65 protein-coding genes (2 of these 65 cut by a window edge) are annotated in these 54443 nt (G+C 67.8%); 55 read left to right on the forward strand and 10 right to left on the reverse strand.

Annotated features, from left to right (window positions below; translation table 11 throughout):
* From ACFZBT_RS16390 to ACFZBT_RS16405, 4 genes are all read right to left on the reverse strand, one after another.
* Positions 1 to 649, reverse strand: partial view of a hypothetical protein gene (locus ACFZBT_RS16390; RefSeq protein WP_391103526.1) — the 5' portion only. 260 nt of this gene lie to the left of the window's left edge; 649 of the gene's 909 nt are visible here — the first part of the coding sequence; the start codon lies at positions 647 to 649; its stop codon lies off the left edge, out of view.
* A gap of 20 nt (positions 650 to 669) precedes the next feature.
* Positions 670 to 2775, reverse strand: a complete 2106-nt coding sequence (locus tag ACFZBT_RS16395) for a hypothetical protein (RefSeq protein ID WP_391103528.1) — start codon at positions 2773 to 2775, stop codon at positions 670 to 672.
* Positions 2772 to 3512, reverse strand: a complete 741-nt coding sequence (locus ACFZBT_RS16400; RefSeq protein ID WP_391103530.1) for a hypothetical protein — start codon at positions 3510 to 3512, stop codon at positions 2772 to 2774. The genes ACFZBT_RS16395 and ACFZBT_RS16400 overlap by 4 nt, the downstream gene beginning before the upstream one ends.
* Positions 3513 to 3635: 123 nt before the next feature.
* The gene (locus ACFZBT_RS16405; protein WP_391103532.1) at positions 3636 to 4340 is read right to left on the reverse strand and encodes a cyclic nucleotide-binding domain-containing protein; all 705 of its coding nucleotides are present in this window, start codon (positions 4338 to 4340) and stop codon (positions 3636 to 3638) included.
* Positions 4341 to 4546: 206 nt separating this feature from the next.
* Here ACFZBT_RS16405 and ACFZBT_RS16410 point away from each other — a divergent pair, with 206 nt between their 5' ends.
* The 6 genes from ACFZBT_RS16410 to ACFZBT_RS16435 all read left to right on the forward strand — a co-directional run bounded on the left by ACFZBT_RS16410 (position 4547) and on the right by ACFZBT_RS16435 (position 10545).
* Positions 4547 to 5068, forward strand: a complete 522-nt coding sequence (locus ACFZBT_RS16410; protein ID WP_391103534.1) for a DUF1707 domain-containing protein — start codon at positions 4547 to 4549, stop codon at positions 5066 to 5068.
* Between the two features lie 336 nt (positions 5069 to 5404).
* Entirely contained in the window at positions 5405 to 5776 is a 372-nt protein-coding gene (rpsL, locus tag ACFZBT_RS16415) for a 30S ribosomal protein S12 (protein ID WP_003948652.1), read from the forward strand.
* Positions 5777 to 5778: 2 nt separating this feature from the next.
* Positions 5779 to 6249: a 30S ribosomal protein S7 gene (gene rpsG / locus ACFZBT_RS16420; RefSeq protein ID WP_003992340.1), complete on the forward strand. Its 471-nt coding sequence runs from the start codon at positions 5779 to 5781 to the stop codon at positions 6247 to 6249.
* A 39-nt stretch (positions 6250 to 6288) separates the two neighbouring features.
* Positions 6289 to 8415, forward strand: a complete 2127-nt coding sequence (gene fusA / locus ACFZBT_RS16425; protein ID WP_184591469.1) for an elongation factor G — start codon at positions 6289 to 6291, stop codon at positions 8413 to 8415.
* Positions 8416 to 8572: 157 nt separating this feature from the next.
* Positions 8573 to 9766, forward strand: a complete 1194-nt coding sequence (gene tuf, locus ACFZBT_RS16430; RefSeq protein WP_193482362.1) for an elongation factor Tu — start codon at positions 8573 to 8575, stop codon at positions 9764 to 9766.
* Between the two features lie 134 nt (positions 9767 to 9900).
* On the forward strand, positions 9901 to 10545 hold the full coding sequence (locus ACFZBT_RS16435; protein ID WP_391103538.1) for a hypothetical protein: 645 nt from the start codon (positions 9901 to 9903) through the stop codon (positions 10543 to 10545).
* A 799-nt stretch (positions 10546 to 11344) separates the two neighbouring features.
* Here the strand turns inward: ACFZBT_RS16435 and ACFZBT_RS16440 are convergent.
* Positions 11345 to 11821 (reverse strand): ATP-binding protein, encoded by a 477-nt coding sequence (locus ACFZBT_RS16440; RefSeq protein WP_391103540.1) that lies wholly within the window; start codon positions 11819 to 11821, stop codon positions 11345 to 11347.
* A gap of 155 nt (positions 11822 to 11976) precedes the next feature.
* Here ACFZBT_RS16440 and ACFZBT_RS16445 point away from each other — a divergent pair, with 155 nt between their 5' ends.
* Together ACFZBT_RS16445 and ACFZBT_RS16450 are read left to right on the forward strand one after the other, a co-directional pair.
* Complete coding sequence (locus tag ACFZBT_RS16445; protein WP_391103542.1) at positions 11977 to 12855, forward strand: Scr1 family TA system antitoxin-like transcriptional regulator; 879 nt, start codon at positions 11977 to 11979, stop codon at positions 12853 to 12855.
* On the forward strand, positions 12852 to 13055 hold the full coding sequence (locus ACFZBT_RS16450; RefSeq protein ID WP_391103544.1) for a DUF397 domain-containing protein: 204 nt from the start codon (positions 12852 to 12854) through the stop codon (positions 13053 to 13055). Before ACFZBT_RS16445 ends, ACFZBT_RS16450 begins: the two co-directional genes overlap by 4 nt.
* Here ACFZBT_RS16450 and ACFZBT_RS16455 read toward each other — a convergent pair.
* Entirely contained in the window at positions 13052 to 13708 is a 657-nt protein-coding gene (locus ACFZBT_RS16455) for a histidine phosphatase family protein (protein WP_391103547.1), read from the reverse strand. The two genes, ACFZBT_RS16450 and ACFZBT_RS16455, sit on opposite strands and share 4 nt — an antisense overlap.
* Before the next feature lie 35 nt (positions 13709 to 13743).
* On the reverse strand, positions 13744 to 15192 hold the full coding sequence (locus tag ACFZBT_RS16460; RefSeq protein WP_391103550.1) for a S41 family peptidase: 1449 nt from the start codon (positions 15190 to 15192) through the stop codon (positions 13744 to 13746).
* A gap of 136 nt (positions 15193 to 15328) precedes the next feature.
* Here ACFZBT_RS16460 and ACFZBT_RS16465 point away from each other — a divergent pair, with 136 nt between their 5' ends.
* From ACFZBT_RS16465 to truA, 38 genes are all read left to right on the forward strand, one after another.
* Positions 15329 to 15850, forward strand: a complete 522-nt coding sequence (locus tag ACFZBT_RS16465) for a hypothetical protein (protein ID WP_391103552.1) — start codon at positions 15329 to 15331, stop codon at positions 15848 to 15850.
* 68 nt (positions 15851 to 15918) lie between these two features.
* Complete coding sequence (locus tag ACFZBT_RS16470; RefSeq protein WP_391103554.1) at positions 15919 to 16569, forward strand: hypothetical protein; 651 nt, start codon at positions 15919 to 15921, stop codon at positions 16567 to 16569.
* A 6-nt stretch (positions 16570 to 16575) separates the two neighbouring features.
* Positions 16576 to 17118, forward strand: a complete 543-nt coding sequence (locus tag ACFZBT_RS16475; protein ID WP_391103556.1) for a barstar family protein — start codon at positions 16576 to 16578, stop codon at positions 17116 to 17118.
* A gap of 134 nt (positions 17119 to 17252) precedes the next feature.
* Positions 17253 to 21782 (forward strand): DUF6531 domain-containing protein, encoded by a 4530-nt coding sequence (locus ACFZBT_RS16480; protein ID WP_391103558.1) that lies wholly within the window; start codon positions 17253 to 17255, stop codon positions 21780 to 21782.
* Positions 21783 to 21888: 106 nt separating this feature from the next.
* Positions 21889 to 22233, forward strand: coding sequence for a hypothetical protein (locus ACFZBT_RS16485; protein ID WP_391103561.1), 345 nt, complete (start codon positions 21889 to 21891; stop codon positions 22231 to 22233).
* 26 nt (positions 22234 to 22259) lie between these two features.
* On the forward strand, positions 22260 to 23243 hold the full coding sequence (locus tag ACFZBT_RS16490; protein WP_391103679.1) for an SUKH-3 domain-containing protein: 984 nt from the start codon (positions 22260 to 22262) through the stop codon (positions 23241 to 23243).
* A 124-nt stretch (positions 23244 to 23367) separates the two neighbouring features.
* Positions 23368 to 23868, forward strand: coding sequence for a hypothetical protein (locus ACFZBT_RS16495; protein WP_391103563.1), 501 nt, complete (start codon positions 23368 to 23370; stop codon positions 23866 to 23868).
* A 415-nt stretch (positions 23869 to 24283) separates the two neighbouring features.
* Entirely contained in the window at positions 24284 to 24592 is a 309-nt protein-coding gene (gene rpsJ / locus ACFZBT_RS16500; protein ID WP_003948644.1) for a 30S ribosomal protein S10, read from the forward strand.
* Positions 24593 to 24609: 17 nt separating this feature from the next.
* Complete coding sequence (rplC, locus tag ACFZBT_RS16505; RefSeq protein ID WP_391103565.1) at positions 24610 to 25254, forward strand: 50S ribosomal protein L3; 645 nt, start codon at positions 24610 to 24612, stop codon at positions 25252 to 25254.
* A gap of 7 nt (positions 25255 to 25261) precedes the next feature.
* Positions 25262 to 25918, forward strand: a complete 657-nt coding sequence (gene rplD, locus ACFZBT_RS16510) for a 50S ribosomal protein L4 (RefSeq protein WP_391103568.1) — start codon at positions 25262 to 25264, stop codon at positions 25916 to 25918.
* Positions 25918 to 26337 (forward strand): 50S ribosomal protein L23, encoded by a 420-nt coding sequence (rplW, locus tag ACFZBT_RS16515; RefSeq protein ID WP_031105224.1) that lies wholly within the window; start codon positions 25918 to 25920, stop codon positions 26335 to 26337. The genes rplD and rplW overlap by 1 nt, the downstream gene beginning before the upstream one ends.
* A gap of 38 nt (positions 26338 to 26375) precedes the next feature.
* The gene (gene rplB / locus ACFZBT_RS16520) at positions 26376 to 27212 is read left to right on the forward strand and encodes a 50S ribosomal protein L2 (RefSeq protein WP_030839671.1); all 837 of its coding nucleotides are present in this window, start codon (positions 26376 to 26378) and stop codon (positions 27210 to 27212) included.
* Between the two features lie 12 nt (positions 27213 to 27224).
* The gene (rpsS, locus tag ACFZBT_RS16525) at positions 27225 to 27506 is read left to right on the forward strand and encodes a 30S ribosomal protein S19 (protein WP_003992359.1); all 282 of its coding nucleotides are present in this window, start codon (positions 27225 to 27227) and stop codon (positions 27504 to 27506) included.
* Positions 27507 to 27548: 42 nt separating this feature from the next.
* Positions 27549 to 27896 carry a 50S ribosomal protein L22 gene (rplV, locus tag ACFZBT_RS16530; RefSeq protein ID WP_030839668.1) on the forward strand — a complete coding sequence of 116 codons (348 nt, stop codon included), beginning with the start codon at positions 27549 to 27551 and terminating at the stop codon, positions 27894 to 27896.
* A complete protein-coding gene (gene rpsC / locus ACFZBT_RS16535; protein ID WP_184591448.1) occupies positions 27896 to 28720 on the forward strand; it encodes a 30S ribosomal protein S3 in 825 nt (274 codons plus the stop codon). The genes rplV and rpsC overlap by 1 nt, the downstream gene beginning before the upstream one ends.
* 5 nt (positions 28721 to 28725) lie before the next feature.
* Entirely contained in the window at positions 28726 to 29145 is a 420-nt protein-coding gene (gene rplP / locus ACFZBT_RS16540; protein ID WP_382584709.1) for a 50S ribosomal protein L16, read from the forward strand.
* Complete coding sequence (gene rpmC, locus ACFZBT_RS16545) at positions 29145 to 29369, forward strand: 50S ribosomal protein L29 (RefSeq protein ID WP_010036720.1); 225 nt, start codon at positions 29145 to 29147, stop codon at positions 29367 to 29369. The genes rplP and rpmC overlap by 1 nt, the downstream gene beginning before the upstream one ends.
* Positions 29369 to 29656, forward strand: a complete 288-nt coding sequence (rpsQ, locus tag ACFZBT_RS16550; RefSeq protein ID WP_003992363.1) for a 30S ribosomal protein S17 — start codon at positions 29369 to 29371, stop codon at positions 29654 to 29656. The genes rpmC and rpsQ overlap by 1 nt, the downstream gene beginning before the upstream one ends.
* Before the next feature lie 107 nt (positions 29657 to 29763).
* A complete protein-coding gene (rplN, locus tag ACFZBT_RS16555) occupies positions 29764 to 30132 on the forward strand; it encodes a 50S ribosomal protein L14 (RefSeq protein ID WP_003992364.1) in 369 nt (122 codons plus the stop codon).
* Between the two features lie 2 nt (positions 30133 to 30134).
* Positions 30135 to 30458: a 50S ribosomal protein L24 gene (rplX, locus tag ACFZBT_RS16560; protein ID WP_053674523.1), complete on the forward strand. Its 324-nt coding sequence runs from the start codon at positions 30135 to 30137 to the stop codon at positions 30456 to 30458.
* Positions 30458 to 31015, forward strand: a complete 558-nt coding sequence (gene rplE / locus ACFZBT_RS16565; protein ID WP_003992366.1) for a 50S ribosomal protein L5 — start codon at positions 30458 to 30460, stop codon at positions 31013 to 31015. Before rplX ends, rplE begins: the two co-directional genes overlap by 1 nt.
* Positions 31016 to 31020: 5 nt before the next feature.
* A complete protein-coding gene (locus ACFZBT_RS16570) occupies positions 31021 to 31206 on the forward strand; it encodes a type Z 30S ribosomal protein S14 (protein WP_003948630.1) in 186 nt (61 codons plus the stop codon).
* Between the two features lie 213 nt (positions 31207 to 31419).
* Entirely contained in the window at positions 31420 to 31818 is a 399-nt protein-coding gene (gene rpsH, locus ACFZBT_RS16575; RefSeq protein WP_030839654.1) for a 30S ribosomal protein S8, read from the forward strand.
* 24 nt (positions 31819 to 31842) lie between these two features.
* Positions 31843 to 32382 carry a 50S ribosomal protein L6 gene (rplF, locus tag ACFZBT_RS16580; RefSeq protein WP_215119438.1) on the forward strand — a complete coding sequence of 180 codons (540 nt, stop codon included), beginning with the start codon at positions 31843 to 31845 and terminating at the stop codon, positions 32380 to 32382.
* A 3-nt stretch (positions 32383 to 32385) separates the two neighbouring features.
* The gene (gene rplR / locus ACFZBT_RS16585) at positions 32386 to 32769 is read left to right on the forward strand and encodes a 50S ribosomal protein L18 (protein ID WP_030930487.1); all 384 of its coding nucleotides are present in this window, start codon (positions 32386 to 32388) and stop codon (positions 32767 to 32769) included.
* Positions 32770 to 32808: 39 nt separating this feature from the next.
* The gene (gene rpsE, locus ACFZBT_RS16590) at positions 32809 to 33414 is read left to right on the forward strand and encodes a 30S ribosomal protein S5 (protein WP_164332815.1); all 606 of its coding nucleotides are present in this window, start codon (positions 32809 to 32811) and stop codon (positions 33412 to 33414) included.
* Between the two features lie 2 nt (positions 33415 to 33416).
* The gene (gene rpmD, locus ACFZBT_RS16595) at positions 33417 to 33599 is read left to right on the forward strand and encodes a 50S ribosomal protein L30 (RefSeq protein ID WP_003974250.1); all 183 of its coding nucleotides are present in this window, start codon (positions 33417 to 33419) and stop codon (positions 33597 to 33599) included.
* A 2-nt stretch (positions 33600 to 33601) separates the two neighbouring features.
* Positions 33602 to 34057, forward strand: coding sequence for a 50S ribosomal protein L15 (rplO, locus tag ACFZBT_RS16600; protein WP_391103575.1), 456 nt, complete (start codon positions 33602 to 33604; stop codon positions 34055 to 34057).
* 246 nt (positions 34058 to 34303) lie between these two features.
* The gene (gene secY / locus ACFZBT_RS16605) at positions 34304 to 35620 is read left to right on the forward strand and encodes a preprotein translocase subunit SecY (protein WP_391103577.1); all 1317 of its coding nucleotides are present in this window, start codon (positions 34304 to 34306) and stop codon (positions 35618 to 35620) included.
* Positions 35620 to 36282 (forward strand): adenylate kinase, encoded by a 663-nt coding sequence (locus ACFZBT_RS16610; protein WP_391103579.1) that lies wholly within the window; start codon positions 35620 to 35622, stop codon positions 36280 to 36282. The genes secY and ACFZBT_RS16610 overlap by 1 nt, the downstream gene beginning before the upstream one ends.
* A 129-nt stretch (positions 36283 to 36411) precedes the next feature.
* Positions 36412 to 37248 (forward strand): type I methionyl aminopeptidase, encoded by an 837-nt coding sequence (gene map / locus ACFZBT_RS16615; protein ID WP_391103581.1) that lies wholly within the window; start codon positions 36412 to 36414, stop codon positions 37246 to 37248.
* Between the two features lie 211 nt (positions 37249 to 37459).
* On the forward strand, positions 37460 to 37681 hold the full coding sequence (gene infA, locus ACFZBT_RS16620; RefSeq protein ID WP_003948620.1) for a translation initiation factor IF-1: 222 nt from the start codon (positions 37460 to 37462) through the stop codon (positions 37679 to 37681).
* Between the two features lie 59 nt (positions 37682 to 37740).
* Positions 37741 to 37854 carry a 50S ribosomal protein L36 gene (rpmJ, locus tag ACFZBT_RS16625; protein ID WP_003948619.1) on the forward strand — a complete coding sequence of 38 codons (114 nt, stop codon included), beginning with the start codon at positions 37741 to 37743 and terminating at the stop codon, positions 37852 to 37854.
* A gap of 197 nt (positions 37855 to 38051) precedes the next feature.
* Positions 38052 to 38432, forward strand: coding sequence for a 30S ribosomal protein S13 (rpsM, locus tag ACFZBT_RS16630; RefSeq protein ID WP_189728755.1), 381 nt, complete (start codon positions 38052 to 38054; stop codon positions 38430 to 38432).
* Between the two features lie 65 nt (positions 38433 to 38497).
* Positions 38498 to 38902: a 30S ribosomal protein S11 gene (gene rpsK, locus ACFZBT_RS16635; RefSeq protein ID WP_003956432.1), complete on the forward strand. Its 405-nt coding sequence runs from the start codon at positions 38498 to 38500 to the stop codon at positions 38900 to 38902.
* Positions 38903 to 39063: 161 nt separating this feature from the next.
* Positions 39064 to 40086: a DNA-directed RNA polymerase subunit alpha gene (locus ACFZBT_RS16640; protein WP_003966937.1), complete on the forward strand. Its 1023-nt coding sequence runs from the start codon at positions 39064 to 39066 to the stop codon at positions 40084 to 40086.
* Between the two features lie 167 nt (positions 40087 to 40253).
* Complete coding sequence (gene rplQ, locus ACFZBT_RS16645; RefSeq protein WP_391103585.1) at positions 40254 to 40754, forward strand: 50S ribosomal protein L17; 501 nt, start codon at positions 40254 to 40256, stop codon at positions 40752 to 40754.
* Positions 40755 to 40896: 142 nt separating this feature from the next.
* Entirely contained in the window at positions 40897 to 41751 is an 855-nt protein-coding gene (gene truA, locus ACFZBT_RS16650) for a tRNA pseudouridine(38-40) synthase TruA (RefSeq protein WP_391103591.1), read from the forward strand.
* A gap of 17 nt (positions 41752 to 41768) precedes the next feature.
* Here truA and ACFZBT_RS16655 read toward each other — a convergent pair whose 3' ends face one another.
* Entirely contained in the window at positions 41769 to 42578 is an 810-nt protein-coding gene (locus ACFZBT_RS16655) for a hypothetical protein (RefSeq protein ID WP_391103593.1), read from the reverse strand.
* A 230-nt stretch (positions 42579 to 42808) separates the two neighbouring features.
* Here ACFZBT_RS16655 and ACFZBT_RS16660 point away from each other — a divergent pair, with 230 nt between their 5' ends.
* The 5 genes from ACFZBT_RS16660 to ACFZBT_RS16680 all read left to right on the forward strand — a co-directional run bounded on the left by ACFZBT_RS16660 (position 42809) and on the right by ACFZBT_RS16680 (position 49598).
* Positions 42809 to 43951 (forward strand): CapA family protein, encoded by a 1143-nt coding sequence (locus ACFZBT_RS16660; RefSeq protein WP_391103682.1) that lies wholly within the window; start codon positions 42809 to 42811, stop codon positions 43949 to 43951.
* 204 nt (positions 43952 to 44155) lie between these two features.
* A complete protein-coding gene (locus tag ACFZBT_RS16665; RefSeq protein WP_391103684.1) occupies positions 44156 to 46402 on the forward strand; it encodes a HAMP domain-containing protein in 2247 nt (748 codons plus the stop codon).
* A 7-nt stretch (positions 46403 to 46409) separates the two neighbouring features.
* Positions 46410 to 47903 carry a poly-gamma-glutamate synthase PgsB gene (gene pgsB, locus ACFZBT_RS16670; protein ID WP_391103596.1) on the forward strand — a complete coding sequence of 498 codons (1494 nt, stop codon included), beginning with the start codon at positions 46410 to 46412 and terminating at the stop codon, positions 47901 to 47903.
* Positions 47904 to 47989: 86 nt separating this feature from the next.
* Complete coding sequence (locus tag ACFZBT_RS16675; RefSeq protein WP_020276280.1) at positions 47990 to 48472, forward strand: poly-gamma-glutamate biosynthesis protein PgsC/CapC; 483 nt, start codon at positions 47990 to 47992, stop codon at positions 48470 to 48472.
* Positions 48473 to 48512: 40 nt separating this feature from the next.
* Positions 48513 to 49598, forward strand: coding sequence for an NlpC/P60 family protein (locus tag ACFZBT_RS16680; RefSeq protein WP_391103598.1), 1086 nt, complete (start codon positions 48513 to 48515; stop codon positions 49596 to 49598).
* Between the two features lie 22 nt (positions 49599 to 49620).
* Here ACFZBT_RS16680 and ACFZBT_RS16685 read toward each other — a convergent pair whose 3' ends face one another.
* Complete coding sequence (locus tag ACFZBT_RS16685; RefSeq protein ID WP_391103600.1) at positions 49621 to 50493, reverse strand: hypothetical protein; 873 nt, start codon at positions 50491 to 50493, stop codon at positions 49621 to 49623.
* 74 nt (positions 50494 to 50567) lie between these two features.
* Here ACFZBT_RS16685 and ACFZBT_RS16690 point away from each other — a divergent pair, with 74 nt between their 5' ends.
* From ACFZBT_RS16690 to glmM, 4 genes are all read left to right on the forward strand, one after another.
* Positions 50568 to 50915, forward strand: a complete 348-nt coding sequence (locus ACFZBT_RS16690) for a hypothetical protein (protein WP_391103603.1) — start codon at positions 50568 to 50570, stop codon at positions 50913 to 50915.
* A gap of 214 nt (positions 50916 to 51129) precedes the next feature.
* Entirely contained in the window at positions 51130 to 51573 is a 444-nt protein-coding gene (gene rplM / locus ACFZBT_RS16695; RefSeq protein ID WP_003992380.1) for a 50S ribosomal protein L13, read from the forward strand.
* A 44-nt stretch (positions 51574 to 51617) separates the two neighbouring features.
* A complete protein-coding gene (rpsI, locus tag ACFZBT_RS16700) occupies positions 51618 to 52130 on the forward strand; it encodes a 30S ribosomal protein S9 (protein WP_184591418.1) in 513 nt (170 codons plus the stop codon).
* Between the two features lie 202 nt (positions 52131 to 52332).
* Positions 52333 to 53691, forward strand: a complete 1359-nt coding sequence (glmM, locus tag ACFZBT_RS16705; protein WP_391103607.1) for a phosphoglucosamine mutase — start codon at positions 52333 to 52335, stop codon at positions 53689 to 53691.
* Between the two features lie 102 nt (positions 53692 to 53793).
* Here the strand turns inward: glmM and ACFZBT_RS16710 are convergent, their stop codons facing one another.
* Positions 53794 to 54443: the 3' portion of a DUF389 domain-containing protein gene (locus ACFZBT_RS16710; protein ID WP_391103686.1), read on the reverse strand. It continues 289 nt past the right edge of the window; the window shows 650 of its 939 coding nt (coding positions 290-939); its start codon lies off the right edge, out of view — the gene reads right to left on this strand; its stop codon occupies positions 53794 to 53796.

The following is a 54443-nucleotide window of genomic DNA, read 5'->3' on the forward strand; positions in this document are numbered from 1 at the left end:
TGGCCAGGGTGAGTTCGTAGAACCTGATCTGTTCGGCCCTGCGCTCGGCCTCGTAGGTGTCGCGGAGCCGGGTCGCCTCGTGCTCCGGCTTCGCGGCCTCCACCTCGTGCCGGGCGGTCCGCAGGCGGGCCTGGTGGGATCGCTCGGTCGCGTCGCGGCGCAGGCGTATCGAGCAGGTGACATGCAGGCCCTGGGCGCGGCCGAGCGAGGTCGCCTCCCGCACCGCCCGCTGCACGGCCTGCTCCGCCTCGGCGCTCGCGTCGATGGGGTGACGGCGGCCGGCGTCCCGCATCAGGGGCAGCAGCTCCCGGGTGAGCAGGCCGGGTACGTCCCGCTCCTGGCTGCGGACGAAGAGCGCCGGGCTGCTGACCCGCCAGCCGACGTCGGCCGTGACCTCGAACTCGAAGCTGTCGACCAGGCTGGGCAGGAGCGCGTCCAGTTGGAAGGCGTGCGGGTCCGTGTCCACCTCGTACACGGCGACGTACCGCCGCATGGACGCGGGACGGTCGGGCGGCGGGAAGGTCTCGTACGCGCCCTTTCGGGTCACGCACACGAGGGCGTGGTCGATGCGGCCCGTGAAGCGGCGGCCGCCGAGGTGGAAGCGCGGCAGCTGCCAGACGGTGCGGACGGGGTCGGTGTCGTGTTCCATGGTCGGCCTCCGTAGGCGGGTCAGTCGAGTGCGAGGCGCTTGCTCAGCCGGTCCGCGGCCGGTGTGACGGCTCCTCCGGAATCGCGGACCGTGCCCAGCAGATGGCCGATGCGCTGCCGGTTGGTGGGCGTGGTGACGAGGGCGCCGAGCAGCGAGGCGAGGGCCGACTCGGTCTCCGGGTCGTCGTCGGCCAGGCGCACCCAGCCGCGCAGGACGCCGAGGGCCTTCGGGTTGTGCGTCCGGTCGGTGAGCAGCGCGTCCCAGAACGCGGTCAGCTGCCGGGCGGCCGTCGGGTCGTCGGCTGCCGCGGCCCGCGCGTACCAGGTGAGGACGGGCGGGCGGTCGCTGTCGTCGTCCTTGGTGTGTCCGCAGGCCTGGAGGAAGGCGAGCAGGGCGTGCCGGCGGACCACGCGGTCGGTGCGCAGGAGCCCGGCCAGGGTGGCCAGTACGGGGTCCCGTACCGCGAGGAGCAGCAGCTCGAGGGCGTCCGCGAGCTGCCGGGCCTCCTCCGGTGGCTCCTCGTCCTCCTGGCCGCTCCCGGTCTCGGTGGGCGGTGTCCGGTGCATGGCGTCCAGGAGCGCCGCCAGGGTCTCCTCGTGGTACACCGGCCCCAGGAGGCCGTAGGCACGGATGGCCGTCCAGCGGCGGCTCTCGACCTCTCCGGTGCACCAGTCGTGCAGGATCCGGGAGACCGTCGGCACCCCCAGCAGCTGGGCCATGGTGAGGGCGTTGGCCGCGGTCAGCCAGGCATGCGGTTTACGGCCGTCCGCCCACGGCTCGATTAGATGGGCCATGGCGGACGACAGATCGGCCTTGGCGAGCAGTGCGGCCGCCGACGCGGCCCGGGTCCGCACCAGCGGGCGGCGGTCGTCGGCCAGCTTGCGGATCCACTCGGCGAAGGCCGGGCGGGCCGACGGGTGGAGGTTCCACACCTCCTCCAGCAGCTTCCGGGGCGTCCGATCGTCCCGGAAGGCCGCGCAGAACCTGCCCTCCAGAGGACCCCACTCGGTGACCTCCGCGGTCACGTACCCCTCGGCGTGGGCGAGCCGGAGCCGCTCCTCGCGGGAACTTCCGAAGACCGGGACGGACGCCCGGACATTCGGATCCTGAAGGGCGTGCAGCCGTACGAAGAGACCGTCGGCGAGCTCGGCGGCCACCGCGTACGGCGCCTTGTCGAACACGGCGAGGGAGACGAGGAACGCCTTGTCGTGCAGACCGGGCTTCTCCTCGGTGAGCCAGCGGCTCACCCGGGTCGTCACAGCGGTCTCACCGAAGGCGGCGAGCCCCGCCTCGTCGGTCTCGCCGCGGTGGTGGGCGACGAGCCGCAGCGCGAACTGCCTGATCTCCTCCGGCCGGTGGTGCCGGACGAGGAACTCCTTCACCGCTGTCAGGCTCGACAGCTCCGGCCAGGCGGCCTCTCCGGTCACCAGAGTGACGTGGGCGTGCAGCAGATCCTCGGCCGGCGGGGGTTCCCACCGTACGGACGGGACGCCACCCAGCGACGCCGAGGGTTCGACGGTGATCACGAGCCGGGCCCGGACGCGTTCCAACTGCTCGCGAAGAGAGAACAGTTGGGCCTCGCGCAGGGGACGGTTCCGGCTGACGGCCAGATCGCACAGGACGTACCCGGCCGAGGTGTCGACCTGGTCGGGCAGTGCCGAGAAGGAGGCGGGGGGATCGAGGGAGCGCATCCGGTCCAGGCCCAGCCGGCGCAGCAGCATCAGCGCGGCGGAGCGGCGGCCCGTCTCGCGTCCGCCGGACAGGATGACGAGCCGGTCGCTGCGCAATCGCGTGAGCGCCTCGTCGAAGCGGTCGCAGCCCCGGAAAACTCTCGCCAGTTCGTCGATCTCTGTTTGCGGGACCGGCCCGGACCGTGCGGGAGGCGTCTCGGCCCGGCCTCCGAAGTGGTAGTGCTTGTCGCCGTGGTGGTAGCCGCCGGTCTGCCCGAACTGGTCCCGGGCGACCAGGGTCGAGACGAAGTCCGGGCCGTGCGCGATCAGGTCCCGGCGCGCCGCCCACGCCTTCTGCCTCGGCTGTTCCTCGGATGCCTCATCCTGCTGCTTCTTCTCGCTGTCCTGCGCCTCATCCGGGTTCGCCGCGTCGGCGGGCGTCTCCTCCTGGCTCATCGGCGCTCGTCCCCGCCGGGACGGGTGAAGTCGAAGCGCTGGTCTCCGTAGTGGGTGCCGCCTGCCTGACCGTACTGGTCGCCGCCGATGGAGATGTCGTGGCGTTGGGCGACCGGTGCTTCCGGTCCCGGGGCGGCACCGGCGGCGGATTCGGTCGAGCCCGGCGCGCCCGGGCCCCCGTGCACCCAAGCCACCGTAGGCCCCTCCTTCGTCCCCACCGTCACCCGGTGGAACTCCTCCGGCCGCACGCCCAGCGGGCCGTGCCGCACCACCCCCTGGTAGATCCCCTCCGACACGCACAGCACGCAGTCGGATTCGCGCTGCTTCAGGGCGTCGCGCAGGGGGTCGGAGTTCAGCAGGCGGACCGCGTGGTTGAGGTCGGAGCCGACCCAGCCGTCGAGTTCGTCGACGGCGACGTAGCCGGAGGACAGGACGATGCGCAGCCGCATGCGGGCGCTGGTCGCCAGGAGGCGGTTCTTGTTGTGGAGGAGGGCGGGGGTCTCGGTCAGGAGGGTCTTGATCAGGGCGGGTACAGGGACCGCGGTGTCGATCAGCTCCATGACGGAGTCGCCGCGGTCGGCGCGCAGCCGGGCCGTCTCGTCCACGGCGGCGTCGAGCAGGGTCGCGTCTACGACGTCGTACAGGACGCGGCGCAGGAACGCCTGTTCCACGTCGTCGCGCGAGCCGTACTGCTCGATGTCGAAGAGGAGGATCGTGCGGTACACGGGGTCGGTCATGGCTGCCTCTCGCACGTCGGTGTCCGTCGTCCAGCACGATGGCGGGCCGCGGGCGAGCGCCGGAGGGCCGATGACACGGACGGAATGTGACCGTGTGCATGGAACGGCGGGCGGGGATGTGCGTCAGGCGGAGGCGTCGCCGGCGATGCGGCGCAGTACGTCGGGGCGGAGTACGACGATGCGACGGCGCCGGGTGGCGACGACCTGCCGGTCCCGCAGCTCCTTGAGGAGGCGGGCCACCGCCTCGCGCGAGGAGCCCACGGAACCGGCGAACTCCTGCTGGCTGAGCCCGATGGTGAGTTCGATGCCCTCGTCCGTCCGGCTGCCGTGCGTGCGCACCAGTTCGAGCAGCAGGACGGCCAGCCGTTCGCGCACGGTCAGCGCGGCCCATTCCAGCCGGCGGCGGTCGGTCGAGCGCTGCCGGTCCGTGGACAGGCTCAGCAGGTGCAGTGCGACCCGGGCGTGGTCCGAGACGAACGCGGTGAAACGGTTCTGGTCGATGACGACCGCCTCCACCGGCTCCAGGGCCGTCACGGTCGCCGAGCGGCCACGGCCGCTGAGGGCCGCACCCTCGCCGATGATGTCGCCGGGGCCGCGCAGGGCGAGCAGTGCCTCGTAGCCGTTGGCGGCGATCGCCGTGACCTTGGTCCAGCCATGCAGGAGGAGCAGGACGTGGGCCGAGGGCTCGTCCTGGTGCAGGATGACGCCCCGGGCCCGGTAGCCGAGGGGGCGGCCGATGGCGAGCAGGGCGGCGCGGTCCTCCCGCTCCAGCCGGGCGAGGAACGGGACGCCGTCGTCGTCCCACGCACGTGCCTGCCCCCCGGTCATCCCGCCGCCCCCGCGTTCACCCGTGCCGATGCCTGCCCTCTACAGGCGTCGTCGTACAGGCGTCAACGTACTTGAAATGACCATGGGAGAAACGGGCGACATTCGGCCGCGTGGCTGACGTACGGTGCCTCACCCCGGGCGCACCGATGCCGGACGCGTCCCCTCGGCGCATCATGGAAGGACTCGGGCTCCCGGGGAGGTACCTCGTGTCGCAGCCGCCCTATCCCTCCTGGCACCCCTGGCAGGGCGCCGGCCCGCCGTCGATGCTCGCCTCGCACGCCGACCGTGAGCGAACCGTGGACGTGCTCAGGGCCGGTTACGGCGAGGGGCGGATGGAGCGGGACGAGTTCGAGAAGCGGGTGGCGCGGGCGTACGGGGCCCGGACCGTGGGGGAGCTGGCGCTGCTCGTGGCGGATCTGCCGCAGGGGCCGGTGCCGCAGTCGACGGGTGCCGTGCCCGTGGCGCGGACGTTCCTGCCGGTGCCGCGGCCCCCGACGAACGGGAAGGCGGTCGCGGCGGGTGTGTGCGGTCTGCTGTGTGTGCCGACGATGGGGCTGACCGGGATCCCGGCCGTCGTGCTGGGGCACGTGGCGCGGGCCGAGATCCGCAGCCGGGGCGAGCTGGGGGACGGGCTCGCGCTGACCGGACTGGTGCTCGGATGGTTGTCCACGGCAGGCTGGGCACTCGTCCTGGTGTTGCTCACGGTGGTGTCCATCGCGGCGGGCTGAGCGATCGCTGAACAGCCGGACGGACGGTGGCTGAACGTCCGGATGAACGGTCGGCTCAACGGCCCGGGGTCTTGACATGCTCCGCATAACCATGCGGGCGGCACCCATTTGTTTTGACCGCAGCGAATGCGATAGGTACGCTCAGACCTTGTGCCTGGGGTGTGCCCTGGCTCTCGTGCGTGCCATCAACCGCATCGCGAGCTGTTACCGGCCACCGCAATCTGCGCTTCTTTCTGCCTCGCGGCGGGAGTCCGCCGGATTCGACACACCCGACCGCGTGGGTCGGCGACGTTCCAGGTTAGCTTCACCATTCGGCACACAGAAACCGGAGAAGTAGTGCCTACGATCCAGCAGCTGGTCCGGAAGGGCCGGCAGGACAAGGTCGAGAAGAACAAGACGCCCGCACTCGAGGGTTCCCCTCAGCGTCGTGGCGTCTGCACGCGTGTGTTCACGACCACCCCGAAGAAGCCGAACTCGGCCCTGCGTAAGGTCGCGCGTGTGCGTCTGACCAGCGGGATCGAGGTCACCGCTTACATTCCGGGTGAGGGACACAACCTGCAGGAGCACTCCATCGTGCTCGTGCGCGGCGGCCGTGTGAAGGACCTGCCGGGTGTTCGCTACAAGATCATCCGCGGCTCGCTCGACACCCAGGGTGTCAAGAACCGCAAGCAGGCCCGCAGCCGCTACGGCGCCAAGAAGGAGAAGTAAGAATGCCTCGTAAGGGCCCCGCCCCGAAGCGCCCGGTCATCATCGACCCGGTCTACGGTTCTCCTCTGGTGACCTCCCTCATCAACAAGGTGCTGCTGAACGGCAAGCGCTCCACCGCCGAGCGCATCGTCTACGGCGCCATGGAGGGTCTGCGTGAGAAGACGGGCAACGACCCGATCATCACGCTGAAGCGCGCGCTGGAAAACATCAAGCCGACCCTCGAGGTCAAGTCCCGCCGTGTCGGTGGTGCGACGTACCAGGTTCCGATCGAGGTCAAGCCCGGTCGTGCCAACACGCTCGCGCTGCGCTGGCTGGTCGGTTACTCCCGCGCCCGTCGCGAGAAGACCATGACCGAGCGTCTACTCAACGAGCTTCTCGACGCCTCCAACGGCCTTGGTGCCGCTGTGAAGAAGCGCGAGGACACCCACAAGATGGCCGAGTCCAACAAGGCCTTCGCGCACTACCGCTGGTAGTCGCTACCCACATCGAGACCGAGAGAAGACTGAAGCCTTATGGCTACCACTTCACTTGACCTGGCCAAGGTCCGCAACATCGGGATCATGGCCCACATCGACGCGGGCAAGACGACCACCACCGAGCGGATCCTGTTCTACACCGGCGTCTCGTACAAGATCGGTGAGGTCCACGACGGCGCTGCCACCATGGACTGGATGGAGCAGGAGCAGGAGCGTGGCATCACGATCACCTCTGCTGCCACCACCTGCCACTGGCCGCTCGAGGACAACGACTACACCATCAACATCATCGACACCCCGGGTCACGTCGACTTCACCGTCGAGGTGGAGCGCTCCCTGCGCGTGCTCGACGGTGCCGTGACGGTGTTCGACGGTGTCGCCGGTGTCGAGCCGCAGTCCGAGACGGTGTGGCGTCAGGCCGACCGTTACGGCGTTCCGCGTATCTGCTTCGTCAACAAGCTCGACCGGACCGGCGCGGAGTTCCACCGCTGCGTCGACATGATCTCGGACCGCCTCGGTGCGCAGCCGCTGGTCATGCAGCTGCCGATCGGTGCCGAGGCGGACTTCAAGGGCGTCATCGACCTCGTGACGATGAAGGCCCTGGTCTGGTCGGCCGAGGCGACCAAGGGCGAGATGTACGACACCGTCGACATCCCGGACACCCACGCCGAGGCTGCCGAGGAGTACCGCGGCAAGCTGCTCGAGGCCGTCGCCGAGAACGACGAAGAGCTGATGGAGCTGTACCTGGAGGGCACCGAGCCCACCGTGGAGCAGCTCTACGCCGCGATCCGTCGTATCACCATCGCGTCCGGCAAGAGCGACGGCACCACCGTCACCCCCGTGTTCTGCGGCACCGCGTTCAAGAACAAGGGCGTTCAGCCCCTGCTCGACGCGGTCGTGCGCTACCTGCCCACCCCGCTCGACGTCGAGGCCATCGAGGGCCACGACGTCAAGGACCCGGAGCAGGTCATCGCGCGCAAGCCGTCGGAGGACGAGCCCCTCGCCGCGCTGGCGTTCAAGATCATGAGCGACCCGCACCTCGGCAAGCTCACCTTCGTCCGCGTGTACTCCGGCCGTCTGGTGTCCGGCACCGCCGTGCTGAACTCCGTGAAGGGCAAGAAGGAGCGCATCGGCAAGATCTACCGCATGCACGCGAACAAGCGTGAGGAGATCGAGTCGGTGGGCGCGGGCGACATCGTCGCCGTCATGGGCCTCAAGCAGACCACCACCGGTGAGACGCTGAGCGACGACAAGAACCCGGTCATCCTGGAGTCCATGGACTTCCCGGCGCCGGTCATCCAGGTCGCCATCGAGCCCAAGTCGAAGGGTGACCAGGAGAAGCTGGGCGTCGCGATCCAGCGCCTGGCCGAGGAGGACCCGTCCTTCCAGGTCCACACCAACGAGGAGACCGGCCAGACCATCATCGGTGGTATGGGCGAGCTTCACCTCGAGGTGCTGGTCGACCGCATGAAGCGCGAGTTCAAGGTCGAGGCCAACGTCGGCAAGCCGCAGGTCGCCTACCGTGAGACGATCCGCAAGGCCGTCGAGCGCGTCGACTACACGCACAAGAAGCAGACTGGTGGTACCGGCCAGTTCGCCAAGGTGCAGATCGCGATCGAGCCGATCGAGGGCGGCGACGCCGCGTACGAGTTCGTGAACAAGGTCACCGGTGGCCGCATCCCGAAGGAGTACATCCCTTCGGTGGACGCCGGTGCGCAGGAGGCCATGCAGTTCGGCATCCTCGCCGGCTACGAGATGACGGGCGTCCGCGTCACGCTCATCGACGGTGGCTACCACGAGGTCGACTCCTCCGAGCTCGCGTTCAAGATCGCCGGATCGCAGGCCTTCAAGGAGGCCGCGCGCAAGGCCAGCCCCGTGCTGCTCGAGCCGATGATGGCCGTCGAGGTCACCACGCCCGAGGACTACATGGGTGAGGTCATCGGCGACATCAACTCCCGCCGTGGCCAGATCCAGGCCATGGAGGAGCGGGCCGGTGCCCGCCTCGTGAAGGGCCTGGTGCCCCTCTCGGAGATGTTCGGCTACGTCGGAGACCTCCGCAGCAAGACGTCGGGTCGCGCAAGCTACTCGATGCAGTTCGACTCCTACGCCGAGGTTCCCCGGAACGTCGCCGAGGAGATCATCGCGAAGGCCAAGGGCGAGTAACGCACCGCGTCTACACGCCGTAGGCTTGACTCCGGAGCCTTGAGGGGCATTCCGTCACAATCGTGGCGAGAATGCTCCGGGGCCCGGGCTTTCCAGCAAAGATCATCCTGGCGCCGATGAGTAAGGCGTACCAGAACCACTCCACAGGAGGACCCCAGTGGCGAAGGCGAAGTTCGAGCGGACTAAGCCGCACGTCAACATCGGCACCATCGGTCACATCGACCACGGTAAGACGACCCTCACGGCCGCCATTACCAAGGTGCTGCACGACGCGTACCCCGAGCTGAACGAGGCCTCGGCCTTCGACCAGATCGACAAGGCTCCCGAGGAGCGCCAGCGCGGTATCACGATCTCGATCGCGCACGTCGAGTACCAGACCGAGACGCGTCACTACGCCCACGTCGACTGCCCCGGTCACGCGGACTACATCAAGAACATGATCACGGGTGCGGCGCAGATGGACGGCGCCATCCTCGTGGTCGCCGCCACCGACGGCCCGATGCCGCAGACCAAGGAGCACGTGCTCCTGGCCCGCCAGGTCGGCGTTCCGTACATCGTCGTCGCCCTGAACAAGGCCGACATGGTGGACGACGAGGAGATCCTGGAGCTCGTCGAGCTCGAGGTCCGTGAGCTGCTCTCCGAGTACGAGTTCCCGGGCGACGACGTTCCGGTCGTCAAGGTCTCCGCTCTGAAGGCCCTCGAGGGCGACAAGGAGTGGGGCAACTCGGTCCTGGAGCTCATGAGCGCCGTCGACACCGCGATTCCGGAGCCGGAGCGCGACGTCGACAAGCCGTTCCTGATGCCGATCGAGGACGTCTTCACGATCACCGGTCGCGGTACGGTCGTCACCGGCCGTATCGAGCGTGGTGTCCTCAAGGTCAACGAGACCGTCGACATCATCGGCATCAAGACCGAGAAGACCACCACCACGGTCACCGGCATCGAGATGTTCCGGAAGCTCCTCGACGAGGGCCAGGCCGGTGAGAACGTCGGTCTGCTGCTCCGCGGCATCAAGCGCGAGGACGTCGAGCGCGGCCAGGTCATCATCAAGCCGGGCTCGGTCACCCCGCACACCGAGTTCGAGGCGCAGGCCTACATCCTGTCCAAGGACGAGGGTGGCCGTCACACGCCGTTCTTCAACAACTACCGCCCGCAGTTCTACTTCCGTACGACGGACGTGACCGGCGTGGTGACCCTCCCCGAGGGCACCGAGATGGTCATGCCGGGTGACAACACCGAGATGAAGGTGGAGCTCATCCAGCCCGTCGCCATGGAGGAGGGCCTGAAGTTCGCCATCCGTGAGGGTGGCCGGACCGTGGGCGCCGGCCAGGTCACCAAGATCAACAAGTGAGTCCTCGGACTGGCTTGAGGGTCGACTGACCTGAGTGGCTCGAAGGGGCCCGTACGACTTCGGTCGTGCGGGCCCCTTTGCCGTTGGTTCACAATGAGAAAAACCGTGGGGGACCATGAGCGTGTGGGGGGACCATGAGTAAGAAGCACGCGCGGAAGATGCTGAGACGGATGGCGAGCGGGGAGCCCGTCGAGGTCGCGCCGACCATCGCGACCATGACGAAGCTCGCCCGACTCGCCGCCATAGCCCAGCAGTTCGGTTACGAGTACGCCGACATACGGCAGGGCGGTGGGCCGCAGGGCAACGGGTACGTGATGCTGATCGTGCCCGACCCGAGCCCCGAGGCCCGCGCGCGGGCCGAGCGGAACCGGGCGGCGTACCCGAACGCGAGCGACGGGGGCGCTCTGCCGCCCCTCGACCCCGGAGCGGTCGAGCTCCTCAAGGCCCGCATCACCTTCGACATCACCGCCAAGTACACCGACAGGCAACGGATCCTGCTGACCGCTGTCGGCGCCGTTCCGCTGGCCCTGCCCATCGGGTTCGGGCTCGCCACGGGCGTCACGGCCGTCGTCATCACTGTCGCCGTCTGGGCCGCGGTGATGGCCCTCATCCCTGTCGGGCTCCGTGTCAACCGACGCTACAGAGCCAAGTGCACCGCCCTTCTGCAGGCCGCCGGATTCACTCCGGTGACCGACCCGACCGGGCGGATGCGCTACCTGCCACCGGGCGGGCGGCTTCCCGGGCACGGCAACCCGTTCGCCGCGGGGAGCTCGTCCTGAGGGCAGGCAGCGAAAGGGCGATCTGTGGTATCCCCACGGATCGCCCAGGAGTGTCGTCGGCTGGCTCTGCCCGCGGTTGTCAGCCGCCGAGGATGGCGTCCTCGACCTGGACGGCGGCGTTGGCGTGACCGCGGGTGTTGGGGTGGACGAGGGCCCAGGTGTTGGGGTTGCCGTCGTTGCCGAGGCTTGGGGCTGGAGCCGACGCCTGCGCCGGGGCCGAGGGTGATGCATTTGCCGAGGATCTCGCCGAAGCCGAGGCTGTTGCCTCCGACGCCCACGGTGACCAGGTCGGTGTTGGGGGACAGGGCGTCGACCTGCGGGGGGACCGGGGCGAAGGGATGGTCGGGGTCGTGGATGTCGACTACGCCGGGGATATGCAGCTCGTAGCCGATGGGCGCCTGCTGGTTGTGTGAGACCTCGGCGATGGTCGCGTTGCCGCAGCTGACGTTGCGGAGACTGACCAGCGAGCCCAGGTCACGTTTGATGACCTCCGGGTAGGAGCCGGTGGTGCGCTGGCAGCCGTCGCGGGGCTCCTCGAAGGTGGGGCCGACTGCGTGGATGACGCCGGCGCTGTAGGAGTCGCGCCGAGCGCGACCCATTGCACGGAACCCGCTGCTGAGGCATGGGTGGAGTAGGTGCCGGAGGCAAGGAGACCGAGAGTCACGGCGGCTGCCGCTCCTGCCAGCCGCCTGCGGAATCGAGACATGCCGAACCCCTATCGGGACGGCCGCGATGAATGGCCTGGACGTGCTTGAGCTCCTCGCCCCGCTTCTTCGGGTGGAAGTCCCTGCCGGGGCGCTCACGACTGATGCCGCTCCGGGCCGACAGGTGGAACACCCTGCGTGGACGACGCCTGCAGCGCTTGGGTCTGTGCAGATTCCGGGGCGAGGTCCAGTTCGGCCCAGACGGTCTTGCGGGGCGGGAGCCCTGGGGTGACGCCCCAGCGGTCGGTGAGCGCGTCGACGAGGAGTAGGCCCCTGCCGGAATCGGACAGCGTCGGCAGACGGTCGTGGCGGGTGTCCGTCACCTCGATGCGGAGGGTGTCGGCGATGACGTAGAGGAGCAGGCGGAAGTCGCGGCCCGGGATGCGGCCGTGTGTCGCCGCGTTGACCGCTAGTTCCGCGACGACCTGCCTTGCCGGATCCAACGGCAGGCCCCAGGAGCGCAGTTGCTCGGCGGCCAGGAGGCGGGCGAGGCGGGCGCCGCGTGGGGTCGGCGACAGCTGGAGGCTGAAGTTGCGGAACCGGGTGGTGAGTTCGGGGGAGTTCTGCTTCACGTCACTCAGCGTGGCGGTCCGCGGTTACTGTGAACAGTGACTCAGCGGGTGCGTACGGTGACTGTCCGGAGCTTGTCCGGTGGTGTCCGGGCTGTCGGGGGCCGGGCGTACGGGCAGGGCGCTGGGCACGGTCGTACGACGGCGAAAGGTGCGGGATGACGGCGGTCGAGGCGGATTCGGGGCGGCTCAAGGGCGAGGCGGACGAGCCGGGTTGGGAGGTGGATCCCGACGATGAGTGGGGTGTTGCCGTCATCGCGACCGTCGGGCGACAGCTGAAGCTGCGGCGTGAGGCGGTGGGGATGCGGGCCGCGGAGTTCGGGACGGCCGTGGGTTATGGCGAGGACATGGTCTACAAGATCGAGGGTGGGAAGCGGATTCCTCGGCAGGACTATCTGGTCAGGGCGGATGAGGTGTTGGGGGCGGGTGGGCTCGTCGCGGCGGCTTGGGAGGACGTGAAGAGGGTTCGGTATCCCAAGAGGGTTCGGGAGCTGGCCAAGTTGGAGGGGCAGGCGGTGGAGATCGGGGTGTATGAGTGCAACAGCGTCAATGGCCTGTTGCAGACTCCGGAGCATGCGCGTGCCCTGTTCGAGGCAGCGCAGCCCCCGTATTCACCGGACGACGTGGAGCGGATGGTGGCTGCTCGCATGGCCCGACAGTCGGTCTTCGAACGGGACCCTGCTCCGTCTCTTCACTACGTCCTGGAAGAGGCGGTGCTGCACCGGCGGGTCGGAGGCACAATGGTCTGGCGACAGCAGCTTGAACGGCTTTTGGAGGTAGGGCACTTGCGTAACGTCACCCTTCAGGTCATGCCGACAGCCACTGACGCCCACCCGGGGGTTGACGGCAAGATCGAGCTGCTGAAGTTCCCGGACGGTACGGCGGTGGGTCGTTCCGACGGTGCGTTCAACGGACGGCCGACCTCAGATCCGAAGCAGCTCCGCATCCTTGAGCTGAGGTATGGCACCATCCGGGCGCAGGCTCTCTCACCTCGGGAGTCGTTGGCCTTCATCGAGCAAGTGCTGGGAGACACATGATCCGCAACGCTTCTGCCGAACTGGTCTGGTTCAAGAGCAGCTACAGCAGTGGTACGGACGGCAACTCCTGCGTCGAGGTCGCCATAGCCCCCCACACCATCCACGTCCGCGACTCGAAGCAGAACCAGGGCCCCCGACTCGCACTCTCCCTCACCGCGTGGGCGGGGTTCGTATCTGGCGTCGCGGAACCGGGACGTTAGTCGACCGCTTCTCCCGCAGGCCCGCTCTCCTCAGGGGCCCCGGCCTCGGGACCGATGGAACGGCCGGCCCACTCCCGCACCCGCCAGCCCTCGGCGGGGGTGCCGGTGAGGATGACGACTCCGGTGTTCTGCAGCACGTGCGCGGACGCGAAGCCGACGTCGATGTTCTCGGCCCGTGCCGCCGCCCACATACGGATGACGGCACCATGGCTGACCAGGGCCACCGTCTCAGCACCCGTACCCGAGGCCTCCTCGACCACGGCGTCGAAACGGCGTAGGGCTTCCACTCCGTTCTCTCCGCCCGGAATGCGCCGCTCGGTGTTTCCGGCGGACCAGGCGAAGGCGGTGCGCATATACGTCTCGATGGCGAGTGCGTCCCCTCGCATCTCCAGGTCGCCGGCGAACAGCTCCCGGATGCCGTCCCGGATGCGGACCTCCAGCCCTGTCCGCGTCGCCAGCGGCGCGGCGGTGAGCTGTGTGCGGAGCAGGGTGGAGGCGTAGAGGGCGCCGATTTCCTCACCGGTCAGCGCTGCCGGGAGGGCTGCTGCCTGCTGCTGCCCCAGCGGGGTGAGCGCCGGGCCCGGCTCCGCGGTGTCCAGGAGATGCTTGAGGTTGGAAGGGGTCTGGCCATGGCGAATGAGGAGCAGGCGCATGCCTCCCACTCTGGCACTCCTGGACCTCGTCCGAGTCAGTGGGATGCGGATGCGGATGCGGATGCGGGGGCGGATGCGGTTGCCGGCGCGCCGCGGTCCCGTAGGACATTGACCGCGCGGTCGAACGCCGAGTCCCGCTTCTTGGCGAACTCCTCCTTGGTGAAGACCGGTTCGGTCAGGTGGGGCTGGATGCCCGTGCCGTCGTAGGTTTGGCCGGAGCGGTTGAGGAACTCCTCATTTGGGAGGATCGCGGTCATGCCGTTGGGCAGGTTGCGTTCCATGACGTCCGAGAAGACGCCCTGGGTGGGCTGACCGACACGGATGGTGCCGCCGGGGCGGTTGATGAGGGACTGGGTGAAGGTCTCGCCCGCGCTGACGGTGGAGCCTCCGGTGAGTACGGCGATGGGGCCGGTGTAGCGGGGCCGCCCGTCGGCAGGCGTGACGGGGATGGGCTCGGGGCGGGTGTGCCGGGTGGGGTCGGTGGGGTGGTTGCGGGCGCGTTTGGCGTAGGCGACGTAGGGCTTGTCGGTGAGGCGCTCGGCGATGCGGATGCCGAGGGCGTCGGAGCCGCCGCCGTTGATGCGCAGGTCGATGATCAGGCCTCTGAGCCGCCGGGTGCGGTCCTTGGAGAGGATGGTGTCCAGGGCCTTGTCGAGCTCGGCGACGTGGGCGGTGTACGGGGCGTCCTCGGAGGTGTAGCCGTCGAAGCCGGAGATGCGGAGGTAGCCCTGGCGGGCGCTACCGGGCAGGTCGGCGTAGGTGATGCGGCCGTTCGCGAAGTCCTGGCGGTACGGGGCGCCCTTGAGGTCACGGTCGATGACGAACTTCTTGACCTTGGCGTCCAACGCCTCCGTGGGCATCTCGGTGCCCGGGCGGACCTGGGCGAAGACACGGTCCTCGTCCTCGTCCTCGACGGCGACATGGGCGTCGTAGAGAGGCCGCACCATGTCGCTGAAGATCCCGAAGAGCTCCTTGCGGGTGGTGTCCTTGTGCACCTTGGGCCGGTAGCGGTCCCGCATGTCCTGCCAGTCGATGTCCTTCGCGGCGAAGAAGGGGTAGTTCTCGGCGAAGGAGTGCCAGAAGACGTCGAAGGAGGTGCGGGGGTCCTTGGGGGCAGGGCGGGTGCAGTCGGTGGGGAGGTCGTGGATCCGCCGCAGCGCGCGGTGCCCGACCGAACTGTCCGCGCCGAGCGTGGCGCAGTCCTGGCCCGGGCCGGGGCGGACGGTCAGTACGGTGCCGTCGGCAGTCGTGTACGCGCCAGGGCCGGTGCGCCGGGCGGTGTCGCCCTCGATGCAGCTGACGGACGTCGTCTGGAACTCCTGAAGGGTGTCGCCGTCGATGGAGAGGACGGTGCCGTAGCCGTCCATGCGCCAGAGGCCGTCGGTGCCTTGTCTGGCGGGAGTGGAGGTGGCGGTGGCGGGTGCTGCCGCTGCCGCGGCGAGGGCCAGGGCGAGGGCGGTGGCTGTGGCTGCGGCGGTTCGCATGATCGGTTCCCCTGTTGTGTGGTCGTCTGTTTCCACAGTGCCCGGGGGAGCGGGGGCGGGCCATCCGGCGGGCTGGTGGACGGGGGTGGGGGCAGTCCCCGGCCTGTTGTCCACTGCCAGGCCGTGACACTGGAGCATGACTTCGAAACCAGCTGCTGGCGATGACCACCTCGACCTGGATGCGATCGAGGAGCTGTGCCTCGCCTCGACTCCGGATCCGGTGTTGGCCGCCTCCGCCAGGGAGATGGTGCCGCTACTCGTGGCGGAGGTCAGGCGCCTGCGCTGGCTCGTCTCCTTCGGAGCGTGCGACACGGCCGGCACGACCGGGACGGAGTTCGTGCTCGAGCTCGACGAGGAGATGCTGGCGTACTTCCGTGAGATGGCGGACGTACTGGTGGAGCGCATCGGCATCTCCCGGGCGGAGGCGGTCGCGAGGATCAACGCGTCGTACGGGACGCGGCAGTGGGTCGCCCTGGACCTGGAGCTCATGGGGCACGAGCTGCCCGAGTGCTGGGCCTACGGGGTGTACTACGGCCCGGATGAGCAACACCGCGTTCCGATGGGGAGCCCGACCGCAGACGCAGACATTGACCTCAGCACCCACCCCGTGCGCCCCGCGCCACCGAAGGACTCACCGTTCTGGACGCTGGAGGAGTAGTGGCACGATGAGCGCACGAATGATCGAGTGATTGATCGTGTGATCGAGCGAACGGGGAGGCCGTCGTCATGGCCCGCTACATGGAGACACTGACCGTCGAGCGGGGCGGTTTCCGGATCAAGGTGCCGGAGACGTGGTGGGAGTTCGACGTACGGCCGGAGTCGCGGGACGACTCGATCCGCCGCATGGTGAGCGAACGGGTGCAGCAGCGCCCGGAGTTGGAGCAGTACCGCGGCACCTACGTCGACTTCCTCCAGAAGGCCGCCGCCGATGCCTGGAAGTCGGGCGCGTTGTACTGCGGCTGCATGGCGGAGAATTTCGGCGGCGATACGCCGATAACCGGCTCGGTGACCGTCTCCCTGGTCGGCGGCCGTAACGAGCGGGGCGAGCCGCTGTCGAACGACCCCTCTGTCATCGCGAGCCAGCTCGCGGTCAAGGAGGCCAAGCGGGAGGGCGACTCCTGGCGCAAGGTGACGACGGTCGACATCCCGGGGGTCGGTCCCGCCGCCCGCACCCAGGGCATCGAGGACATCGCCGTACCCGGCGACGCCCTCAACCGCACCATCCGCGCTGTGCTGATGCAGACGTACATTCCGGTGCCGGGCCAGGAGGGCAAGGTGGCCCTGGTCGCCGGCAGCAGCCAGGTCCTGGACCTCGCGGACTCGTTCTTCGACATCTTCGACGCGATCACGTCGACCTTCCGGTTCACGGAGGCGTGATGAGGCATGACCGGTGTTGACTTCACAGGGACATCGAAGCCCTGGGTCATCTTCGTTTCGCGAGGAGATGCCAGCATTCAACGGCAGCTGTCAGGGCTGGAAGCGAGGGGAGGGCGCGTCCACCACTTCGAAGCCCGCGACCTGATCACCGAGGAGGGGATCTACCGCTCGTTCGCTGAGGTGCTGCAGTTCCCTGGCTACTTCGGGAGGAACTGGGACTCTGTGGTGGACTGCCTGGACGACCTGTGCGGTGCGGTGACGGGCGGAGTCGGGATCGCGGGTGTGATCCATGGCGCGGATCGACTGCTGGAGGCGGACTTCTTCCCCCTGTTCGTGTCAGTCCTTTGCCAGGGCGCCGACCGCGCGAATGCGGCGGTGGATCTCGATGGGCATCCCCTGGACCGTCCTGCGATCGCCGAACACTTCGTATTCGAGTTCCGTCAGTTCGATCGCGAGAAGGTGGCGCTGCGCATCGAACAACCTGACCTCACCGTCACCACCGGCGACTCCTTCGTCGCCGCCGCTCTCAACTTTCAGAGGTGGCACTGAAGTCGTGGCGAGCGGGCCGTGTCCAGCCGCGCCTGTGATGTGGGGGCTCACGTTTCCGTCGAACGGTTGTGCCTTGTAAGTTTACGTGTGCATACGGTTGTTGACGTTGATGTGCGCGTGACGGGGGTTGCGGTATGGCGGGGCACAGGCCGGCGGACTGGCACGTCCTGGATCTGGACAAGGACCCGACCCCGGGCGACCCGCAGCGGGTGCGCACACTCGCGAAGCAGTTGCACGACTTCGCCGACGACGTCTCCGACGCCCTTCGCCTGGTCAAGGGCATGGCGGGGGAGGGCACGCTCCTGGAGTGGGCGGGGAAGTCCGCGGATGTCTTCAAGGAGGACTTCGCGGATGTCCCGAAGAACCTGAAGAAGCTGAAGAAGTCGTACGAGATGTGCGGTGACGCGCTCTCCGATTTCTGGCCGAAGCTGGAGCGGGCGCAGTCGCTGGCGGACAAGGCCCTGCGCAAGGGCCGCGAGGCCCGCGACAGCCTCTCCTCGGCCCAGTCGCGCCTCACCTCGGCCGACTCGTGGGTGACGCGGGCCGGCAAGGAGGCGGACAAGTACAAGGACGACCCGACCGGCAGTAAGTCGGACGGGGACAAGCCGGACGAGGCGAAGGTGCGTGCCGCGACCCGGGATGTGCAGCACGCCAAGTCGGCTCAGACGAAGGCCCAGTCGGACGTCTCAGACGCGGAGGATGCTCTCGCGGCGGCGAAGAAGATGGCCGAGGACGCGCGCAAGATGCGTGACGAGGCGGCGCGTGAGGCGAAGTCGAAGATCGACGAGGCCTCGGATGCGGGCATCCAGAACCGGTCGTGGTGGGAGGACATCGGCGACTGGTTCGTCGACAACTGGGACAACATCGTCGCGGTCTGCAAGGTCGTCGTGACCGTCGTAGGCATCGTCGCGATGATCATCGGTGGGCCGATCCTGGGTGCGATCGTGCTGATCGCAGCCGCGGTGGTCCTCGCCGACACGCTCTACAAATACTCCAAAGGGCAGGCATCCCTATGGGATGTCGGGTTCGCGGCCTTGGACTGCATACCGGGCATGAAGGGGTTGACGACCCTCGGCGGGCTGGCCAAGGGGATGAAGGGGCTCAAGGCGACGCGCCTGAAGGGAATGGCCAACGCTGTACGGGGCCTTGCCAAGAGTGGCCGGAAGGCTGTCACCGAGGCTGGGAAAGGCGCGTACGACCGGGTCAAGTCCTTGTTCAAGCGCTGCGGTGACCCAGTCGACCCGGCCACCGGGTACATGTACATGCAGCAGACCGACATCGCGCTGCCAGGGACACTCCCGCTTGTCATCACCCGCCATGTCTCGTCGGGATATCGCAGCGGCTGGTGGTTCGGCCCCACTTGGGCCTCGACGATCGATCAGCGCCTTGAGGTGGACGAACAAGGGATCGTGTTCGTCACTGAGGACGGCATGCTGCTCACATACCCGCACCCCCAGGGGCTCAACGAGACGGTGCTGCCGGAATCAGGGCCACGCTGGCCGCTGGTGCGCTTGGAGCATGACGGTTACCGGATATCGAACCCCAGCACGGGGCACAGTCGGTACTTTGCGGCGCCCGTCGGCGGAGTGGCGGTCCTGGAGCGGATAGCCGATCGCAATCACAACACGATCACGTTCGACTACGACTCGGACGGCACACCCGTGGCGATACGGCATTCCGGCGGCTACTGCCTCGCCCTCACGGTCGATGAGCACCGCATCACTGCCCTGCGCCTGGTCGATGCCGTGGGCGGCTCAAGTTCGGATGTCGTGATCAAGCGGTATGGCTATACCGGCGGCAACCTCTCCCAGGTGATCAACTCCTCCGGTGTGCCGACGCAGTTCAGTTATGACGAACGTCTGCGCGTCACGTCATGGGAGGACACGAATCACTCGCGTTACTTCTACGCGTACGACCACAAAGATCGTTGCGTCCGCCAGGGCGGAGAGGCTGGGCACCTTGCCAATACCTTCGCCTACGACGGCATCGATCCCGCCTGGCCCGACTGCCGTGTGACCGAGGTCACCACAGCCGATGGCATCGCTTCCCGCTTCGCCGTCAACGACGCATGCCTGGTCGTCGGAGAGGTCGACTCCAGAGGCCAGAGCACTCGCTACGTCTTTGACAGCCGGAATCAGCTTCTCGCCCGCACTGATGCCCTCGGCCACACGACGAGTTATACCTGGGATGAGGACAGCAATCTCACCGTCGTCCAGCACGCTGATGGCGCAAGGACCAGCATGTCCTACAACCACTTCGGCCAACCGGTGGAAGTTGTGGAGCCGGGCGGCGCGACCTGGCGGTACGCCTTTGACGACCGAGGTAACCACCTCGCGACGGTTACTCCGGAGTCCGCGGTCACTCACTTCTCCTACGATGATGCCGGCCGACGGACGGCGATCATTGATCCCCTTGGCGGCCGGGCAGAGGTGGAGTGCGATGCCGCAGGTCTGCCGATCAAGGTGACGGACCCGGTGGGTGGTGTTACCCGTTATCAGCGAGACATTTTCGGGCGTCCGGTCGAGTTCATCGACCCGGCTGGGAACGCGACGCACCTGGAATGGACGGTGGAAGGCCGTATCTCCCGGCGCGTCGCGCCTGACGGAAGCACTGAGGTGTGGACGTACGACGGAGAAGGGAACTGCACCAGTCACACCGACGCCATTGGCGGTGTAACCACCTTCGAGTACACCCACTTCGACCTGCTGGCAGTCCGTACGGAACCCGACGGCGCCCGATACGCCTTTGAACACGACGCAGAACTACGGCTGACAGAGGTCGCGAATCCGCTCGGCCTGACATGGTCCTATACATACGACGACAGCGGTCTACTGACGGCCGAGACCGACTTCGACGGTCGCACGCATACCTACGCCCACGATGCAGCCGGTCGACTGACGACCTGGACCACCCCTGACGGTCAGAGGATCCGCTATGAGCGCGATGCACTCGGGCGTCCGGTGGTCAAGGACGTGCAGGGCGCAGTGACCACGTACGCATATGACGAAGCAGGCGATCTGATCGCGGCTTGTGGTCCTGACGCAGCGCTCACCTTGGAGCGCGACCGAGAGGGGCGAGTACTGTCGGAAACCGTCAACGGCCGGACGCTGAAGTACTCGTACGATCCGCTTGGGCGTCGTACGGGCCGTACGACACCGTCCGGTGCGGTCAGCCACTGGACTTACGACGCCGCGGGGAACCGCGCCGCGTTGGCTACTTCCGGTCGGCTCCTGAGTTTCTCCTTCGATGAGGCGGGCCGGGAGCTGTCCCGCTGTGTGGGCGAGAACCTCATGCTGGAACAGAACTACGACTCCATGGGCCGTTTGATCCGGCAGAACCTCTATGGCTTGGACGAGTGTCAAGTGAGGAGCCGTACCTATGCCTATCGCGCGGACGGGTACCTCATCCGCAGTACCGACGAAGTCGGCGGGAGCCGGCACATTGAGCTGGACCCCGCGGGTAGGGTCACCAGGATTCGTGCGCCAGAGTGGACAGAGGCCTACGCGTATGACGCTGCGGGCAACCAGACCCAGGCGATGTGGCCGAGCGGGATGCCGGGACAGGAAGCAGTCGGCTCCCGCAGCTACGCCGGCGCGCGCATTCAAAGGGCCGGAAACGTCCGCTATGAGCACGACGATGCGGGGCGGATCGCGCTACGTCAGAAGATCCGGTTGTCTCGTAAGCCGGACACCTGGCGCTTTCGCTGGGACGCCGAGGACCGGCTTATGTCTGTCGTCACTCCTGACGGGACGCGCTGGCGGTACCAGTACGACCCGCTTGGTCGGCGTATAGCCAAACAGCGATTGGCCGACACCGGCGAAACCGTCATCGAGCACGTGCACTTCGCTTGGGACGGAAGCACCCTGTGTGAGCAGACCAGCTTTTCCCCGGATGGTGGTGAAGCGATCACTCTCACATGGGACCACGACGGTCTGCGGCCTCTGTCGCAGACGGAACGCAAGACGACCGTTGACGCCGACATGGCGCAGTGCGAGATCGACCGCCGTTTCTACGCCATTGTTACCGACCTCATAGGCACTCCCATTGAACTGCTCGACGAGCAGGGGGAAACAGCCTGGCGCACTCGCACGACCCTTTGGGGTTGCACTGCGTGGAACCGTGAAGCAGTCGCCTACACGCCGCTTCGTTACCCGGGTCAGTATTACGACCCTGAGACAGGCCTCCACTACAACTACTTCCGGTATTATGACCCGGAAACCGCTCGCTATCTCACACCCGATCCCCTTGGGCTCACCCCTGACCCGAACCCGGACACGTACGTCCACAACCCTCATACTTGGGCCGATCCGCTCGGTCTGACCCCCTGCAAGGAAGACGAGATTCTTCCTGAGGGGTATACATCGTCCCCGGCACTGGAAAAGGATCCATATCACCCGGATAAGGTGAAGGAGCGGAGTGACGGGAACAGAGAGCTTTATGCGTCGACTCCGGCGGACAGGGCTGCCGAGCTTGGTTACAAGAGGAGGATCTCCCCTCAGAAGGCTCCCTTCCATTCCCACGGGCAAGAGGTGTTCTTCAACGGGAAGAATTACATCACGCCGGACGTGGACGGGCACAACGTCTCCGATGGATGGAAGATGTTCAACAAGAAGGGGCAGAGGGTTGGCACCTACGACGCAGACCTCAACTACATCAAGAAATGACGCCTTCTCCATTCAGGTAATTTCCGGGCCGTTGTCAGCGGAAGGGCAGCTCGATGAAGGAGCCGTCGGTTGCATCACGGTACGGGACTTTGAAGAGAATTTCCCGATGGATCTGACCTACTGGAGTGTGGAGCAGTACCGGGAAAGTTGGATTCAGTCCCTTCGGGTCCTCGAAACTGGTAATGACGTAACATCATGCCTCATCTCGTCCATCACGGACCCAGTCAACACCAACTTCATCTTCTGCTGGCCTCTCTACAGGTTGGGGGATATTGTCTACGTTCGGAACTCGATCATTTTTCTCGAAGAGCTCGAGGAAGATTTTGCCCCTGACGAGCCATGGCGCTTCGTTGAACCACGATCCGCGTTTGACGAAGACGGGAACGAGATCTCCGAGTGGCACACATCCTTCAACGCAGTCAGTGACTTTCTTCGTGTGATGCAGTCCTGAACCAGGCGTGATTCGTCGAGATGATGATGCGGCCGTACGTCAACCGTGGCAGGCGCGGCTGGCCCTCGCAGACCGAAGAGGTGCTGCGCCGCGCAGGCTGGCGCCCCGGTCGTTCGGTGCCCACAGGTACCTGGGAGTCGGTCCTGAACGAGCGTGGGGGCTTTGTGGCCCACGACGCCGCACGCCGGTTTCTTTCCGAATTCGGCGGACTGGTGACCTACGGCCTGCCCGCCGACTCGATCACCACGTCGTCCGCCATCCGGTTCGATCCCCCTCGCGCCCAGTGGCAGGGCGAGCGGTTCGCGGAGGCGAGCCGGGAAGCCGGGGCCCTCCTCTACCCCGTCGGCACGGCGGACGAGGGCGCCAGTTTCCTGGGGATCACCGAGGACGGAGCCCTTTACCTCGTGAGGGACCGTGTGGAACTGCTGGCACCGACCACTGACCAGGCGTTGCCCCGCCTGGTCGAGGCGCAGGCTGCCCGGTCCGCTCTCTGGAAGCCCAGCGTTCCGATGGCCGACGCCCCCTTCTGGCGGCGGCTGCACACCGTGGAGACCGGCCCGGACGCGGGGACGCGCTGGTCCGAGGAGACGGACCGGGTGCTGCGGGCGGGCGGCTGGTTCCCGGGCCGGTCGGTTCCCGCGGAGACCTGGGAGAGCATCCTTCTGCAGACCGGCGAGTTTGAGATCCACGAAGCGGCGAGACGCTTCCTGTCGGAATTCGGCGCCGTGGGCGTGTCCTACCGCGAGCCGTGGGACTCAATGCCGTGGGTGGAGTTCTCGCTGGACCCGCTGCTTGCGTTCTGGGACGCGGAGATCATCGACGACCTCGCCGAGCAGGCGGGCGTCGACCTGTACCCGATCGGCATGCGCGACCGCGGGGACCAGCACCTGGCCATGGCGGAGGACGGCTCGGTCTACGCCGGCATGGACAGCGTCTGGCTGCTGGCTCCCACACCCGACGAGGCTTTGCAGGCACTCACCAGCAGGATTCAGCCGACGGCTTCCTATTGACCGACGGCTGGTGAGAGAGGGTGGTAGGGCGTGGCGTGCGACCTCACGGACCGACCTCGGGTTGGAGGAATGCCTGATAGCGCGCATGCGCCACGAGCCCCACACACCAGCGCGAGGAACCTCCATGGATCTCACCGGCCACTCGACCGACCTCGTGGTCGACGCGTCGTTTCCAGAGGGCATGCGCCGTTTCATCGGACGCGGACAGCAGCGGTGGCCAGGGCTGTTCCTGTACGGGGAGCCACTCCCGCCCGGCGCCCCGGCCGACTGGCGGTTGCCCGAGCCGGACGACGACGGCCTCTCGGGCATTGTCACGTTCAGCTCCGGCCAGGAGATGGAGGACCTCTGGGAGGAACACGGCTACGCCCTCGACGCCGAGGGGCAAGGGCCCTACGCCGTCTTCTACCGTCATCACGCGCAGCCTCTGCACGCGGCGACGGTTTCCGGGGTCCATGCTTCCTCGCGGGAGGACGCGGCAGCGGTCGAGGGGACGCGGCTCCTGCTGTCCCAGTACTACGCCGTCAGCATCGTCACCCCGGAGGACCCGGGCACGGACCCGTTCTCCAGGAGTGTTCTCCATGACTTCCTGGCGTCCTTCGGCGGGCCCACGGCCACCCCGGTTTGACCTACGTCACCCCCGGGGTATTCTCCTCGGCTCGATTGGCGCCGCCCCCGCCCCATATGGCAGACTGTCCGAGTTGCTCGGTCGAGTGTTGATGCTGCGCGCCTCCCGCCGGGAGGACTGGAAGCGAGTCCCACAGTACTCGTCGCCCCAACTGCCTTACGGCAGCGCTGAGGCGGACGTACGGGAATCTTCCGGGAAGTGTCAGCGCGGCACCGGCCAGGCACCCGGTGGGCCTTCCGCCCCCGGCTCGCGGTTCCGGCAGGGCCGTGTGCAATCCCGCAGGGATGTTCGAACAAGGGGCATCCATGTCAGCGAGAGTGCGACACGCCCGACCGCGTGGGTCGGAGGAACGAAGGCAGCAGAAGGAATCCGCCGGGTTCCAGAGCGTTACGAGAGACAGGACTACTGAGTAGCCATGGCGGGACAGAAGATCCGCATCCGGCTCAAGGCCTACGACCACGAGGTCATCGACTCCTCGGCGAAGAAGATCGTCGAGACGGTGACTCGCACTGGTGCGTCGGTCGCGGGCCCGGTGCCGCTGCCCACTGAGAAGAACGTGTACTGCGTCATCAAGTCGCCGCACAAGTACAAGGACTCGCGCGAGCACTTCGAGATGCGCACGCACAAGCGCCTGATCGACATTCTCGACCCGACCCCCAAGACCGTTGACTCTCTGATGCGACTCGACCTCCCGGCCGGTGTCGACATCGAGATCAAGCTCTGAAGGCCGGTGATCTGAGAATGGCTAAGCAGATCAAGGGCATCCTGGGCGAGAAGCTCGGCATGACGCAGGTGTGGGACGCGAACAACCGCGTTGTTCCGGTCACCGTCGTCAAGGCCGGCCCCAACGTCGTCACCCAGGTCCGCACGAACGACGTCGACGGCTACGAGTCCGTCCAGATCGCGTTCGGCGAGATCGACCCGCGCAAGGTGAACAAGCCCCTCAAGGGCCACTTCGCCAAGGCCGACGTCACTCCCCGCCGCCACCTCGTCGAGATCCGTACCGCTGACGCCAGCGAGTACACCCTCGGCCAGGAGATCACCGCCGAGGTGTTCGAGGCCGGTATCAAGGTCGACGTGACCGGCAAGAGCAAGGGCAAGGGCTTCGCCGGTGTCATGAAGCGCCACAACTTCCGTGGCCTCGGCGCCGGACACGGCACCCAGCGCAAGCACCGCTCTCCCGGTTCCATCGGTGGCTGCGCCACCCCGGGCCGTGTGTTCAAGGGCCTCCGCATGGCGGGTCGCATGGGCAACGAGCGGGTCACCACCCAGAACCTGACCGTCCACGCCGTTGACGCGGAGAAGGGTCTGCTGCTCATCAAGGGCGCGGTTCCCGGTCCGAACGGCGGCCTCGTCCTGGTCCGCACCGCGGCCAAGGGGGCCTGAGGTACCGATGAGCACTGTTGACATCCTTTCGCCTGCGGGCGAGAAGACCGGTAGCGTCGAGCTCCCCGCGGAGATCTTCGGCGTGGAGAAGATCAGCATCCCGCTGATCCACCAGGTCGTCGTCGCGCAGAACGCCGCTGCCCGCCAGGGCACGCACAAGACCAAGCGTCGCGGTGAAGTCCGTGGTGGCGGCAAGAAGCCGTACCGCCAGAAGGGCACCGGTCGCGCCCGTCAGGGTTCGACCCGCGCGCCGCAGTTCGCCGGTGGTGGCGTCGTGCACGGTCCCGTGCCGCGCGACTACTCGCAGCGGACCCCGAAGAAGATGAAGGCTGCCGCTCTGCGTCACGCCCTCACCGACCGGGCCCGCCACAACCGCATCCACGTCGTCTCCGGCGTCATCGAGGGTGAGAACCCGTCGACGAAGGCCGCCAAGACGCTGTTCGGCAAGATCTCGGAGCGCAAGAACCTGCTCCTGGTCGTCGACCGCGCCGATGAGGCCGCGTGGCTGTCCGCCCGTAACCTGCCCCAGGTCCACATCCTGGAGCCGGGCCAGCTGAACACGTACGACGTTCTCGTCTCGGACGACGTGGTCTTCACCCAGGCCGCCTTCGAGTCCTTCGTGTCCGGCCCGAAGGCCAATGACACCGAAGGGAGCGAGGCCTGATGGCTATCCGTCACCCCGCTATCGCCTCCAAGGCGGCGAAGAAGGCCAAGGCCGCGCGCGTCGCCAAGGCGCGCCGCCACGCCGCCGAGGGCAAGAACACCGTCGAGACCCCGCTGAGCAAGTCCTTCACGGACCCCCGTGACGTGCTGCTCAAGCCGGTTGTCTCGGAGAAGAGCTACGCGCTCCTCGACGAGGGCAAGTACACGTTCGTCGTCGACCCGAGCGCCAACAAGACCCAGATCAAGCAGGCCGTCCAGGCGGTCTTCTCGGTCAAGGTCACCGGGGTCAACACGATCAACCGCCAGGGCAAGCGCAAGCGGACCCGCACTGGCTTCGGCCAGCGCGCGTCCACCAAGCGCGCGATCGTGACCCTCGCTGAGGGCGACCGTATCGACATCTTCGGCGGTCCGACCGCGTAAGCGGGTCGGATCGTCCGATATCGGACGAGGACTGAGAAATGGGAATCCGCAAGTACAAGCCGACTACGCCGGGCCGTCGCGGCTCCAGCGTCGCCGACTTCGTCGAGGTCACGCGGTCCACGCCGGAGAAGTCGTTGGTCCGCCCCCTGCACAGCAAGGGTGGCCGTAACAACTCCGGTCGTGTGACCGTCCGCCACCAGGGCGGTGGCCACAAGCGCGCCTACCGCGTGATCGACTTCCGTCGTCACGACAAGGACGGCGTGCCGGCGAAGGTCGCGCACATCGAGTACGACCCCAACCGCACCGCGCGCATCGCGCTGCTGCACTACGCCGACGGCGAGAAGCGCTACATCCTCGCCCCGCGCAACCTGCAGCAGGGTGACCGCGTAGAGAACGGCCCCGGGGCCGACATCAAGCCGGGCAACAACCTTGCCCTGCGCAACATCCCGGTCGGTACGACGCTGCACGCCATCGAGCTGCGTCCCGGCGGCGGTGCGAAGTTCGCCCGCTCCGCCGGCGCCTCGGTGCAGCTGCTCGCGAAGGAGGGCTCGATGGCCCACCTCCGCATGCCGTCCGGTGAGATCCGCCTGGTCGACCAGCGCTGCCGCGCCACGGTCGGCGAGGTGGGCAACGCCGAGCAGAGCAACATCAACTGGGGTAAGGCGGGCCGTAAGCGCTGGCTGGGCGTTCGCCCGACCGTGCGTGGTGTGGTCATGAACCCGGTGGACCACCCGCACGGTGGTGGCGAAGGCCGTACCTCGGGTGGTCGTCACCCGGTGTCCCCCTGGGGCAAGAAGGAAGGCCGTACTCGTTCGCCCAAGAAGGCGTCGAACAAGTACATCGTCCGCCGCCGCAAGACGAACAAGAAGCGCTAAGGACGGGTTGAGATGCCTCGTAGCTTGAAGAAGGGGCCCTTCGTCGACGACCACCTGATCAAGAAGGTGGACGCACAGAACGAAGCCGGCACCAAGAACGTCATCAAGACCTGGTCCCGTCGCTCCATGATCGTGCCGGCCATGCTCGGCCACACGCTCGCGGTGCACAACGGCAAGACCCACATTCCGGTGTTTGTCACCGAGTCGATGGTCGGCCACAAGCTCGGCGAGTTCTCGCCGACGCGCACCTTCCGGGGTCACGTCAAGGACGACCGGAAGTCGAAGCGCCGCTAAGCGCGGGGTGGAATGACCATGACAGACACTGGAAGGACAACCATGGAAGCCAGGGCCCAGGCGCGGTACATCCGCGTCACGCCCATGAAGGCCCGCCGCGTGGTGGACCTCATCCGTGGCCTGAACGCCACGGAGGCTCAGGCGGTCCTGCGTTTCGCCCCGCAGGCCGCGAGCCAGCCGGTCGGCAAGGTGCTGGACAGCGCCATTGCCAACGCCGCGCACAACTACGACCACACCGATGTCGACAGCCTCTTCGTCTCCGAGGCCTACGTCGACGAGGGCCCGACCCTGAAGCGGTTCCGTCCGCGCGCCCAGGGCCGTGCCTACCGGATCCGCAAGCGGACCAGCCACATCACCGTGGTCGTCAGCAGCAAGGAAGGAACCCGGTAATGGGCCAGAAGGTAAACCCGCACGGGTTCCGGCTCGGTGTCACGACCGACTTCAAGTCGCGTTGGTACGCCGACAAGCTGTACAAGGACTACGTCAAGGAAGACGTCGCCATCCGTCGGATGATGACGTCCGGCATGGAGCGCGCCGGCATCTCCAAGGTCGAGATCGAGCGCACCCGTGACCGTGTGCGTGTGGACATCCACACCGCGCGTCCGGGCATCGTCATCGGCCGCCGTGGCGCCGAGGCCGACCGCATCCGCGGTGACCTCGAGAAGCTCACGGGCAAGCAGGTCCAGCTGAACATCCTCGAGGTCAAGAGCCCCGAGACGGACGCTCAGCTGGTTGCCCAGGCCGTCGCCGAGCAGCTCTCCTCCCGCGTCTCCTTCCGTCGCGCCATGCGCAAGAGCATGCAGGGCACGATGAAGGCCGGCGCCAAGGGCATCAAGATCCAGTGCGGTGGCCGCCTCGGTGGCGCCGAGATGTCCCGCTCGGAGTTCTACCGCGAGGGCCGTGTGCCCCTGCACACGCTCCGCGCGAACGTGGACTACGGCTTCTTCGAGGCCAAGACGACCTTCGGCCGCATCGGTGTGAAGGTCTGGATCTACAAGGGCGACGTCAAGAACATCGCCGAGGTCCGCGCAGAGAACGCCGCTGCCCGCGCGGGTAACCGCCCGGCCCGCGGCGGTGCCGACCGCCCGGCCCGTGGTGGCCGCGGTGGCGAGCGGCGCGGTCGCAAGCCGCAGCAGGCTGCCGGCGCCGAGGCCCCCAAGGCCGAGGCTCCCGCGTCCGCCGCTCCGGCTGAGAGCACCGGAACGGAGGCCTGACCGAAATGCTGATCCCCCGTAGGGTCAAGCACCGCAAGCAGCACCACCCCAAGCGCAACGGCATGTCCAAGGGTGGCACGCAGGTTGCGTTCGGCGAGTACGGCATTCAGGCCATGACCCCGGCTTACGTGACGAACCGGCAGATCGAGGCAGCTCGTATCGCCATGACCCGTCACATCAAGCGTGGCGGCAAGGTCTGGATCAACATCTACCCGGACCGCCCCCTCACGAAGAAGCCCGCCGAGACCCGCATGGGTTCCGGTAAGGGTTCTCCGGAGTGGTGGATCGCCAACGTCAAGCCCGGACGCGTGATGTTCGAGCTGTCGTACCCCAACGAGAAGATCGCGCGCGAGGCCCTGACCCGTGCGGCTCACAAGCTGCCGATGAAGTGCAAGATCGTCAAGCGCGAGGCAGGTGAAGCGTGATGTCGGCCGGTACCAAGGCGTCCGAGCTGCGCGAGCTGGGCAACGAGGAGCTGCTCAACAAGCTCCGCGAGGCCAAGGAAGAGCTGTTCAACCTCCGCTTCCAGGCGGCGACGGGCCAGCTCGAGAACCACGGCCGGCTGAAGGCCGTCCGTAAGGACATCGCGCGGATCTACACCCTGATGCGTGAGCGCGAGCTGGGCATCGAGACGGTGGAGAGCGCCTGATGAGTGAGAGCAACGTGACTGAGCAGACTGCAGAGGCCCGCGGCTTCCGCAAGACCCGTGAGGGTCTCGTCGTCAGCGACAAGATGGACAAGACCGTCGTCGTCGCCGTCGAGGACCGCGTCAAGCACGCGCTGTACGGCAAGGTCATCCGCCGTACCAACAAGCTCAAGGCGCACGACGAGCAGAACGCCGCGGGCGTCGGCGACCGTGTCCTCCTCATGGAGACCCGGCCGCTGTCCGCGACGAAGCGCTGGCGCGTCGTCGAGATCCTCGAGAAGGCCAAGTAATCCCTCCTAGGGGGACCCCCTAGGAATAGTTCCGCCAGGCTCGGCAGGGGCCGACCTCGTACGAGGGAAGCCCCTGCCGGGAACCGGCAGACAACCAGGAGATAGACGTGATCCAGCAGGAGTCGCGACTGCGAGTCGCCGACAACACGGGTGCGAAGGAAATCCTCTGCATCCGTGTGCTCGGTGGCTCCGGTCGCCGCTACGCGGGTATCGGTGACGTCATCGTCGCCACCGTCAAGGACGCGATCCCCGGCGGCAACGTGAAGAAGGGTGACGTCATCAAGGCGGTCATCGTTCGCACCGTCAAGGAGCGCCGCCGTCCGGACGGCTCGTACATCCGCTTCGACGAGAACGCCGCTGTCATTCTGAAGAACGACGGCGACCCTCGTGGCACCCGTATCTTCGGCCCGGTCGGCCGTGAGCTGCGCGAGAAGAAGTTCATGAAGATCATCTCCCTCGCGCCGGAGGTGCTGTGAGCATGAAGATCAAGAAGGGCGACCTGGTCCAGGTCATCACCGGTAAGGACAAGGGCAAGCAGGGCAAGGTCATTGCCGCTTACCCGCGCGACGAGCGTGTCCTGGTCGAGGGTGTCAACCGGGTCAAGAAGCACACCAAGGCAGGTCCGACGGCTCGCGGTTCGCAGGCCGGCGGCATCGTCACCACCGAGGCTCCGATCCACGTCTCCAACGTCCAGCTGGTCGTGGAGAAGGACGGCAACAAGGTCGTGACCCGCGTCGGTTACCGCTTCGACGACGAAGGCAACAAGATCCGCGTTGCCAAGCGGACGGGTGAGGACATCTGATGACGACCACCACCAGCCCGCGTCTGAAGCAGAAGTACCGTGAGGAGATCACGGGCAAGCTGCGTGACGAGTTCAAGTACGAGAACGTCATGCAGATCCCCGGTCTCGTCAAGATCGTGGTCAACATGGGTGTGGGCGACGCCGCCCGCGACTCCAAGCTGATCGAGGGTGCCATCAAGGACCTCACCACGATCACCGGTCAGAAGCCGGCCGTCACCAAGGCCCGCAAGTCCATCGCGCAGTTCAAGCTGCGTGAGGGCCAGCCGATCGGTGCCCACGTCACGCTCCGTGGCGACCGCATGTGGGAGTTCCTGGACCGCACCCTGTCGCTCGCGCTGCCGCGCATCCGCGACTTCCGCGGCCTGTCCCCCAAGCAGTTCGACGGCCGTGGCAACTACACCTTCGGTCTCACGGAGCAGGTCATGTTCCACGAGATCGACCAGGACAAGATCGACCGCACCCGGGGTATGGACATCACCGTGGTGACCACGGCGACCAACGACGCTGAGGGCCGCGCGCTCCTTCGTCACCTCGGCTTCCCCTTCAAGGAGGCGTGAGCGAGATGGCGAAGAAGGCTCTGATCGCGAAGGCTGCTCGCAAGCCCAAGTTCGGTGTGCGTGGCTACACCCGCTGCCAGCGCTGTGGCCGCCCGCACTCCGTGTACCGCAAGTTCGGCCTGTGCCGCGTGTGCCTTCGTGAGATGGCTCACCGTGGCGAGCTGCCGGGCGTGACCAAGAGCTCCTGGTAATCCCCCTTTTAGGGATTAGCAGGGCTCTCGGTAAGCAATGGGCGTGTCAGGCGCCCGCCCCTTCATGGCTTAGGCTTGGAGGGTTGGGCGCCTGACAGTCGCCCGTACGACTTACTACGCCGTAGGTCCACCGCGCCGCACCCGTCCCGTCTCGGATCGGGGAGAGGGATGGCGCACCAGGAAACCCCGGCGAGAGAGGCCGAAGGCCAATTCATGACCATGACTGATCCGATCGCAGACATGCTGACGCGTCTGCGGAACGCGAACTCGGCATACCACGACTCCGTGACGATGCCGGCGTCGAAGATCAAGTCGCACATCGCGGAGATCCTCCAGCAGGAGGGCTTCATCACGGGCTGGAAGGTCGAGGACGCCGAGGTCGGCAAGAACCTCGTCCTGGAGCTGAAGTTCGGTCCCAACCGTGAGCGCTCCATCGCGGGCATCAAGCGGATCTCCAAGCCCGGTCTCCGGGTGTACGCGAAGTCCACCAACCTGCCGAAGGTTCTGGGCGGCCTGGGCGTGGCCATCATCTCCACGTCCCACGGTCTCCTGACCGACAAGCAGGCGCAGAAGAAGGGCGTGGGTGGGGAAGTCCTCGCCTACGTCTGGTAATTCGGGAACGGAGGAGAGACAGCAATGTCGCGTATCGGCAAGCTCCCCATCCCGGTTCCCGCCGGCGTGGACGTCACCATCGACGGCCGTACGGTCGCGGTCAAGGGCCCCAAGGGCGAACTGACCCACACCGTCATCGCGCCGATCGACATCGCCAAGGCCGAGGACGGCACCCTTCAGGTGCTCCGGCCCAACGACGAGCGGCAGAGCAAGGCCCTGCACGGCCTGTCCCGCACGCTGGTGGCGAACATGATCACCGGTGTGACCCAGGGATACGTCAAGAAGCTCGAAATCAGCGGTGTCGGCTACCGTGTCCTGGCCAAGGGCTCCAACCTGGAGTTCTCTCTGGGCTACAGCCACCCGATCCTGGTCGAGGCCCCCGAGGGCATCACCTTCAAGGTGGAGTCCCCGACCCGTTTCTCGGTCGAGGGCATCGACAAGCAGAAGGTCGGCGAGGTTGCGGCCAACATCCGCAAGCTGCGCAGGCCCGACCCGTACAAGGCCAAGGGCGTCAAGTACGAGGGCGAAGTCATCCGCCGCAAGGTCGGAAAGGCGGGTAAGTAAGCCATGGCATACGGACAGAAGATCCTCAAGGGCGACGCCTACAAGCGCGCCGCGATCAAGCGCCGCCACATCCGGATCCGTAAGAACATCAACGGAACGGCGGAGCGTCCGCGTCTGGTCGTTACCCGCTCGAACCGCCACATCGTGGCCCAGGTGATCGACGACATCAAGGGTCACACCCTGGCGTCGGCGTCCACCCTGGACACCTCGATCCGCGGTGGCGAGGGCGACAAGTCCGCGCAGGCCAAGCAGGTCGGCGCCCTGGTCGCCGAGCGCGCCAAGGCCGCCGGTGTCGAGGCCGTCGTGTTCGACCGTGGTGGTAACCAGTACGCGGGGCGCATCGCCGCCCTGGCGGACGCCGCCCGCGAAGCCGGGCTCAAGTTCTGAGCCTGCCGTAGCTAGCGGAAACAGAGAGAGGTAATTCCAATGGCTGGACCCCAGCGCCGCGGTGGCGGTGCCGGTGGCGGCGAGCGGCGGGACCGGAAGGGCCGTGACGGCGGCGCTGCTGCCGCCGAGAAGACCGCGTACGTTGAGCGCGTTGTCGCGATCAACCGCGTCGCCAAGGTTGTGAAGGGTGGTCGTCGCTTCAGCTTCACCGCGCTGGTCGTGGTGGGCGACGGTGACGGCACCGTGGGTGTCGGATACGGCAAGGCCAAGGAGGTGCCGGCCGCCATCGCCAAGGGCGTTGAGGAGGCCAAGAAGCACTTCTTCAAGGTCCCCCGCATCCAGGGCACCATCCCGCACCCCATCCAGGGTGAGAAGGCTGCCGGCGTCGTGCTGCTCAAGCCCGCGTCGCCCGGTACCGGTGTGATCGCCGGTGGTCCGGTGCGTGCCGTGCTCGAGTGCGCCGGTATCCACGACGTGCTGTCGAAGTCGCTCGGCTCCGACAACGCGATCAACATCGTGCACGCGACCGTGGAGGCCCTCCGGGGTCTGCAGCGCCCCGAGGAGATCGCGGCCCGCCGTGGTCTGCCCCTCGAGGACGTCGCCCCCGCGGCTCTTCTCCGTGCGCGTGCCGGGGCGGGTGCGTAATCATGGCGCAGCTCAAGATTACGCAGGTCAAGTCCTACATCGGCAGCAAGCAGAACCACCGTGACACCCTGCGCTCCCTTGGTCTCAAGGGCATCAACACGCAGGTCGTCAAGGAGGACCGCCCCGAGTTCCGCGGCATGGTGCACACCGTCCGCCACCTCGTGACGGTCGAGGAGGTCGACTGATCATGGCGGAGAACAACCCGCTCAAGATCCACAACCTCCGTCCCGCCCCGGGCGCCAAGACCGCCAAGACCCGTGTCGGTCGTGGTGAGGCGTCGAAGGGTAAGACGGCCGGTCGTGGTACCAAGGGCACGAAGGCCCGTTACCAGGTTCCGGAGCGCTTCGAGGGTGGCCAGATGCCCCTCCACATGCGTCTCCCGAAGCTGAAGGGCTTCAAGAACCCCTTCAAGACGGAGTACCAGGTCGTGAACCTGGACAAGCTCGCCGCCCTCTACCCCGAGGGTGGGGAGGTCACCGTTGCCGACCTGGTCGACAAGGGTGCCGTCCGCAAGAACAGCCTCGTCAAGGTCCTCGGCCAGGGCGAGCTCTCCGTGGCGCTGCAGGTGACGGTCGATGCCGTCTCCGGCTCCGCCAAGGAGAAGATCACCGCCGCCGGCGGTACCGTCACCGAGCTCGTCTGAACCCCACAGGCGTCTTGATGACCTGAGCGATCCCGACCGGGGATACCCCACATATGGGGTATCCCCGGTTGGTCGTTCCTAGGGCGGCAGTCACGCCGGTAAGGTGGCTTGCACTGCCCTCTTTTCACAGGGTGCTTCACTTCGGGCACTCTGAGCGGCAGTTGACCGTTACCTATGTCGTTGTTCCTATCGGACTCTCAAGACCGTCACCCTTGACGCAGTTGCGCGGGGGTCGCAGGAGGCACCGTGCTCACCGCGTTCGCCCGGGCGTTCAAGACGCCCGACCTGCGCAAGAAGCTGCTCTTCACGCTCGGCATCATCGTGGTCTACCGGGTGGGAACCCACATCCCGATCCCAGGTGTCGATTACCGGAACGTCCAGACCTGTATCGACAATGCCCAGGCCAACCAGGGCATCTTCGGTCTGGTCAACATGTTCAGTGGCGGTGCGCTGCTGCAGATCACCATCTTCGCGCTGGGCATCATGCCGTACATCACGGCGAGCATCATCCTCCAGCTGCTGACCGTGGTGATCCCCCGCCTGGAAGCCCTGAAGAAGGAGGGCCAGGCCGGTACGGCGAAGATCACGCAGTACACCCGTTACCTGACGATCGCCCTCGCCATCCTCCAGGGCACCGGCCTCGTCGCCACCGCCCGCAGCGGCGCCCTGTTCTCCGGCTGCCCGGTGGCCAGCCAGATCGTCCCCGACCAGTCGATCTTCGTCACCATCACCATGGTCATCACGATGACCGCCGGCACGGCGGCCGTGATGTGGCTCGGTGAGCTCATCACCGACCGCGGTATCGGCAACGGCATGTCGATCCTGATGTTCATCTCGATCGCCGCCACCTTCCCGTCCGCCCTGTGGGCCATCAAGCAGGAGGGCTCCCTGGCCGGCGGCTGGATCGAGTTCGGCACGGTCATCCTGGTCGGCTTCGCCATGGTCGGCCTGGTGGTCTTCGTCGAGCAGGCCCAGCGCCGCATCCCGGTCCAGTACGCCAAGCGCATGATCGGCCGTCGTTCCTACGGCGGTACGTCCACCTACATCCCGCTCAAGGTGAACCAGGCGGGTGTGATCCCCGTTATCTTCGCCTCGTCGCTGCTCTACATCCCGGCGCTGGTGGCCCAGTTCGCCGGGGGGAGCCAGTCGGGGTGGAAGACCTGGATCGAGCAGCACTTCGTCAAGGGCGACCACCCGTATTACATCGTTACGTACTTCCTGCTGATCGTTTTCTTCGCGTTCTTCTACGTGGCGATCTCCTTCAACCCCGAGGAAGTCGCCGACAACATGAAGAAGTATGGTGGCTTCATCCCGGGCATCCGGGCTGGCCGACCGACCGCTGAGTACCTGAGCTACGTACTCAACCGGATCACCTGGCCGGGTTCGTTGTACTTGGGGCTGATCGCTCTCGTGCCGACGATGGCGTTGGCAGGTTTCGGGGCAAACCAGAACTTCCCGTTCGGCGGCACCAGCATCCTGATCATCGTGGGTGTGGGGCTCGAGACCGTGAAGCAGATCGAGAGCCAGCTCCAGCAGCGCAATTACGAAGGGTTCCTCCGCTGATGCGTATCGTCCTCGTCGGGCCGCCGGGCGCCGGTAAGGGAACGCAGGCCGCGTTCCTGGCCCAGAACCTGTCGATCCCGCATATCTCCACGGGCGACCTGTTCCGGGCCAACATCAGCCAGCAGACGGAACTCGGCAAACTGGCGAAGTCCTACATCGACGCGGGCAATCTCGTCCCTGACGAGGTGACCATCGCGATGGCGAAGGACCGCATGGAGCAGCCGGACGCCGGGAACGGTTTCCTGCTGGACGGCTTCCCCCGCAACGTCTCGCAGGCCGGGGCGCTCGACGAGCTGCTCGAGGCCGAGAGCATGCAGCTGGACGCCGTGCTGGACCTGGAGGTCCCCGAGGACGAGGTCGTCAAGCGGATCGCCGGCCGCCGTGTCTGCCGCAACGAGTCGGCGCATGTCTTCCACGTGACGTACAAGCCGCCGGCCAAGGAGGGCGTCTGCGACGTCTGCGGCGGCGAGCTGTACCAGCGGGGCGACGACTCCGAGGAGACCGTCCGCAAGCGGCTGGAGGTCTACCACACGCAGACCGAGCCGATCATCGACTACTACAAGGCGCAGGGCCTGGTGGTCACGATCTCCGCGCTCGGCAAGGTGGAGGACGTCACGACGCGCGCCATGGAGGCGCTGAAGCGTGACGAGGGCGACAAGTAGTCGTTCGTACGCAGCGACGGCCGCGGTTCCCCTCGGGGAGCCGCGGCTGCTGCGTGGGGGCTCATCGAGCGGCCCCGTATCGTTGAAGGCGTTCATTCCCTCCGAAGGTCCAGAAAGGCCGTAGTCCCCATGGTGCAGATCAAGACCTCCGAGCAGATCGCCAAGATGCGCGAGGCGGGCCTGGTCGTCGCCGCCATCCACGCGGCGACCCGGGAAGCCGCCGTGCCGGGGGCCACCACGAAGGATCTGGACCAGGTCGCCCGCAAGGTCCTCGCCGAGCACAACGCCAAGCCGAACTTCCTCGGCTACGGCGGCTTCCCCGCGACGATCTGCACGTCCGTGAACGAGGTCGTCGTCCACGGCATCCCGTCCGACGACGTCGTCCTCAAGGACGGGGACGTCATCTCCATCGACTGCGGCGCGATCATCGACGGCTGGCACGGCGACGCCGCCTACACGGCCTTCGTCGGCTCCGGCCACTCCCCGGAGCTGGTCGAGCTCTCCCGGGTGACCGAGGAGTCGATGTGGGCCGGCATCGCGGCCATGAAGCAGGGCAACCGGCTGGTCGACATCTCCCGGGCCGTCGAGACGTACATCCGCCGCCAGCCGAAGCCCGGCGGGGGCAAGTACGGGATCATCGAGGACTACGGCGGGCACGGCATCGGCACCGAGATGCACATGGACCCGCACCTGCTGAACTATGTCGACCGGCGGCGGGGGAAGGGGCCGAAGCTGGTTCCCGGGTTCTGCCTCGCCATCGAGCCGATGGTGTCCCTCGGCACGCCGAAGACCGAGGTTCTCGAGGACGACTGGACCGTCATCACCACGGACGGCACGTGGTCCTCGCACTGGGAGCACTCGGTTGCCCTGACCGAGGAGGGTCCGTTGGTGCTGACGTCTCCCGACGCGGGGAAGGCGAAGCTCGCCGAGCTGGGCGTCACGGCAGCTCCTGATCCGCTGGGCTGAGCGCCGTCCGCGGCCGCGGGCCGGTGGGGGGTGTTCGCGCAGTTCCGCGCGCCCCTCTCGGGGCGCTTAATGATCTGCGTGATGGGGCAGGATCTCTCGATTCGTGTTTCCGAGGGGCCTGACGTAGACTGACTCGTCGGCTCTGGTGCACCCGCATGTCTGCATGCGCTCGCACGGAGTCGATCAAGGTAGTCGATTCGAAGGGCGAAGCGTGGCCAAGAAGCAAGGTGCCATCGAGATCGAGGGCACTGTCGTCGAGTCTCTTCCGAACGCCATGTTCAAGGTCGAGCTCCAGAACGGCCACCAGGTCCTGGCACACATCAGCGGCAAGATGCGCATGCACTACATCCGCATCCTCCCTGACGACCGGGTCGTGGTGGAGCTGTCTCCGTACGACCTGACGCGTGGCCGGATCGTCTACCGCTACAAGTAGATCTTGCCCCGCATCTCGCTTCGGCGAGGTGGTGGCACTGACCCGGAGAACCTCACCTAATGAAGGTCAAGCCGAGCGTCAAGAAGATCTGCGACAAGTGCAGGGTGATCCGCCGTCACGGCCGGGTCATGATCATCTGCGACAACCCGCGCCACAAGCAGCGCCAGGGCTGATCGACAGCGGATCGCACCCTCTGCATCCATCGCAGGGATTCGCGCGACGCGAGCTGAATATGTTCATACGCAGGACCCGGGCGGACGATGTTCGCCTGACACCCCTGGTTCGGAGGCCGGGGACCCAGTTCGTACCTCATACGGCGGCTGGGAGTCGGTTCTGTGGAAGACCTCCGACAAGTAACTGGAGCCATTGAATGGCACGCGTTTCCGGTGTCGACATCCCGCGCGAAAAGCGCGTGGAGGTCGCCCTCACCTACGTGTTCGGCATCGGCCGGACCCTCGCGCAGCAGACGCTGGCCGCCACCGGCGTCGACCCGAACACCCGCGTCCGCGACCTCTCCGAGGAGCAGCTCGTCGCGATCCGCGAGTTCGTGGACAACAACATCAGGACCGAGGGTGACCTCCGTCGTGAGATCCAGGCCGACATCCGCCGCAAGGTCGAGATCGGCTGCTACCAGGGTCTGCGTCACCGCCGCGGCCTGCCCGTCCGCGGTCAGCGCACCAGCACCAACGCCCGCACCCGCAAGGGCCCGCGTCGCGCCATCGCCGGCAAGAAGAAGCCGGGCAAGAAGTAGTCCGCAGCGGACGCCTGTCCACGGTCTTCGCTGTAGGACCGACCACCTCCCGTAGGAGTTAAGAGATGCCCCCCAAGGGACGTCAGGGCGCTGCCAAGAAGGTGCGCCGCAAGGAAAAGAAGAACGTCGCTCACGGCCACGCGCACATCAAGAGCACGTTCAACAACACGATCGTCTCGATCACGGACCCCTCGGGCAACGTGATCTCCTGGGCCTCCGCCGGCCACGTCGGCTTCAAGGGCTCGCGCAAGTCCACGCCGTTCGCCGCGCAGATGGCCGCCGAGTCGGCTGCCCGCCGCGCCCAGGAGCACGGCATGCGCAAGGTCGACGTCTTCGTCAAGGGCCCGGGCTCCGGTCGTGAGACCGCGATCCGCTCCCTGCAGGCGACCGGCCTCGAGGTCGGCTCCATCCAGGACGTCACGCCGACCCCGCACAACGGCTGCCGTCCGCCCAAGCGCCGCCGCGTCTGATCTTCCACAGATCGCTGACGCAGGCCGCTTGGTCTGAGGTTTTCGGGCGGTACGACTCCTTCGGGTCGTATCGCCCGTACCCTTGTCCGTAACACCATCGGGCTTCGCCCGGTGCATCAGGGCGTCAAATAGCGGGCGCCCCTGACAGAAGGATCACAAACATGCTGATCGCTCAGCGTCCCTCGTTGACCGAAGAGGTCGTCGACGAATTCCGCTCCCGGTTCGTGATCGAGCCGCTGGAGCCGGGCTTCGGCTACACCCTCGGCAACTCCCTCCGCCGGACCCTCCTGTCCTCGATCCCGGGTGCGGCGGTCACGTCCATCCGCATCGACGGTGTCCTGCACGAGTTCACCACCGTGCCGGGCGTCAAGGAGGACGTCACCGACCTGATCCTCAACATCAAGCAGCTGGTCGTCTCCTCGGAGCACGACGAGCCGGTCGTGATGTACCTGCGCAAGCAGGGCCCGGGTCTGGTCACCGCCGCCGACATCGCGCCCCCGGCCGGTGTCGAGGTGCACAACCCCGACCTCGTCCTCGCCACGCTCAACGGCAAGGGCAAGCTGGAGATGGAGCTGACGGTCGAGCGTGGCCGCGGCTACGTCTCCGCCGTGCAGAACAAGCAGGTCGGCCAGGAGATCGGCCGGATCCCGGTCGACTCGATCTACTCGCCGGTGCTCAAGGTCACGTACAAGGTCGAGGCCACGCGTGTCGAGCAGCGGACCGACTTCGACAAGCTGATCGTCGACGTCGAGACCAAGCAGGCCATGCGTCCGCGTGACGCCATGGCGTCGGCCGGTAAGACCCTGGTCGAGCTGTTCGGTCTGGCCCGCGAGCTCAACATCGACGCCGAGGGCATCGACATGGGCCCGTCCCCCACGGACGCCGCCCTGGCCGCCGATCTGGCGCTGCCGATCGAGGAGCTCGAGCTCACCGTTCGGTCGTACAACTGCCTCAAGCGTGAGGGCATCCACTCCGTGGGCGAGCTCGTGGCTCGTTCCGAGGCGGACCTGCTCGACATCCGCAACTTCGGTGCGAAGTCCATTGACGAGGTCAAGGCGAAGCTCGCGGGTATGGGCCTCGCGCTGAAGGACTCGCCTCCCGGGTTCGACCCGACCGCCGCCGCGGACGCGTTCGGTGCGGACGACGACGCGGACGCCGGGTTCGTGGAGACCGAGCAGTACTGATTCGGCTGCCGGCCCGTTGTGGCTGGTCGCGCAGTTCCCCGCGCCCCTTCGGGGGCGCGGACCCTCCGGGCGTCTGAATGACGCCCGGATCTCTGACAGACGACCGTCTGCTCAGATACTGACCCCGGTACCTGATACGGCCGGGGCAGACACCTAGGAGAAACACCATGCCGAAGCCCACCAAGGGTGCCCGTATGGGCGGCAGTGCCGCGCACGAGAAGCTGCTCCTCGCGAACCTCGCGAAGGCGCTGTTCGAGCACGGTCGCATCACCACCACCGAGGCGAAGGCCCGCAAGCTGCGGCCGTACGCCGAGCGTCTGGTCACCAAGGCGAAGAAGGGCGACCTTCACAACCGCCGTCAGGTGCTCCAGATCATCACGGACAAGAGCATCGTCCACACGCTCTTCACCGAGATCGGCCCGCGCTACGAGAACCGTCCGGGTGGCTACACCCGTATCACCAAGATCGGTAACCGCCGTGGCGACAACGCGCCCATGGCTGTCATCGAGCTGGTCGAGGCGCTGACGGTGGCGCAGGAGGCGACCGGCGAGGCCGAGGCCGCGACGAAGCGTGCGGTCAAGGAAGACGCCCTCAAGAAGGACGAGGCCGCCCCGGCCAAGTCCGACGAGGCCGCCGAGGCTTCCGCCGAGGAGTCCAAGGACGCGTAAGCGTTCTGCCGGGGGCTGTGCGCCGGCGGCCGCGGGTTCGTCGTGGTCGCTCGCGCAGTTCCCCGCGCCCCTGAGGGTGCGTTGGCGGGCCCGTTCCTTTTCAGGAGCGGGCCCGCCTTTGTGTTGCTGAGAGGATCTGTGCGTGAGTGATGAAGCAGCTGCCGGGTTCGTTCGTGTGCGGCTTGATCTGTCGTACGACGGGAGTGAGTTCTCCGGGTGGGCCAAGCAGGCCGGGGGGCGGCGGACCGTGCAGGGGGAGATCGAGGATGCCCTGCGGACGGTGACGCGGTCGCGGGAGACGTATGAGCTGACCGTGGCGGGGCGCACCGATGCCGGGGTGCATGCCCGGGGGCAGGTGGCGCATGTCGATCTGCCGCATGAGGTCTGGGCCGAGCACCATCAGAAGCTGCTGAAGCGGCTGGCCGGGCGGCTGCCCCGGGACGTGCGGGTCTGGGCCCTCAGAGAGGCGCCCAGTGGCTTCAACGCGCGGTTCTCGGCGGTGTGGCGGCGATACGCCTATCGGGTCACCGACAATCCCGGGGGCGTCGATCCGCTGCTGCGGAACCACGTGCTGTGGCACGACTGGCCGCTGGACGTCGACGCCATGAACGAGGCCGCGCGCCGGCTGCTCGGGGAGCACGACTTCGCCGCCTACTGCAAGAAGCGGGAGGGCGCGACGACGATCCGTACGCTCCAGGAGCTGGGTCTCGTGAGGGGCGAGGACGGGATCATCACCGCGACCGTGCGGGCCGACGCCTTCTGTCACAACATGGTGCGCTCGCTCATCGGGGCGCTGCTGTTCGTGGGTGACGGGCACCGGCCGCCGGACTGGCCGGGGAAGGTGCTGGCGGCCGGTGTCCGGGACTCGGCCGTGCACGTCGTACGGCCGCACGGGCTGACGCTGGAGGAGGTCGGCTACCCGGCCGACGAACTGCTCGCCGCGCGCAGCAAGGAGGCGCGGAACAAGCGGTCGCTGCCGTCGGCGGGGTGCTGCTGACGGGCCTTCGCCGTTCCTCACCGGTGGGCGGAGTTCCAGGTCGCGACCAGCCCGGAGAGGGCCGTGACGGCGGCGTCGGTGTAGTCGCCGCGCGCGTCGGGGGAGAGCTCCACGTGGAGGAACCTGGCGTGGTGGCGCTCAGCGGCCCTGCCCTGGACGTTCGTGGTGCCTTCCAGGGGGCAGCGGGCCGACCAGCCCCGGCAGACCCGCAGCCCGTCGGCTTCCATGCCGTCGGCCAGGGCGGCGGCCTCGGTGAGGGTGCTCCGCGCGGCCCCGGTGGAGAGGACGGCCTCGTAGGGGCGGTGTGACTCCTTGGCGAAGCCGTGCAGTTGCACACCGGGGACGTCGCGTTTCTGGAGTTCCACGACGATGGCGTGGAAGACGCTGTCCTCCCGGTGGGCGACGTCGGCGGCGTCGCCCCGGCCCGCCTCGCGGTGCGCGCCGGCCAGCACCAGCGAGCCGCCGGGGTTGTCCTCCAGCAGCCGCACGCCGAGGCGTTCGGTGTCCCGGTCGGAGACCGGGTGCGGCACCTGGGCGTTCCAGCGGACTTCGGAGTCGGCGGTCAGGTAGAGGCGCCCCCAGCTTTCGGTCCGGCCCGGGCGGGCGGCGGCGATCTCGTCGTACCTGCGGCCGGAATCGGTGTCGGTGAGGCGGGTGAGCTTGAGGCCGAGGGAGGCGAGCAGCCGTTCGGCCTTCGTGGTGTCGCCGTCCAGGAGGTGGCCGACGCTCTCGGCGACGCGCTCGCGCCGGGTGGCGTCCGGTGGGGTGTACGCGGCATCGGGCTCCAGGCCCGCCGTGTACGTGAGGATCCTGCTGCGGATGTCCACCAGCTCCCGGGCGTGCGGAACGGAATCGTCCGTTGACCGGTCTGGTGCCGACTGGCAGCCGAACAAGGCGAGGATGAGACCGATTTGGACCAGAATACGAATCAAATGTGACTGTCTTGTGATGGTAACTTCCGTGGTGCTTGTGTGGTTCATGTGAATATGATGCGGTGACATTTCGCAATCCTCTCCGGGCCGTTCGGGCGGCAACCGCTTTCGTGGCCGCCGTCGCCATGACGACCGCGTGCACCTCCGCGGCCTCCTCGCCGCAGGTGAAGCCGGGAGGCCGCTCGTTCACCGTCGCCGCCGCCGGTGACGTGCTGATCCACCCCGAGCTGGTCGACCAGGCCGCCAAGGACGCCAAGAGGACCGGCAAGGGAGAGGCCGGACTGGACTTCGGGCCGCTGCTCGCCCGGGTGCGGCCGGTCATCAGCGAGGCCGACCTGGCCATCTGCCACATGGAGACGCCCGTCGGAAAGCCGCGGGGGCCCTTCGAGGGGTACCCGGAGTTCCTCGTCCCGCCGCAGATCCTGACGACGCTCAAGGACGTGGGCTACGACACCTGCTCGACGGCCTCCAATCACACCTACGACCACGGCCTGGGGGCCGTGCGGCGCACCTTGCAGGCCATGGACAAGGTCGGCCTCGGGCACACCGGCTCCGCTCGCACGCCCGAGGAAGCGGAACGAATCAACATCCGCGACGTCAACGGCGTCAAGGTCGCCCACCTCTCGTACTCCTGGATGTCGTTCCTCAACCCGACGCCGGAGAAGGAGAAGTGGGCGTTCAACCAGCTCGACACGGACGCGATCAAGGAAGCCGAGGCCCGGGCCCGCGAGAAGGGCGCCGAGGTGGTAGTCCTGTCGGTCCACTGGGGACTTGAGCACTACAACGAGCCGAGCGTTCCCCAGCTGCAGCTGGCGGAGCGTCTCACCACGGAGACCGGGGTCGACCTGGTGATCGGGCACCACGCCCACGTGGTGCAGCCGATCCAGAAGGTGAACGGCACCTGGGTCGCCTACGGCCTGGGCAACCAGGTCGCCCGGCACTCCTCGCCCAGCGGGCTGACGGAGGAGGGCGCGATCGGCTGGTTCGAATTCCGCGAGACGACCGACGGCTGGGACGTCTCCGCCCGCTACGCCACGACGCTCGTGGACATCCCGCCCGAGGCGGAGGCCGGTGAGAAGCCGCCCGCCGGCGCGGTCGAGGACCACCGGGTGGTGGACGTACGGCGGGCGCTCGACGCGCCGTCCGGTCTCTCCGAGGAGCGGCTGGCCCGCTACCGGCTGGCGGCCGACCGCACGCGCGGTTTCCTGTACAACCGCGGCGCGCCGGGCGGCGACGGCCTGAAGGAACTCACGCTGGAGCGTGACTAGCGCCACAGCGCACGGGAGGGTGAACGGCACAACCCGAACCCTTCACAGAAGTCTCATACATGACGGCCCGTTACCCCTCCCGCGGGAGGGGGGTTCCGCGCGGCCGTCCTCACCCAGAGAGGCCGGAGGAGACCACCGGTGACACCCACCCGCGCCGTGCGCCCCGTGAAGGGAGGACGGCGGCGCAGCCGGAGACGCGCGGACATGCCGCTGCTGGGCGGCATCCGTCCCCCGATCGCGCTGCTGTGCGTGCTGGTGCTCGCCCTCGCGGGCCTCACCGCCCAGGTGCTCGGCCCCGCCGGCGAGCCGGCCGTACCGCAGGCGGTGCTCTCCTCCCAGCAGCACTTCGCCGAGGACGGCGCCATCGCCCTGCGCGCCTCGATCGACGAGCGGGTCACCGACCTGAACCGCACCGCGGCCGCCTTGAACGCGGGGTCGCCGGTGAAGCCCGAGCGCGTCCTGTCCGACCTGGGCAAGACCTACCAGAAGTGGACCGGCACGGCGGTCCTGGAACTGAAGAGCGGCAAAGTACTGGCCGCCAGGGGTGAAACGATTCCCCTCGCATGGCTGGACAAGGACGTCCTCACCGGGGACACGGCTCTCAAGCCCCGCATGGTGCGGCTGGAGACCGGTGACGTACGCCTGATGACCATGGCCGTCCTCGGTTCCGGGGACCGGCCCCAGCAGCTCCTGCTCGCCTCCAACAGCCTGTCCGTGCCCGCCATCAACCTGGGGCAGTTCCGCTCCATGGCGGTCGTGGCCACCGGCGGGGAGATCCTCGCCACGGCGGGTTTCGAGCAGTCCGAGGCGCTCAACTCCGACCAGGAGCGCAAGGAGCTGGCCTTCCTCCAGAAACAGATGAGCGGAATGTCCGCCCGGGCGGCACGGGAGACCGAGCAGGACCCGGTCAGCGCCAGGGAACCGGGCGCCCGCGGCTACCCCGGGGTCAGCGGGAACCTGGTCGGCGGGAGCTACAACGGCCGCGTCGCGACCGTCGGTTACGCCTCCCTCTCCTCCGCCGACCCGGAGGAGAAGAAGAGCGTCGGCGCGGGCCTCGGGCTCACCGTCGTCGCCCTGCTTCCCGTGGTCCAGCAGCAGGGTGCCGGCGCGGACCGGGAGCTGTACGGACTGCTGGCGGCCGGAGCCCTGGTCGTCCTCGGACTGCTCGCCGCGGCCGTGCTGTGGGCGACCGTGCAGCGGCCGTTGCTGCGGCTCTTCCTGGAGTCCCGCCGACTGGCCCGGGGCGATCTGACCCGGCCGGTGGACGTGCCCCGCGGGAGTGAGGCCGCGCGCATCGGCTCCGCCCTGGAGAAACTGCGCGCGCAGCTGGGCGGCCCGACCGGTGATCCCGGCCGGCGCCAGCGCGTCAAGAGGCGGTTCGGGGTGCGCGGGCCGCTCGTGCTGACCGCCGCACTTCTGTTGCTGTGGTGCGTGCCCGTGGGCCTCCTGCTGAACCGCACCGACGACTCCGTCAGCATCCCGGCCAGCATGGTCGCGGACCAGCGGGACCGTACCGACCTGGTCGCCGACCGAGTGCGCAGGGCGCTGAACGAGGCACAGGCGGACCTGGTCTCCACGTCCCGGCTGATCGACCCGGACGACGCCGGCGCCGGGCGCGCGCTGCTCGAGGAGACCCTGCGCGAGCACACCCGCTACCAGGCGCTGTACCTCCTCGACGAGGACGGCGAGGTCGTCGCCCGCGCGGGCGAGGAGCCGCGCGCCGGTCTCGCCGACGGGGACGACACGCCCCTGGTCCGGGTGGCCGGCACGGGCGGGAAGAAACCGGTCGTCCAGGCCGCGGCCCCGCTGCCGGACCGCAAGGGGATGACCCTGGTCGGCGAGGTCCGGGTCGAGTTCCTCAACTCGCTGCTGAAGCGGCCCGGGCTCGGCGAGGTCCGCGTGGTGGACTCCAAGGCGAAGACCATCGCCGCCAGCGACGGCTTCCTGGCCTTCGAGGACCTGCCGCGCGACGCGCTCGCCGACCTCGTCCTGGCCGGCAGCGTCCACGTCGGCGCCGGTCCCGTGGAGAACGGCCTGCTGATCCGCGAAGGACGCGGGACCACGGTCGCCGCGGCCGCCCCGTTCTCCGGCGGCGGCGTGGCGGCCGACATCGGCTGGACCGTGGTCAGCTGGCAGAACGCCAAGGACTTCCAGATCACCCCGTACCAGCGCGAGGACCGCAGCGTCCTGGCCGGACTCCTCGGTCTGGCCCTGATCGTCGTCTGCCTCGGCTGGGTGTACCTGGTCGTGGCCCGGCCGATGCGGGCACTGGCGGCCGGGGCGGAGAAGCTGGCCGACGGCGACCTCAAGTCCGTGCTGTACCCCCGCTACCAGGACGAGGTGGGCGCCGTCGTACGCAGCCTCGAACTGCTGCGCCAGCAACTCCAGGCCCGTAAGCAGACCCAGGCACGCCGGCTCGCGGAGCCGGAGGCCGGCGTTCGGGGAAGGTGACCCAGCCGTGCTCTATCTGTACTTCGTCCTGCTCACCGGCAGTGTGCTGCTGCTGGTGGCGGGCATCGTGGAACAGCGCCGGCACTACGCCAGCCTGCACAGCATCCCGTCGCGCGTGCTGGTGAACGGCATCCGCGGCAAGTCCTCCATCACCCGGCTGTGCGCCGGGGCGCTGCGCGGCGGCGAACTGGTGACCGTGGCCAAGACCACCGGTACGGCGGCCCGGTTCATCCACCCGGACGCCACCGAGGAGCCGGTCTACCGCAAGTTCGGCATAGCCAACGTGGTGGAGCAGATCGGCATCGTGCGCCGGGCCGCCACCTACCGGCCCGACGCCCTCGTCATCGAGTGCATGGCCGTCATGCCGGCCCTGCAGGAGGTGAACCAGAGCAAGCTGATCCGCTCCACGATCGGCGTGCTGTGCAACGTCCGCGAGGACCACCTCGCCGAGATGGGACCCACCCTCGACGACGTGGCGCGGTCGCTGTGCCGCTCCATGCCGGAGGACGGCATCTGCGTGACCGCCGAGAAGGAACGCTTCCACATCCTCCAGGAGGAGGCCGACGCCCGTAACTGCGAGCTGGTCTACGCCGACCCGGAGACCGTCACCGACGAGGAACTGCGCGGCTTCAGCTGGTTCACCTTCAAGGAGAACGTCGCGATCGCCCTCGTCGTGGCCGACCTGCTCGGCGTGGAACGGCAGGTCGCCCTGCAGGGCATGTACGACGCGCCGCCGGACCCGGGCGTGCTGTCCGTCGAGCGCTACGCGGCGCCCGAGGGCAAGCGGATCGCCTTCGCCAACGTCTTCGCGGCCAACGACCCCGAGTCGACGCTGATGAACATCAACCAGCTGCTCGACCTCGGAGCCATCCACCGGCCGCTGAACGTCGTGATCAACTGCCGGCCCGACCGCGTGGAGCGCAACGGGCAGATGGGCGAGATCATCCCCGACCTCCAGCCGGACCATGTCTTCGTCATCGGGCACCCGGCCAAGAGCGCGATCGACGCCATCCCCGCCGACTGGCGCGAGCGCGCGGTCGACCTCGGGGGCGAACGGCGGTCGGCCGAGGAGTTCATGCCGGCTCTGCTGGAGCGCCTGTCCGCCGACTCCTCCCTGGTCGCGATCGGCAACATCCACGGACAGGGCGAGGAACTGCTGGAGTACCTGGCCGAACTCCCGGCGGACGAGTCCGCCGCCGAAGCAGAAGCCGGCGCCGCGCGGCCCTCGGCCACGGCCGTACCGCCCCAGCCGGCGCGCCTGGACCCCTACGCCTCGTACCCCGTGGCCTATGAGGAGCGCTACCAGGCCTCCCGTACCCAGGAGATCCCGGTGGTCCGCATCCCGGCCCAGCCCTCGGGACCCTATGCCGCCGGGTACCCCGGCCCGGACCCCTACCAGCAGGAGCCGTACGCCGCTCCGGACCGGCAGGCATGGCAGTACGCCGACGAGCCCTACGGGTACGTCCCGGCGGACGACGGGGGACAGCCTCCCCGTTCCTGACGTCCACGGGCGGGGCGAGCGCCTCGCGCAGGACCGCCGATCGCCCCGTACCGAACCCGCACCCGTACCCGTGCCCGGAGACTCCCTTGACCACCGCCGCCCTGACCCCCGAGATGGCCGCCCTCGGCATCGCCATCGGCCTGTTCTTCTCGTTGCTGTGCTACCTGACCACCAACCTGTCGCCCGGTGGCATGATCACGCCGGGCTGGCTCGCCCTGACCCTCATCGAGGACCTCCAGCGGGCGGCCATGGTGGTCGGCGTCACCGCCCTCACCTATGCGGGCACCAAGGTCATGCAGCGGCTGGTGATCCTCTACGGCAAGCGGCTGTTCGCCGCGGTGGTCCTGCTGGGCGTGCTGCTCCAGGCCACCGTGATGATCGTGCTCTCGATCGAGTTCCCGCTGCTGTACGGCAACCAGACCCTCGGCTTCATCGTGCCCGGCCTGATCGCGTACCAGATGGTCCGCCAGCCCAAGGGGGCGACGCTGCTGGCGACCGGCACCGTCTCGCTCATGGCCTACATCGTCGTCGCCGCCGGACTGCTGCTCGGCATCATGCCCACCGTCTGAGAACCGGCGTCCCGGCGACCGAGAACCCAGGAGACAACACATGGCAGGAAAGAAGAAATCGCGCCCGGTCCTCTCCGGCCTCGTGGTGCTGGGGCTCGTCGCGACCTCCGGCTACCTCACCGTGGAGCTCCGCAAGCAGGAGGACAAGGGCGTCCCGGAGATCACGAACGTCGGTGTGCTGGACGGCTCGGACCGGGCCGACGGCGCGACGAAGACCCGCGACAAGGGCGGGGAGAGCTGGTCCCGGCTGGAGAACCCCGCCCGCTCCGTGCTGCGCGGATCCGACGGCCAGGTCAAGGCGGTGTTCACCGACGGGGCGCGCACCGCGACCCTGACCGGACCGGCCCGCACCTTCGCCGAGCCCTCGTCGACGAGCTCCAAGGTGTCCACGACGGACTGGGTCCGCCTCATGCCCGAGCCCTGGAAGAAGGGCGCGGACCAGCAGAAGTGGTTCAAGGACTGGTACGCCCAGTACCGGTCCAGCAAGGAGGACGACCTCCTGGGCATCGCCTTCCAGTACGTCGCGGGCGCCAAACAGAAGAAGGACGCGCAGGGCACCGTCTACGCCGGTGACGCCAACTTCGGGCCCCTCAACACGAGCGGGGCGGAGGGCGGCGACCTGCGCCTGGAGCAGTCCGACTTCTACGACTACCTCGGCGTCCCGTACCCCTTCCGGGACGGCGTGATCGGGCAGCCGGAAGCCGCGCGCGCCCGGTCGACCGACTGCTCGGGATACATGCGGATGGTGTTCGGCTACCGCGCCCGCTACCCGCTCATGTCCTCGGACGGCTCGGGCGACGGCCTGCCGCGCACCGCCAACGGCATGGCCCGCTCCAAGCAGGGTGCCGACATCCTGCCGCTCACCGGCGTCTCGCCCAAGGACCGGCCCACCGGCATCGACCAGCTCCAGCCCGGAGACCTCGTCTTCTTCAAGCTCGACGCCCGGACCGAGCAGCGCCTGGACCACGTCGGCATGGTGCTCGGCTACGACACCGAGGGCCACCTGCTCTTCGTCTCCAGCCGCGAGGAGGTCAACGGGCCGACCATCGGTGACGTCGGCGGAGTCTCCCGGCTGGACGGCAACGGCTACTACGCCAAGACTCTGCGCAGCGCGAAGAGGCTGTGACGGGGCCCTCGGCGGCGGGCGGTCACTCGTTGGCCGCTGCCGACGCCTGGGCCTCGCCGCGGCGGCGGATCTGGTTGAACGTGAACTGGGCCAGGTCGTTGCCGGTCTTGAAGACAGCGGTGTCCTCGGGCGTCACGTCCTTGCCGTTGGTGAAGCCGGCGTTGGTGAAGTAGGCGTAGCGGCCGTAGGCGTTGCCGGTCGTGCGGCAGAACCCGGACTCGCAGAAGCCCTTCACGCCGCCGCCGGAGAGTGACTTGACGAAGCTCTTCTTGTTGGTCTGGCTCTTGGCCTTGACCGCCTGGGCCTCGGTGTCGAAGACCGCCACGCCGACCGTCACGGCGATGCCGTCCTTGGAGTAGGTGACTCGTATCAGGCGCGTGCAGTCGTTCGCGGTGAGGGCCTTGGGGAGGGTGCCGCCGGCCGCCGAGCCGCAGCTCTTCGTGTCGGCCGTGGGTCCCTTCTTGTAGACCGTCTCGCCCATGGTCAGCTGCGTGCCGGGGAAGAGGATGTCCGGGCCGAGCGGAGCCTTGTCCTTCTTCGCGCTGGCGACGAAGTCCTTCGGGTCCAGCGGAGGCGGGGCGCTGGTCGGGGCGAACGACGGGCCCGAGGGCGAGCCGCTCGGGATGTCCGCCGAGGGCAGGGCGGCCGGGTTGTTCGCCTGGTTGTCGCCGTTGGCCGAGACCACCGCCACGGCGACGGCGGCACCGATAGCGACGGTGGCGACCGCGCCGCCGCCTACCAGCAGCAGCCGGCGTCGTTTGTTACGCGACTCGGACGCCTCGGCGAGCGCGGCCCAGTCCGGAGACTGGCCTCCGCCCCCGCTGTTCCAGGGCTGCTGCGACTGCGGTTTCCAGGGATCCCACTGGGACTGGGGTCCCCCCTGCCCATAGCTCATGGGGCGCATCTTAGACGGGACATGGGGTGTGCTGGTCCGCCTGGATCGGCCTCACAGCCCCTAGCGTTCCTTCCATGCGGACGGGCAAAGGCGACATCTCCGGGTGGTTGGGGCGACTCGCGAGCGGGAGCCTGCGGGTGGGGTCCGCGGGGGTGCGGGTGTGGGCCCTGCCGGCCGTGGCGGTGCTGGTGTGCCTGTTGTCGTGGCCGTCGGTCTGGGTGCCCGCCGGGTTCGCGGTGCTGCGGGCGTGGCGTCGTCCGCGCGGCGGGGGATGCGGGCTGCGGTGGGGCGTCGCGGTGGCCGTCGACGTGCTGGTGTCATCGGTGTTCCCGTATGTGCGGCCGGTCCGGCGCCGGACGCTGCGGAGGGCCGTCACGCTGTGTGCGGGGCTGTGCGTCTGCGTGTTCGACCGTCGACGATGATCCCGCGTTTTGACCCTTGTGGTGTGCCCCGGTATTCTGCTTGTTCGTTGTGTATTGGCTTGCTCATTCTCACGGGACGGGCCCTTACACCGGTCCGCCGGGCCGATGACCAGCGACCAGCACGCGGTTTGCGTCACCGCAGTGCGGTCAAGGCTGTCGTGATCGTTTCGGTGACCTGTTCAGGACCATTCACTCGAAGCGAAGGCTACGAACCGTGCGTACGTACAGCCCCAAGCCCGGCGATGTGACGCGCCAGTGGCACGTCATCGACGCCCAGGACGTTGTCCTGGGTCGTCTCGCCACCACCGCAGCGACCCTCCTCCGGGGCAAGCACAAGCCGATCTACGCCCCCCACGTCGACGCTGGTGACTTCGTCATCATCATCAACGCGGACAAGGTGCACCTGTCCGGCAACAAGCGGACCCAGAAGATGGCGTACCGCCACTCCGGTTACCCGGGTGGTCTGCGTTCCGTCCGTTACGACGAGCTGCTGGACAAGAACCCCGAGAAGGCCGTCGAGAAGGCCGTCAAGGGCATGCTCCCCAAGAACTCCCTGGGCCGTCAGATGCTCTCGAAGCTGAAGGTCTACAAGGGTGACCAGCACCCGCACGGCGCGCAGCAGCCGCAGCCGTACGAGATCACCCAGGTCGCGCAGTAAGTCCGGCCACACCCCCTAAGACTGAACAGAATCTGAGGAGCATCGTGGCCGAGACCACTGCCGAGCAGCCGCTCGAAGAAGTCGACATCGACAGCTACACCACCGAGTCCGAGGTTCCGGTGGAGGGTGAGTACACCTCCGAGTCCCTCGCCTCGCGTTTCGGTGAGCCCCAGCCGGCCGCCGGCCTGGGCCGTCGCAAGAACGCCATCGCCCGTGTCCGGATCGTCCCGGGCACCGGCAAGTGGAAGATCAACGGTCGCACCCTCGAGGACTACTTCCCGAACAAGGTGCACCAGCAGGAAGTCAACGAGCCCTTCAAGGTGCTCGAGCTCGACGACCGCTACGACGTCGTCGCCCGCATCTCCGGCGGCGGTGTCTCCGGTCAGGCCGGCGCGCTCCGTCTCGGTGTCGCCCGTGCGCTGAACGAGGCGGACGTCGACAACAACCGCGGCCCGCTGAAGAAGGCCGGCTTCCTCAAGCGCGACGACCGTGCGGTCGAGCGCAAGAAGGCCGGTCTGAAGAAGGCCCGCAAGGCTCCGCAGTACAGCAAGCGCTAATCGCGTCGCCTGTCCTGGCGACTGGCTTTCGCAACGATCGCCCCGGCGGCCCGCATGGTGCCGCCGGGGCGGTTCGTTTACACAACCCCCACCGCTCCCGGACAGGCTCAGGGATGTACGTCAGGGATGTACTTCAGGGCCTTTCCAGGGAAGTACTCGGGGGTGTGAGCCGCACTCTCACAGCAATTCGGAGGACACCACAGTGGGACGACTCTTCGGCACTGACGGCGTGCGCGGTGTCGCCAACGCGGATCTGACGGCGGAGATGGCCCTGGGCCTCTCCGTGGCCGCGGCACACGTACTGGCCGAGGCGGGCACCTTTGAGGGGCACCGCCCGACCGCGGTCGTCGGGCGTGACCCGCGCGCGTCCGGGGAGTTCCTGGAAGCCGCCGTGGTCGCGGGCCTCGCCAGCGCCGGTGTGGACGTCCTGAGGGTCGGCGTGCTGCCGACGCCGGCCGTGGCGTATCTGACCGGAGAACTCGGCGCCGACCTCGGTGTGATGCTCTCCGCGAGCCACAACGCCATGCCCGACAACGGCATCAAGTTCTTCGCCCGCGGCGGGCACAAGCTCGCCGACGAGCTGGAGGACCGGATCGAGTCCGTCTACGAGGAGCACCGCACCGGCGCCCCGTGGGAGCGGCCGACCGGGGCCGGAGTGGGCCGCGTCCGTGAGTACGGCGAGGGCTTCGGCCGGTACGTCGAGCATCTGCTGGGCGCCCTGCCGAACCGGATCGACGGGCTGAAGGTCGTCCTCGACGAGGCGCACGGCGCCGCTGCCCAGGTCTCACCCGAGGCGTTCCGGCGGGCCGGTGCCGAGGTCGTCACCATCGGGGCCGAGCCCGACGGGCTCAACATCAACGACGGGTGCGGCTCCACGCACCTGGACAAGATCAAGGCCGCCGTCGTCGAGCACGGGGCGGCCCTGGGCATCGCGCACGACGGTGACGCCGACCGGTGCCTCGCCGTGGACCACACCGGCGCGGAGGTCGACGGCGACCAGATCCTGGCCGTGCTCGCGCTGGCGATGCGGGAGCGCTCCGCGCTGCGGTCCGAGACGGTGGTCGCCACGGTGATGTCCAACCTCGGCTTCAAGCTGGCCATGGAGCGTGAGGGCATCCGGCTGGTGCAGACCGCAGTCGGTGACCGGTACGTGCTCGAGGAGATGAAGGAGCACGGGTTCGCCCTCGGCGGCGAGCAGTCCGGGCATGTGATCATCCTCGACCACGCGACGACGGGCGACGGGACGCTGACGGGGCTGCTGCTGGCGGCTCGGGTCGCCGGGAGCGGGCGTTCGCTGCGGGAGCTGGCGGCTGTCATGGAGCGGCTGCCGCAGGTGCTGATCAATGTGCCGGACGTCGACCGGACGCGGGTGGGGTCGTCCGCGGAGTTGTCGGCGGCTGTCGCCGATGCGGAGGCGGAGCTTGGCGCTACCGGGCGGGTGCTGCTCCGGCCGTCCGGGACCGAGCCGTTGGTTCGGGTGATGGTGGAGGCGGCCGATATCGAGCAGGCCCGGGCTGTTGCCGGGCGGCTGGCCGATGCCGTGAAGTCCGCGCTGGGGTGAGTGGGCTTTTCGGGTAGGGGGTGGGGGCTGCGGGTGTTTGCGGGCTGACCGTTCGTCGTGGCTTGTCGCGCAGTTCCCCGCGCCCCTGAGGGGGGCGTTGCTCTAGAGGGCGTCCGCTTGCTTGCGTTGTTTTGACCAGAGCCATTTCTGGGTCACCAGCGTTGCCGTGCCGGCGACGATGATGCCCAGGAGGTTCAGCAGGAGTTGCTGGGTGGAGCCCCAGGTCTGGTTGGTGTCGCCGTAGCTGAGGGCTACCGCCGCGTTCGCCGCTGCCGGGACCGTGGTGACCGAGATGGCCACGCCTACCAGGGCACCGGACTTCGCCGAGGTCAGGGAGAGGGTGCCGGCGATGCCGGCCAGGACCGCCACGACGAAGGAGAACCAGTCGGGGGCGTAGATGAAGTCGGTGTTCGGGCGATCGGCCTCCAGCTGAGCCTCGGTGAAGAGGCCCACGGCGTTCATGAAGAGGCTGAAGAGGACCGTCACCGCCATCGCCGCCGCGAAGCCCACCAGCAGGGCGATCAGCGAGCGCGCGGCCAGGCGCGGACGGCGGCGGACGATCGCGGTGCAGATGCCGGCGAGGGGGCCGAACTCCGGTCCCACCGCCATGGCGCCCACGATCAGGATCGCGTTGTCCAGGACCACACCGCAGGCCGCGATCATCGTGGCCAGCGTGATGAAGGCCAGGTAGGTGACGGAGAGCGTCGACTCCTCGTGTGTCGCGTCGCTCAGTTGCTCCCACAGGACCGCGT

It is taken from the genome of Streptomyces sp. NPDC008137 (assembly GCF_042957035.1).
Classification (GTDB): Bacteria; Actinomycetota; Actinomycetes; order Streptomycetales; family Streptomycetaceae; genus Streptomyces.

Bases quoted from the DNA above. Each gene is read 5' to 3' on its own strand.
- ACFZBT_RS16685 (WP_391103600.1), bottom strand. From the start codon at position 50,493: ATGAGCTATGGGCAGGGGGGACCCCAGTCCCAGTGGGATCCCTGGAAA.
- rplD (WP_391103568.1), top strand. From the start codon at position 25,262: ATGAGCACTGTTGACATCCTTTCGCCTGCGGGCGAGAAGACCGGTAGC.
- ACFZBT_RS16465 (WP_391103552.1), top strand. From the start codon at position 15,329: ATGACTTCGAAACCAGCTGCTGGCGATGACCACCTCGACCTGGATGCG.
- ACFZBT_RS16470 (WP_391103554.1), top strand. From the start codon at position 15,919: ATGGCCCGCTACATGGAGACACTGACCGTCGAGCGGGGCGGTTTCCGG.
- rplV (WP_030839668.1), top strand. From the start codon at position 27,549: ATGGAAGCCAGGGCCCAGGCGCGGTACATCCGCGTCACGCCCATGAAG.
- rpsK (WP_003956432.1), top strand. From the start codon at position 38,498: ATGCCCCCCAAGGGACGTCAGGGCGCTGCCAAGAAGGTGCGCCGCAAG.
- rpsQ (WP_003992363.1), top strand. From the start codon at position 29,369: ATGAGTGAGAGCAACGTGACTGAGCAGACTGCAGAGGCCCGCGGCTTC.
- rplO (WP_391103575.1), top strand. From the start codon at position 33,602: ATGGCGGAGAACAACCCGCTCAAGATCCACAACCTCCGTCCCGCCCCG.
- ACFZBT_RS16680 (WP_391103598.1), top strand. From the start codon at position 48,513: ATGGCAGGAAAGAAGAAATCGCGCCCGGTCCTCTCCGGCCTCGTGGTG.
- rplW (WP_031105224.1), top strand. From the start codon at position 25,918: ATGGCTATCCGTCACCCCGCTATCGCCTCCAAGGCGGCGAAGAAGGCC.
- rpsE (WP_164332815.1), top strand. From the start codon at position 32,809: ATGGCTGGACCCCAGCGCCGCGGTGGCGGTGCCGGTGGCGGCGAGCGG.
- ACFZBT_RS16610 (WP_391103579.1), top strand. From the start codon at position 35,620: ATGCGTATCGTCCTCGTCGGGCCGCCGGGCGCCGGTAAGGGAACGCAG.
- rplE (WP_003992366.1), top strand. From the start codon at position 30,458: ATGACGACCACCACCAGCCCGCGTCTGAAGCAGAAGTACCGTGAGGAG.
- rpsS (WP_003992359.1), top strand. From the start codon at position 27,225: ATGCCTCGTAGCTTGAAGAAGGGGCCCTTCGTCGACGACCACCTGATC.
- ACFZBT_RS16445 (WP_391103542.1), top strand. From the start codon at position 11,977: ATGACGGCGGTCGAGGCGGATTCGGGGCGGCTCAAGGGCGAGGCGGAC.
- ACFZBT_RS16405 (WP_391103532.1), bottom strand. From the start codon at position 4,340: ATGACCGGGGGGCAGGCACGTGCGTGGGACGACGACGGCGTCCCGTTC.
- ACFZBT_RS16665 (WP_391103684.1), top strand. From the start codon at position 44,156: ATGCCGCTGCTGGGCGGCATCCGTCCCCCGATCGCGCTGCTGTGCGTG.
- rpmJ (WP_003948619.1), top strand. From the start codon at position 37,741: ATGAAGGTCAAGCCGAGCGTCAAGAAGATCTGCGACAAGTGCAGGGTG.
- rplC (WP_391103565.1), top strand. From the start codon at position 24,610: ATGGCTAAGCAGATCAAGGGCATCCTGGGCGAGAAGCTCGGCATGACG.
- ACFZBT_RS16395 (WP_391103528.1), bottom strand. From the start codon at position 2,775: ATGAGCCAGGAGGAGACGCCCGCCGACGCGGCGAACCCGGATGAGGCG.
- rplB (WP_030839671.1), top strand. From the start codon at position 26,376: ATGGGAATCCGCAAGTACAAGCCGACTACGCCGGGCCGTCGCGGCTCC.
- rpsM (WP_189728755.1), top strand. From the start codon at position 38,052: ATGGCACGCGTTTCCGGTGTCGACATCCCGCGCGAAAAGCGCGTGGAG.
- rpmD (WP_003974250.1), top strand. From the start codon at position 33,417: ATGGCGCAGCTCAAGATTACGCAGGTCAAGTCCTACATCGGCAGCAAG.
- rplP (WP_382584709.1), top strand. From the start codon at position 28,726: ATGCTGATCCCCCGTAGGGTCAAGCACCGCAAGCAGCACCACCCCAAG.
- ACFZBT_RS16480 (WP_391103558.1), top strand. From the start codon at position 17,253: ATGGCGGGGCACAGGCCGGCGGACTGGCACGTCCTGGATCTGGACAAG.
- ACFZBT_RS16460 (WP_391103550.1), bottom strand. From the start codon at position 15,192: ATGCGAACCGCCGCAGCCACAGCCACCGCCCTCGCCCTGGCCCTCGCC.
- ACFZBT_RS16570 (WP_003948630.1), top strand. From the start codon at position 31,021: ATGGCGAAGAAGGCTCTGATCGCGAAGGCTGCTCGCAAGCCCAAGTTC.
- ACFZBT_RS16475 (WP_391103556.1), top strand. From the start codon at position 16,576: ATGACCGGTGTTGACTTCACAGGGACATCGAAGCCCTGGGTCATCTTC.
- rplR (WP_030930487.1), top strand. From the start codon at position 32,386: ATGGCATACGGACAGAAGATCCTCAAGGGCGACGCCTACAAGCGCGCC.
- ACFZBT_RS16485 (WP_391103561.1), top strand. From the start codon at position 21,889: ATGGATCTGACCTACTGGAGTGTGGAGCAGTACCGGGAAAGTTGGATT.
- rplQ (WP_391103585.1), top strand. From the start codon at position 40,254: ATGCCGAAGCCCACCAAGGGTGCCCGTATGGGCGGCAGTGCCGCGCAC.
- fusA (WP_184591469.1), top strand. From the start codon at position 6,289: ATGGCTACCACTTCACTTGACCTGGCCAAGGTCCGCAACATCGGGATC.
- ACFZBT_RS16640 (WP_003966937.1), top strand. From the start codon at position 39,064: ATGCTGATCGCTCAGCGTCCCTCGTTGACCGAAGAGGTCGTCGACGAA.
- ACFZBT_RS16455 (WP_391103547.1), bottom strand. From the start codon at position 13,708: ATGCGCCTGCTCCTCATTCGCCATGGCCAGACCCCTTCCAACCTCAAG.
- ACFZBT_RS16435 (WP_391103538.1), top strand. From the start codon at position 9,901: ATGAGTAAGAAGCACGCGCGGAAGATGCTGAGACGGATGGCGAGCGGG.
- rpsG (WP_003992340.1), top strand. From the start codon at position 5,779: ATGCCTCGTAAGGGCCCCGCCCCGAAGCGCCCGGTCATCATCGACCCG.
- map (WP_391103581.1), top strand. From the start codon at position 36,412: ATGGTGCAGATCAAGACCTCCGAGCAGATCGCCAAGATGCGCGAGGCG.
- ACFZBT_RS16495 (WP_391103563.1), top strand. From the start codon at position 23,368: ATGGATCTCACCGGCCACTCGACCGACCTCGTGGTCGACGCGTCGTTT.
- rpsH (WP_030839654.1), top strand. From the start codon at position 31,420: ATGACCATGACTGATCCGATCGCAGACATGCTGACGCGTCTGCGGAAC.
- rplF (WP_215119438.1), top strand. From the start codon at position 31,843: ATGTCGCGTATCGGCAAGCTCCCCATCCCGGTTCCCGCCGGCGTGGAC.
- ACFZBT_RS16400 (WP_391103530.1), bottom strand. From the start codon at position 3,512: ATGACCGACCCCGTGTACCGCACGATCCTCCTCTTCGACATCGAGCAG.
- ACFZBT_RS16660 (WP_391103682.1), top strand. From the start codon at position 42,809: ATGACGACCGCGTGCACCTCCGCGGCCTCCTCGCCGCAGGTGAAGCCG.
- ACFZBT_RS16450 (WP_391103544.1), top strand. From the start codon at position 12,852: ATGATCCGCAACGCTTCTGCCGAACTGGTCTGGTTCAAGAGCAGCTAC.
- rpmC (WP_010036720.1), top strand. From the start codon at position 29,145: ATGTCGGCCGGTACCAAGGCGTCCGAGCTGCGCGAGCTGGGCAACGAG.
- rpsJ (WP_003948644.1), top strand. From the start codon at position 24,284: ATGGCGGGACAGAAGATCCGCATCCGGCTCAAGGCCTACGACCACGAG.
- rpsC (WP_184591448.1), top strand. From the start codon at position 27,896: ATGGGCCAGAAGGTAAACCCGCACGGGTTCCGGCTCGGTGTCACGACC.
- ACFZBT_RS16490 (WP_391103679.1), top strand. From the start codon at position 22,260: ATGCGGCCGTACGTCAACCGTGGCAGGCGCGGCTGGCCCTCGCAGACC.
- rplX (WP_053674523.1), top strand. From the start codon at position 30,135: ATGAAGATCAAGAAGGGCGACCTGGTCCAGGTCATCACCGGTAAGGAC.
- ACFZBT_RS16690 (WP_391103603.1), top strand. From the start codon at position 50,568: ATGCGGACGGGCAAAGGCGACATCTCCGGGTGGTTGGGGCGACTCGCG.